The sequence below is a fragment of the Pseudomonas floridensis genome (genome assembly GCF_002087235.1).
Taxonomy (GTDB): Bacteria; Pseudomonadota; Gammaproteobacteria; order Pseudomonadales; family Pseudomonadaceae; genus Aquipseudomonas; species Aquipseudomonas floridensis.
This window is the reverse complement of sequence record NZ_MUIO01000017.1, coordinates 1-56,299: the sequence shown is the minus strand read 5'-3', so window position 1 is coordinate 56,299 and position 56,299 is coordinate 1. Positions and strand designations below refer to the sequence as shown.

Genomic DNA, 56,299 nt, shown 5'->3' with positions numbered 1-56,299 from the left:
GCCGGAGCTGCCTGTCATCACTCTGGAACCAAGGTTGGAACAGATATTGCTCAATAGTTTGCAGAAGGCTGGTCAGGGTCAGGAAGAAGGCGTTCTGCTCGAACCGAGCATGGCTGAAAAGCTCCAGCGTTCGTTGATCGAGGCGGCCCAGCGTCAGGAAATGCAAGGGTTGCCGGTCATTCTCCTGGTAGCGGGTCCGATCCGGGCCATGCTGTCACGATTTGGACGATTGGCTGTACCGAACATGCATGTTCTGGCGTATCAGGAAATTCCTGACAACAAGCAAGTTACCATCGTAGCGACTGTCGGGCCTAACGGCTGAGGTAGTGAGTCATGCAAGTTAAGCGATTTTTCGCCGCCGATATGCGTCAAGCCATGAAGCTGGTTCGCGATGAGCTGGGCGCAGAAGCGGCCATCATTGGCAACCGGCGCATTGCCGGTGGCGTCGAGCTGACTGCCGCGCTGGATTACAAGCTGTCAGCGCTGGCCCCGCGCGTGCCGAACATGGAGCTCGAAGACGAGCTGCGCAAGACTCAGTCGCGCATCGTCTCCGCTCAGGCTGAATTGAACAATCGCAGCGACAGCGACGCCTCGGTCAATCTTCAGCTGTTTTCCGGCAAACCGGTCAGCGCGGTCGACACCCATATCGAGCCAACCCTCGAAGAGCCGCCACGCCCGTTTGCCTACGCGCCGACGCCTGCGGCCGACTCCGCCAGTGCTGGTGGTCAGCGTGCCATCGACTCGATGCGCTCCGAATTGAACGGCCTGCGTGAGCTGCTGGAAGTGCAGCTCGGCTCACTGGCGTGGAATCAACTGCAAGGCAGCCGCCCGCAGCAGGCCAACCTGTGGCGTCGCCTGCAACGCGTCGGTCTCTCGGGTCCGTTGTCGCGTGACCTGCTGTCGATGATTCCGGACATTGACGAGCCTCGTCAGGCCTGGCGCATGTTGCTGGCGCACCTGGCCCGCATGATTGCCGTGCCTGACGTCGAGCCACTGGAAGAGGGCGGAGTGATCGCCATGGTCGGCCCTGCCGGCATGGGCAAGACCACCACCCTCGCCAAGCTGGCCGCTCGTTACGTGCTCAAATACGGCGCGCAGAATATCGCGCTGGTCAGCATGGACAGCTTCCGCATCGGCGCACAGGAACAACTCAAGACACTCGGCCGCATTCTCAATGTGCCAGTGACCCACGTCGATCCTGGCCAGTCGCTGGCGCAGGCTCTCGAGCCGCTGCTGCGCAAGCGCGTCGTCCTGATCGATACCGCGGGCCTGCAGGCCAGTGATCCGGCGCTGCGCATGCAGCTGGAAAGCCTGGCCGGTCGCGGCATCAAATCGCGCAACTATCTGGTACTGGCGACCACCAGCCAGAAGCAGGTGCTGACTGCGGCTTATCACAGTTACAAGCGTTGTGGCCTGGCCGGATGCATTCTGACCAAGCTGGATGAAACCGCCAGTCTGGGTGAAGTGCTGAGCCTGGCGATCAGTCATGAATTGCCGGTGGCCTACCTGACTGACGGGCCACGGATTCCTGACGATTTGCACATTCCGCGTCGTCACCAACTGGTGAGCCGTGCGGTCAGTGTGCAAATGCAGGACGAGCCGAGCGAAGAAGCGATGGCTGATATGTTTGCCGACCTCTATCACTCACCTGGCAAAAGGGTGGGTTGAGTGATGGAGATTACTGGAATGTCCCTGCATCGATGGTCTGCCAGGCATTGTTCGTCCGCGAACGTGCAGCCCGCAATGTGGCTTCGGTCTACGCAAGACAAGGTAAAGAAATAACATGGGCAGCATGCATCCCGTACAGGTTATTGCGGTGACCGGCGGCAAAGGTGGCGTCGGTAAGACTAACGTGTCAGTGAACCTCTCGCTGGCCCTTGCCGAGCTCGGCCGGCGCGTCATGCTGCTGGACGCCGATCTGGGTCTGGCCAATGTCGATGTTCTGCTGGGGCTGACACCCAAACGTACGCTCGCCGACGTGATAGAAGGCCGCTGCGAACTGCGCGACGTGCTGTTGCAGGGGCCGGGTGGTGTTCGCATCGTACCGGCCGCTTCCGGCACGCAGAGCATGGTGCATCTGTCTCCGGCGCAGCATGCCGGACTGATTCAGGCGTTCAGCGAGATTGGCGACAACCTCGACGTGCTGGTCATCGACACGGCGGCCGGTATTGGCGAGTCGGTGGTGAGTTTCGTTCGCGCCGCGCAGGAAGTGCTGCTGGTGGTCTGCGACGAACCGACCTCGATCACTGACGCCTACGCACTGATCAAACTGTTGAACCGCGATTACGGCATGAACCGTTTTCGGGTGCTGGCCAACATGGCCCAGAGCCCGCAGGAAGGCCGTAACCTGTTCGCCAAGCTGACCAAGGTCACGGACCGTTTTCTGGACGTGGCGCTGCAGTATGTTGGCGCCGTGCCTTACGACGAATGCGTGCGCAAGGCCGTGCAGAAGCAACGGGCCGTCTACGAAGCCTTTCCGCGTTCCAAGTGCGCGCTGGCGTTCAAGGCCATTGCCCAGAAGGTCGACACCTGGCCGTTGCCGGCCAACCCACGGGGTCACCTTGAATTCTTCGTCGAACGACTCGTTCACCAGACCAGTGCGGGGCCTGTCCAATGACAGCGAGCGGCTACCAGATGTACAGCAAGGCTTCCCGGAATTCGCAGTACGAGCTGATCGAGCGTTATGCGCCGTTGGTCAAGCGCATCGCCTATCACCTGCTGGCGCGTCTGCCGGCCAGCGTACAGGTTGAGGATCTGATCCAGGCCGGCATGATCGGTCTGCTGGAAGTCTCCACCAAATACGACTCCACCAAGGGCGCGAGTTTCGAGACCTATGCGGGTATTCGCATTCGTGGTGCAATGCTCGACGAAGTGCGCAAGGGCGACTGGGCGCCACGCTCGGTCCACCGCAATACGCGCATGGTGAGTGACGCAATTCGCGCAATTGAAGCGAAAACCGGACGTGACGCTAAAGATCACGAGGTTGCGGCCGAACTCCAGTTGAGTCTCGATGATTATTACGGGATTTTGAATGATACCTTGGGCAGCCGCCTCTTCAGTTTCGACGACCTGCTTCAGGATGGCGACCATGAAGGGCTGCACGAGGACGGTGCCAGCGGTTCGCTTGAACCGTCACGCGACCTGGAAGACGAGCGCTTCCAGGCCGCCCTGGCCGATGCGATTGCCAATTTGCCGGAGCGTGAGCGTCTGGTCTTGGCGCTGTACTACGACGAGGAGCTGAACCTCAAGGAAATCGGAGAAGTCCTGGGGGTCAGCGAGTCGCGGGTCAGTCAGTTACACAGCCAGTGCGCAGCTCGTTTGCGAGGGCGTTTGGGGGAGTGGCGAGCGCGTTGACAGTCGATGTGCGGCCCGGTGCCGCACGTTGGCTGCTAGCCGGCTGTGCAAAGCGTTGCGTGGTAACAGGATAGACACGGCAAGAGCCTGTCGGGCATCGCCTCGATGGGCTGTTCGTTCAGGTCTGTACCTGTCGTTTTGCCAAGCCCGTCGTCGTTTCGTACAGCCGGGGTGTGCTGTGCCAGTATTGAGTGAACAGCGTGTTCAGGTGCTGAACGCGTTAAAGACTGCTTGGAGGTCGAATTGGACAAGAACATGAAAATCCTCATCGTTGATGACTTCTCAACGATGCGGCGGATCATCAAGAACCTGTTGCGTGACCTTGGGTTCACCAACACATCGGAAGCGGACGACGGTCTGACCGCGCTGCCGATGTTGCAAAGCGGCGCCTTTGACTTTCTGGTGACGGACTGGAACATGCCTGGCATGTCCGGTATCGATCTGTTGCGTCAAGTCCGTCAGGACGAGCGCCTCAAGAGCCTTCCGGTGCTTATGGTCACTGCCGAAGCCAAGCGTGAGCAGATCATCGAAGCTGCTCAGGCCGGGGTGAATGGTTATGTCGTCAAGCCTTTCACGGCTCAAGCGCTGAAAGAAAAGATCGAAAAGATCTTTGAACGCGTCAATAGCTGATGCATGCCGTGAGGGCGCTATGGATAACACTGATTCGATGGCCGACTTTGAGTCGACCCTGAAAAGACACGCGCAGGAACTCGTCACCAGCCTTGAAAAAGGCCGTTTCGGCGAAGCTGTGCAACTGATCCATGAGCTCAACCAGACACGTGACCGCGGCCTGTATCAGGAAGTGGGCAAGCTGACTCGTGAGCTGCACAGTGCAATCGTCAACTTCCAGATCGATCCGCACATGCCTCAGGCCGAGGAGGTGTCGCAGATCACCGATGCCACCGAACGTCTGGGGTATGTCGTCCGGCTGACCGAGAATGCGGCCAACCGCACGATGGATCTGGTGGAAGAAAGCACACCGGTCATGAACGGGCTGAGTTCCGACGCCAAGGCGTTGAGCGAAGACTGGGGCCGTTTCATGCGCCGCGAAATCGGTGCTGAAGAATTCCGCGATCTCGCCAAGCGGGTCGATGGTTTTCTGACGCGTACCGAGAAGGAAACCCACCAGGTGTCCGCGCACCTGAATGACATTCTGCTCGCCCAGGATTATCAGGACCTCACCGGTCAGGTGATCAAGCGTGTCACGCAGTTGGTCACTGAAGTAGAAGGCAATTTGCTCAAACTGGTGCTCATGGCCAGCCATGTCGATCGCTTCGCAGGCATCGAACATGACGAAGAATCCATCCTTGCTGAAAAAGATCCTAAAAAACATCTCGCCAAGGGTGAAGGTCCGCAGATTCATGCCGATAAACGTGAAGACGTCGTATCCGGACAGGATGATGTAGACGATCTGCTATCGAGCCTCGGCTTCTAGGTCTGTTGACGGTTAATTTTAGGGAGCACCCCATGAGCTTCGGCGCCGATGAAGAAATCCTTCAGGATTTTCTGGTAGAGGCCGGCGAAATTCTGGAGCAGTTGTCAGAACAATTGGTCGAGCTGGAAAGCCGACCGGATGATGCTGACCTGCTCAATGCAATTTTTCGCGGTTTTCACACTGTAAAAGGGGGCGCCGGCTTCCTCCAGCTGCATGAGCTGGTGGAGTGCTGCCATATCGCCGAAAACGTGTTCGACATCCTTCGCAAGGGTGAGCGTCGCGTGGACTCCGAGCTCATGGACGTGGTTCTGGAAGCACTGGACACGGTCAACAGTATGTTTGGCCAGGTGCGCGAACGTACGGATCTGACACCCGCTACGCCAGAGTTGCTGGCAGCGCTGTCGCGTCTGGCCGAGCCGCAGTCCAATGACGAAGTTGCGGTGGCCGAACCTGAGCCGGAGCCAGTGGTTGAAGCCGCTGCTCCGGTTGCCGAGGCGGCTGGCGGTGACGACATCACTGATCAGGAATTCGAACAACTGCTCGATTCGCTGCACGGCTCCAAACCGGTGTCAGCACCTGCGGCGGCTCCGGCTGCCCAGGCCGCGTCGAGTGATGAAATCACCGATCAGGAATTCGAATCCCTGCTCGATCAGTTGCATGGCAAGGGCAAGTTTGCGGCTGACGTCGCGCCTGCGCCCGCTCCGGCAGCCAAGAGTGGTGGCAGCGCGCCGGCCAGTGACGAGATCACTGACGATGAGTTCGAGGCCCTGCTGGATCAGTTGCATGGCAAGGGGTCGTTCGACGCCGCTGCCGTTGTGCCTGTAGCCGCCGCGGCCGTTGCGGCCAAGGCACCTGCGGCCACAGCCTCTGCATCCGACGAAATCACCGACCACGAATTCGAAAGCCTTCTGGATGAGCTGCACGGCAAGGGCAAGTTCGAGCCTGAGGCTATCGTTGCGAAAGCCGCGGCACCTGCCGCCGCAGCGCCAGCCCCGGCAGCCAAACCTGCCGCGGCTCCGGCTGCCAAGGCTGCGCCTGCTCCGGCAGCCGCTCCAGCCAAGGCCGCAGTTGCTGCCCCCGCGCCGGCGCGTGCTCCGGCTGCCGGTGGCGAGAAGCCAGTGGCATCGGAAGCCGAAACCACGGTGCGCGTCGACACTGCGCGCCTGGACGAGATCATGAACATGGTCGGCGAACTGGTGCTGGTGCGTAACCGCCTGGTGCGTCTGGGCCTCAACAGTGGCGACGAAGCCATGTCCAAGGCTGTTTCCAACCTGGACGTGGTGACCGCCGACCTGCAGACCGCGGTGATGAAAACCCGCATGCAGCCGATCAAGAAAGTCTTTGGCCGCTTCCCGCGTCTGGTTCGCGACCTGGCTCGTCAGCTCAAGAAAGAGATCAATCTGGAACTGGTCGGCGAAGAGACCGATCTGGACAAGAACCTCGTCGAGGCTCTGGCCGATCCGCTGGTCCACTTGGTGCGCAACGCGGTTGACCACGGTATCGAAACACCGGAAGAACGCGAAGCCACCGGCAAGTCTCGCGGCGGCAAAGTGATTCTGGCTGCCGAGCAGGAGGGCGACCATATCCTGTTGTCGATTTCCGATGACGGCAAGGGCATGGACCCCAACGTGCTGCGTTCCATCGCGGTCAAGCGCGGCGTGATGGACAAGGATGCGGCCGATCGCCTGAGCGACACCGATTGCTACAACCTGATCTTCGCACCGGGTTTCTCGACCAAGACCGAGATCTCCGATGTGTCAGGCCGTGGCGTGGGCATGGACGTGGTGAAAACCAAGATTTCCCAGCTCAACGGGTCGATCAACATCTACTCGACCAAGGGCCAGGGCTCGAAGATCGTCATCAAGGTGCCGTTGACCCTGGCGATCATGCCGACGCTGATGGTCATGCTGGGCAATCAGGCCTTTGCGTTCCCGCTGGTCAACGTCAACGAAATCTTCCACCTGGACCTGTCGACCACCAACGTCGTCGATGGGCAAGAAGTGGTGATCGTGCGTGACAAGGCCTTGCCACTGTTCTACCTCAAGCGTTGGCTGGTCAGTTCGGCCGCCCACGAAGAGCAGCGTGAAGGGCATGTGGTGATTCTGTCTGTCGGCACCCAGCGCATCGGCTTTGTCGTCGATCAACTGGTGGGTCAGGAAGAAGTGGTGATCAAACCGCTGGGCAAGATGTTGCAAGGTACGCCAGGCATGTCGGGCGCCACCATCACCGGTGACGGTCGCATTGCCCTGATTCTCGATGTACCGAGCATGCTCAAGCGTTACGCCGCCCGGCGTATTTGATTCTGGGGTTGCGGGCAGCTTCGGCTGCCTGCGGCGCCTATTGGAGTGTTTATGGCAGTCAAGGTCCTGGTGGTGGATGATTCCGGTTTCTTCCGCCGCCGCGTCACGGAAATTCTTTCTTCGGACCCCAACATCCAGGTTGTCGGCACGGCAACCAATGGCAAGGAAGCGATCGAACAGGCGCTCGCGCTCAAGCCTGATGTGATCACCATGGACTACGAGATGCCGATGATGGATGGCATCACCGCCGTTCGCCATATCATGCAGCGCATTCCGACCCCGGTACTGATGTTCTCCTCGCTGACCCACGAAGGTGCCCGCGTCACGCTGGACGCACTGGACGCCGGCGCGGTGGATTTTCTGCCCAAGAATTTCGAAGACATTTCGCGCAACCCGCAAAAGGTCAAGCAACTGTTGTGCGAGAAGATCAACAGCATCTCGCGCAGTAATCGTCGTTTCACCGGAGCCAGTGCTGCGTCAGCGGCACCGGTTTCCCCACCCGCCCTGTCGGCGGCATCTGCCGCCCGCACGGCCGCGCCAGCATCGACAACGCCTGCGCGCAGCGTGCCGCCACGTGCCGCTGCGCCTGCGTCTCATGCTGCACACGCCCAGCCTCACGCGCATGCACCGTCGCATCCGACCACCTCGGGTACGCCGAAGCGCAAGGCGTACAAACTGGTCGCCATCGGCACGTCTACGGGTGGCCCGGTCGCGTTGCAGCGTGTGCTGACCCAATTGCCTGCCGGTTTTCCGGCACCGCTGGTGTTGATCCAACACATGCCGGCGGCGTTCACCAAGGCATTCGCCGAGCGTCTCGACAAACTGTGCAAGATCAGCGTCAAGGAAGCCGAAGACGGCGACGTGCTGCGCCCGGGTCTGGCGTTGCTGGCGCCTGGCGGCAAGCAGATGATGGTCGACAGTCGCGGCACAGTGAAAATTCTGCCCGGCGACGAGCGTCTCAATTACAAGCCGTGTGTGGACATCACCTTCGGATCGGCCGCCAAGTCCTACGGTGACAAGGTGCTTTCCGTGGTGCTGACCGGCATGGGAGCCGATGGCCGCGAGGGCGCTCGTCTGCTCAAGCAGGTCGGCGGCACGGTCTGGGCCCAGGATGAGGCCAGTTGCGTGATCTATGGTATGCCAATGGCCATCGTCAAGGCTGACCTGGCGGATGCGATCTACAGTCTGGACGACATCGGTCGTCACCTGGTCGAGGCGTGTATCTGATGGATGTACTGAGTCTGATCGGTCTTATCCTGGCGTTCGTGGCGATCATTGGCGGCAATTTTCTTGAAGGCGGACACCTCAGTGCATTGCTCAACGGCCCGGCTGCGCTGATCGTGATCGGCGGCACGCTGGGCGCTTCGCTGTTGCAGTCGCCAATGAGCGCCTTCATGCGCGCCATGAAGATCATTCGCTGGGTACTGTTCCCGCCGCGCGTCGATCTGCCCGGTGGCGTCGATCGTGTGATCGGCTGGAGCATGACTGCCCGCAAGGAAGGCCTGCTGGGGCTTGAGACGGTGGCGGATGCCGAGCCTGACAGTTACGCTCGCAAAGGCCTGCAACTGCTGGTCGATGGCGCCGAGCCCGAGGCGATTCGCAGCATTCTTGAAGTGGATTTCATCACCCAGGAAACCCGTGACATCCAGGCCGCCAAGGTATTCGAAAGCATGGGCGGCTATGCGCCGACCGTGGGCATCATCGGTGCTGTCATGGGCCTGATCCACGTCATGGGCAATCTGGCCGACCCCAGCCAGTTGGGCAGCGGCATTGCCGTGGCCTTCGTCGCGACCATCTATGGTGTCGCGACCGCTAACCTGATCCTGCTGCCGGTCGCCAACAAGCTCAAGGCCATTGCCCACCGCCAGGCGCGTTACCGCGAAATGCTGCTGGAAGGTCTGCTGTCCATTGCCGAGGGTGAAAACCCGCGCTCCATCGAACTCAAGCTGCAAGGCTTCATGGAGTAACCGGTCATGGCTCGACGTCGTCAGCCCGAAGAACACGAAAATCATGAACGCTGGCTGGTGTCCTACGCCGACTTCATCACGCTGCTGTTTGCGTTTTTCGTGGTGATGTACTCGATTTCGTCGATCAATGAAGGCAAGTACAAGATTCTCTCCCAAGCGCTGGTCGGCGTGTTCAATGACGCCGAGCGCACCATGAAACCGATCCCCATCGGCGAGCAACGCCCGGTCTCGGTCAAGCCGTCCGAGCCGCTGCTCAAGGACAGCGAGGAAACCGATGCCGGCATCGCCTCGTCGGCCAGCGACCCGCTGCAGACCATTGCGCAGGAGGTGCGCGACGCGTTTGGCGATCTGATCAAATCCGATCAGATGACCGTGCGTGGCAACGAGCTGTGGATCGAGATCGAACTCAATTCCAGCCTGCTGTTTGGAAGCGGCGATGCCATGCCCAGCGACAAGGCCTTCACGATCATTGAAAAGGTCGCCGGCATCGTCAAACGCTTCGATAATCCGATCCATGTCGAAGGCTTCACCGACGATCAGCCGATCAGCACTGCGCAATTCCCGACCAACTGGGAGCTGTCTTCCGCGCGCTCGGCGAGCATCGTACGCATGCTCGCCATGGACGGCGTCAATCCTGCACGCCTCGCGTCGGTGGGTTACGGCGAGTTTCAGCCGATCGCACCTAACACCTCGGCCACCGGGCGCGCCAAGAATCGCCGGGTGGTGCTGGTCATCTCGCGCAATCTGGATGTGCGTCGCAGCCTGACCAGCACCGGCACCGCCAATGCACAGCCGGATGCCGCACTGCGGCGTGCTGGCACACAAACTGCACCGGTGCCAGCAAAGCCGCCGGTACGTGCGAACACTGTCAATTCTCCGTCACCCGCTCCCTAACATCGTATCGGTACGGTCGTCGCTGTACGGAAGGAAAATCATCAATGAGAGTCTGGGCAGTAGCCAACCAGAAAGGTGGAGTCGGAAAGACCACCACGACCATTGCTCTGGCCGGTTTGCTGGCCGATGCGGGCAAGCGCGTCGTCGTGGTCGACCTCGATCCCCACGGCTCCATGACCAGCTATTTCGGGCACAACCCCGACGAGCTCGAGCACAGCGCGTTCGATCTGTTTCTGCATAAGGGCGCGGTGCCTGACGGGTTGCCGAAGCAGTTGCTGCTGCCCACGAGTGATGAGCGTATCTCGCTGATCCCGTCGAGCACGGCGCTGGCGACACTGGAGCGTCAATCGCCTGGCCAGAGTGGTCTGGGTCTGGTCGTTGCCAAAAGCCTTGCTCAGTTGTGGCAGGATTTTGACTATGCGTTGATCGACAGTCCGCCGCTGCTTGGCGTACTGATGGTCAATGCGCTGGCTGCCAGTCAGCAGCTGGCGATTCCGGTGCAGACTGAATTTCTTGCGGTGAAGGGCCTGGAACGCATGGTCAACACCCTGACTATGATCAACCGTTCACGCAAAGTGCCGTTGCCTTACACCATCGTGCCGACGCTGTTCGACCGTCGCACTCAGGCTTCGATGGGAACCCTGAAATTGCTGCGCGACAGTTTCCCCGAGCATGTATGGCAGGCCTACGTGCCGGTGGACACGCGCTTGCGCGATGCCAGCCGGGCAGGGCTGACGCCGTCGCAGAACGACAGCAAGAGCCGTGGCGTGATCGCGTATCGTGCGCTGCTCAAGCATATGCTCGCCGAGCAACTCAATGCTCAGGTGGCCTGACGTGTGTACTTATTCTTTCTTTGCTGGCAGCTCAAGTGATGCCTCAATGCGGCCGATAACTCTATCAGGCTGCACACGCTCCATTTTTTGTTGGGCCCCGGTATGAATCGCCCGTTAGAAGTTGCAACACGACCCAAGCTGGCCTTGCAGTCTTACCTGGATGCATTGCTTCAGGACGCGACCGAAGAGCCGGAAGTCCCCGTCAGCGGCATTGACGAGTTTCAGGCGGCGGTGCTGGAAGAGCAGGCGTTCGACGCCCGCAGGCAGGCGCAGATCAAGCCGGTCGCCGTCGCGGTGGCGGCACCTGCTCCGATAGCCGTGCCGGTGGCCGTGGCCGCGCCGCTGGTGACGCCAGTGCTTGCGCCGGTGGCCGAAGTTGCGCCGGTGATCGTTGCCGAGCCGGTGGTCGAAGTGGTGGTGCCGACCGTTGAACTGGTCGAGCCGGTGGCCGAGCTGAGCAGCATGGTGCCTCAACGTACGCCGACGCCACCGCCGACCAGCGATGGTCGTCCGGCCTGGGCCGCCGAGCCGTTCGAGTGCCTGTTGTTCGATGTGGCCGGTCTGACGCTGGCGGTGCCTCTGGTATGCCTGGGGTCGATTTATCCGCTGGCAGGGCAGGAGCTGACGCCGCTGTTCGGTCAGCCGGACTGGTTTCTCGGGATCCTGCCGTGTCAGGCGGGCAACCTGAAAGTGCTGGATACCGCGCGTTGGATCATGCCTGATCGCTATCGCGACGATTTTCGCCAGGGATTGCAGTATGTGATTTCGGTTCAGGGGTACGAGTGGGGGTTGGCGGTGCATCAGGTCAGTCGTTCATTGCGCCTGGACCCGAATGAAATCAAGTGGCGCACACAGCGTGGTCAGCGGCCATGGCTGGCGGGCACAGTGATCGAACACATGTGTGCGTTGCTGGACGTTGCAGAGTTGGCCGAGCTGATAGCCAGTGGTGCGGTCAAGCAGTTGAACAAGTCGAAATAATCATGGGTCGTCGCCAGTCGCGTCGCCCGCAGAGTACACACGTGAGGGGTTAGGGGTATGAATAAGTCGTCTGCACAGGGTTCCGAAGATCCTATCCTGCAATGGGTTACGTTCCGCCTGGACAACGAGTCCTATGGCATCAACGTGATGCAGGTCCAGGAAGTGCTGCGCTACACCGAAATCGCTCCGGTCCCGGGTGCGCCAAGCTACGTGCTGGGCATCATCAACCTGCGCGGTAACGTCGTGACCGTGATCGATACCCGTCAGCGTTTCGGCCTGGCACCGGTCGAAGTCAGCGACAACACCCGTATTGTGATCATCGAAGCCGACAAGCAAGTGGTCGGGATTCTGGTCGACAGCGTGGCGGAAGTGGTTTACTTGCGTCAGTCCGAAGTCGAAACTGCGCCTAACGTCGGTAACGACGAATCGGCCAAGTTCATTCAGGGCGTCTGCAACAAGAATGGCGAGCTGTTGATTCTGGTCGAGCTGGACAAGATGATGTCCGAAGAAGAGTGGTCCGAGCTGGAGAACATCTGATTGATTTTTGAGGTGGCTGTCGTCTTCCTGGGCATTCTCTGGGTGGTTACCCTGGGAATATTCCTTGCCTATACCAAGCGTCAGCGCAAGCTCGACGCCGAGCGTGACGAGGCGGCGGCCTTGCGTGATCAGCGCATCAAGGAGTTGGCGCGCCGCGTGGACAACTTCCAGAGCGGTACGGTACGCATGGGTGAAGACCTTCACGAACTGCGCGCCATCGTCGCACCGTTGCCTGACAAGCTCACGGCGCTGGAACAGCGCGATCCCTCCACGCTGTCCTTCGCCCAGGCTGCACGTCTGGTCGGCATGGGTGCCAGCATCGACGAACTGACTCAGTCCTGCGGGCTGACTCAGGCTGAAGCGCAGCTGATGACCAAGCTGCACGGCAACACAGCGGGTTGACCCTTGCGATGAGCCCGGTTCATTCGTGACCGGGCTTCTTCTTTTACCGATCCATTTTTACCGATCTACCGGCAGTCCTTTTTCCCTGTCACGCCTTACTGTTCGTCCAGCGCGAATTCGGTCAGGCAGAACGTCGGTATCTCCAACGCCTGCAGACGCTTCGAACCACCCAGCTCCGGGAGATCGATGATCGCTGCTGCTTCATGGATCTGCGCGCCCATGCGGCGAATCAAATTGGCGGCCGCGATCAGCGTGCCCCCGGTTGCGATCAGGTCATCGAACATCACCACCGAGTCACCATCGCACAGGCTGTCGGCGTGCACTTCCAGATAGGCTTCGCCATATTCGGTCTGATAGGCCTCGGACAGCACATCGGCTGGCAGCTTGCCCTGTTTGCGGAACAGCACCAGTGGCTTGTTCAGCTCGTAGGCCACGACCGAACCGATCAGAAACCCGCGCGCGTCCATGACGCCGATGTGGCTGAAGTCGGCCTCGATATAGCGCTGCACGAAACTGTCAATCACCTGGCGGGTAGCCTTGGGAGACTGGAAGAGCGGGGTGATGTCACGGAAGACGACGCCCGGCTTGGGAAAGTCCACGACCGGGCGTATCAGGGATTTGAAGCTCAATTCATCGAAAATCATCAGAGGTGATCCGGGGCAAGATTGGCCGACAGTTTAAGCCGACCCGCTCAGGATCGCATCCCCGCTGTCCGATCAGCTTTGCATGGCACCACCGGCCAGCGCGCAGAGCTGGATCGGATCGAGGATATGAACCTCTTTGCCCTCGGCGGTAATCAGCTGGTTTTGCTGAAAGCGGGTGAACACTCGGGACACGGTTTCCACCGCCAGACCGAGGTGATTGCCGATTTCGTTGCGCGACATGCTCAAGCGAAACTGATTGGCCGAAAAGCCTCGTGCCCGGAAGCGCGCCGACAGGTTGATCAGGAAGGTCGCAATGCGTTCATCGGCGGTCTTTTTCGACAACAGCAGCATCATTTGCTGGTCGTCACGGATCTCTCGGCTCATGACACGCATCAACTGCCGACGCAGTTGCGGCAATTGCACAGAGAGTTCATCCAGTCGTTCGAAAGGAATTTCGCAGACCGATGTGGTTTCCAGCGCCTGCGCAGAGACCGGGTACGCCTGGGCGTCCATCCCGGACATGCCGACCAGTTCACTGGGAAGATGAAAGCCGGTCAGTTGTTCTTCTCCGGCACCACTGATGCTGAACGTTTTCAGGGCGCCAGAGCGGACGGCGTAGACGGATTCGAAGGTATCGCCCTGTCGAAACAGGAATTCGCCTTTCTTCAGGGGGCGGCCTCGCTTGACGATCTGGTCAAGCGAATCCATGTCTTCCAGGTTCAATGAGAGGGGCAAGCAGAGCGGGGCGAGACTGCAATCCTTGCAATGAGCCTGGGTTGAAGCACGTAACTTGGCGGGCTCGGACATCACTAAATTCCTTGTGGGAAATCACACATAAGACGTAAGGGTAACCCACCCAAGGCAAGTAGGGCCAGTCTGGAAAATTCTCGAGGTATCAAGGTTTAGGCGGGCTCGGCGATAGCTTTTTAACATTCAACCCGATGCAGGACGTTCAATCATGTTGATTACAGGACCTCTTAGCCCGACCATCAGTCTACCGCCTTCGGCAGGGAAAATGCCCTCCAGTCAGACCCCTGAAGCCGTCTTGGAGCCCGCCGCCACCGGAACGAAAGGGGTAGAGGTCAGCCTGTCTCCCGAGGGTCAGGCCGCCGCTGCGCCAGCCTCCAAAGATGCTGATATCGAGCAGAGCGGCCTGCCGGAAGGCGTGCAAAAACTGCTCAAGGCCATTCGTGAGTTGCAGCGCAAACTTGAAGAGACGCAGCAACAAATCCAGCAGGTGATCAGTGACAGGAGCCTTGGCGACAGTGAACGGCAAACCAGGGTTGCCGCGTTGCAGAGTGTGCTTGGTGAGCTGCAACAACAGATCACCGGTTCCAGTTCAGATCTCAGTGTCATGATGAATCGACTCAAGCTGGACGAGGGAAGCAAAACCCTGGCGCGCTCGCTGACAATGGTCAAGGGCTGAGGCCGGGTGAGCGTTCAGATAACCCGTGAAAACCGTTGGCGATTTTCGCGAGTCAGGTAGGCGTCGAATACCTGGCACAGTGAACGGACCAACAAGCGTCCGGCTGGCGATACTTTGATTCCGTCAGTGTCGATGACCATCAGCCCGTCATCCGCCATCTCGACCAACTGCGGCCAGATCGTGTTGAAGTAGCGTTTGAAGTCGATTGAATACTGCTGTTCCAGCGCAGCGAAGTTCAGCTGGAAATGGCAGATCAACTGATGGATCACTGTCTGCCTGATCCGGTCATCGTCATTGCAGACCAGACCCCTTTTGGTCGCCAGTTGATCGCTGGCGAGCAAGGTCTGGTAGTCGTTCAGGTCGCGGCTGTTCTGGCAGTACAGGTCGCCTACCTGACTGATTGCCGACACCCCAAGCCCGATCAGATCGCAGTGCCCGTGAGTGGTATAGCCCTGGAAATTGCGATGCAGGGTCAGGTCTTCCTGGGCGATTGCCAGGTCGTCGTCAGGCAGGGCGAAGTGGTCCATACCGATGTAGCGATAGCCTGCCGAGGCCAGTTGCGCGACGGTGCGCTCCTGCATAAGCAGCTTGGTTTCGGCGTTGGGCAGGTCGCACACAGCGATACGCCGCTGTGGCATGAAACGCTCTGGCAGGTGGGCATAGTTGAAGACTGAAAGGCGGTCCGGCTGCAGGCGGATGATTTCATCGACGGTGTGGGCGAACGAGTCGGGCGTCTGTCTGGGCAGGCCATAGATCAGGTCGATGCTCACCGAGCGAAACTGCAGCGTGCGCGCCGCTTCCATCAGCGCCTGGGTTTCTTCCAGACTTTGCAGACGGTTGATCGCCCGCTGCACGTTCGGCTCCAGATCCTGCACGCCGAGGCTGACGCGATTGAAACCCAGCTCACGCAACAGGCCCATGGTCGCCCAGTCGGCTTCACGCGGATCGAGCTCGATGCCGTAGTCACCGGAGTCGTCGTCCAGCAGCGTGAAATGCCTGCGCAGGTGCGCCATGAGGTCGCGTAACTGATCATGGCTGAGAAAGGTCGGAGTGCCGCCGCCCAGGTGCAACTGCTCCACCACCTGACCGGGTGCGAGATGGCAGGCGAGCAGTTGGATTTCCTGCACCAGCCGTTGCAGGTAGACCTGCGCCCGACCACGATCCTTGGTGATGACCTTGTTGCAGGCGCAGTAGTAGCAAATGTTCGCGCAGAACGGGATGTGCACATACAGCGACAACGGCCGCAGCGCCTTGCGGCTGTCGCGCAACGCATGCAACAGGTCGAACGTCCCCACGTCGGTATGCAGTTGCGCCGCAGTCGGGTATGAGGTGTAACGCGGCCCCGTAAGATCGTAGCGGCGAATCAGGTCTGAATCCCAACGAATGACGTCGAGCATGTGCACGTTCCCCGGACAGGCTGGTAGGTGCGCAGCATAGATCGCGAGTCCGGGGTGAATGTTGATGTGAGTCAAGACGCGGTAGTGCGGTCATGGCCGTTTCAATGCCCCATCAGCCAGTGCTGATGAGGCCCTGGCAATGTCCACAGTCCGAACAGGATCACCAGCACGCCACCGGCAGAGCGCACGCTGCGCTTGCGCAGCAAGGCGGTGGTCCGCTCGGCGGCGAGACCGGTGGCCAGCAAGACTGGCCAGGTGCCCAGTCCGAACGCTAGCATCAGCAAGGCGCTGTCGAGCGGGCTGCCTTGGCTGGCGCTCCAGAGCAGCGTGCTGTACACCAGTCCACACGGTAGCCAGCCCCACAGTGCGCCGAGCAGAAGGGCGCGAGGCAGGCTCGAAATGGGCAGCAATCGGGTGGCGACGGGTTGCAGGTGACGCCAGAGGCCTCGGCCCAGCCGCTCGATGTAGGTCAGGCCGTTCCACCAGCCGGCAAGGTACAGGCCCATGGCGATCAGCAGCAGCGCGGCGAATACCCGCAGTGTGATGGCTCCCGGGCTGTCGGCTACCGCACGGCCGACCAGTCCGCTGAGGAAACCGGCCAGCCCGTAGCTGCACACGCGGCCCAGGTTATAGGCCATCAACAAGCGCAACCGGCGTGCGCGCAGTTCGCGCGGAATGGCCAGGGTCAACGCGCCCATCAGTCCGCCGCACATGCCCAGGCAATGGCCGCCGCCGAGCAGCCCCAGCATCAGCGCCGAAATCAGCAGCGGGGCCAGATCAATCATGGTGAACGTCAGGCATCGGTGGGAGCTTCCCGGTCCGGTTTTTTGAGATGAGGCGCACCGCCGGGCGCCGCCGCGTTGTGATCCGGATCCAGGTCGTCGAACAGAATGCTATGGGCCGGACTTTCGAGGTCGTCGTACTGACCGCTGTCCACCGCCCAGAAAAACACGTAGACCGCGACCGCGACCAGCAGCAGTGCGGCAGGAATCATGATGTAGAGCGCGGGCACGAGACCTCCTGAGCCAGGTTATACGGGCTGGCCCGTTTGCGCGTTGCGCGGGATGCGCGTCAGGCGCAGGGCGTTGAGCACCACCATCAGGGAACTGACGGACATGCCGAGTGCAGCCCAGACCGGTGTGATCCAGCCCAGTGCCGCGAACGGCAGCATCAGGCCATTGTACAAGCCTGCCCACAACAGATTTTCGATAATCACCCGACGGGTACGTCGTGCCAGACCAAAGGCATCGATCAATGTGGGCAGCCGGTTGCTCAGCAGCACGGCGTCGGCGCCGGTTCTGGTCAGGTCGGTGGCCGAACCCATCGCCACGCTGATGTTGGCCGCAGCCATCACGGGAACATCGTTCACGCCGTCGCCTATCATCAGCACGTTGTGTCCCTGCGCCTGCAACGCTTGCAGTACGGCCAGCTTGTCTTGCGCAAGCAGACCGCCGCGGGCGTCATCGATGCCCAGGTTCGTTGCGACGCTCTGTACCATCGGCGAACTGTCACCGGACAGCAGCAGGGTTTTCCAGCCACGGTCCCTGCAAGCCTGAAGCAGCGCTGCGGCGCCGTCGCGCAATCGATCATCGAGACCGAACCAGGCGAGGGGACCTTGCGCATCGCCCAGCAGCAGCCACTGGCCGCTGTCATCCGGCATCGGCGGAACCTCACTCTCACTCAGTGCACAGACGAAGGTTGGCTGGCCGATGCGTAACCGGCGGTCGTCTACCGAGCCTTCGAGCCCGCGTCCGGGGCTGTTCAGAATGGCCTGCGCAGCCTGAGGCGCACGGCCGAATGCGCGGGCGATGGGGTGCCCGGAACGACTTTCCAGTGCTGCGGCCAGTTCCAGACACGTCTGCACGTCCAGCGTCCCCAGCGCCACGATGCTGTGCAACGTCAAGCGCCCTTCAGTGAGGGTGCCGGTCTTGTCGAAGATGACTGTGTCGATCCTGTTCAATCCCTCCAGCACATGGCCACGGGTGAGCAGCAGGCCGAGTGTGTGCAACGTGCCGGTAGCAGCGGTCAGGGCTGTGGGGGTGGCCAGTGACAGGGCGCAGGGGCAGGTCGCGACCAGCATCGCCAGCACGATCCACAAGGCACGAGACGAGTCGAGCTGCCACCAGATGACGCCGATCACGGCGGCGGCGATCAGTGATAGCAGCAGAAAAACCTGTGCAGCGCGGTCTGCCAGTTGAGCCAGACGCGGCTTGGCGGCCTGGGCACGCTCCAGCAGGCGGACGATGGCCGACAATTGTGTTGCCTGGCCCAGCGCGAGCACCTGAATCGTCAGCGTGCCGTCGACGTTCAACGTACCCGCCGTGACGCGGTCTCCGACGTTGCGTGGTCGGGGCAGGTACTCGCCGGTCAGCAAGGATTCATCGACGCTGGAGTATCCCTCGATGACCTGACCATCGACCGGGATCACTGCACCAGGGTGTACCAGTACCTGATCGTCCAGCGCCAGCTCGTTGAGCAGAATCCGTTCACTCTGGCCGTCCGGGCGCAGTCGCAGGCAGGACGCAGGCAGCACCTGGGTCAACTGGGCCGTCGCTGCGGCGGTGCGCTGACGGGCGCGGCGTTCCAGATAGCGCCCTGCCAGCAGGAACAGCGCGAACATGCCGACCGCGTCGAAATACAATTCCCCGGTGCCGGTGATGACGGTCCATATCCCGGCGATGTAAGCCGCGCCGATGGCCAGCGACACCGACACATCCATGCTCAGATGACGACTGCGCAGGTCACGCAGCGCGCCGCGAAAGAACGGCGCGCAGCTGTAGAACACGATGGGCGTGGTCAGAAAAAACGCCACCCAGCGCAGGATGGTGTGCATGTCCGGACTCAGGTCGATGTTGAATTCCGGCCAGGTCGCCATGGTCGCCATCATGGCCTGAAACCACAAAAGACCGGCTACACCGAGCTGCCGCAGCGCCAGCCGATTTTCGTCGGCCCTCTGTTCGGCGGCGTGGTCGGCCTGCCAGGGATGCGCCAGATAACCAATGTCGCGCAGTTCGCTGAGCAGGTGGCTCAAGACCACTTGATCGTTGCTCCAGCGCACCAGTAGCCGATGACTGGACAGGTTCAGCCGGGCTTCAACCACGCCCGGCAGGCGGGTCAACCGCTGTTCGATCAGCCAGCCGCAGGCGGCACAACTGATGCCCTCGATCAGCAGTGTGGTCTCGGACAGATCCGTCGTCTGGCGCACGAACGCTGCCTGCACGTCGGCACGATCATAGAGCGCCAGTTCGTCGAGCAACGGTGTCGGCAGGTTTTCCGGGTGGCTGGAGGTTTCGCTGCGATGGCGGTAATAGGCTTCGAGGCCGCCTGCGACGATGGACTCGGCCACCGCCTGACAGCCCGGACAACAGAAATCGCGGGTCTCGCCGAGGACGGCTGCGGTGAAGCGGCTGCCAGTGGGAATGGGCAGGGCGCAGTGATAGCAAAGTCTGGGTGTGGTCACGTCAGTGCTTCCGGTCCTGAACAGCCTGCAGCGGTTCATCGCCCAGCGTCAGCGTGCGCTCCGGTGCGGCCCATTCTTCCTCGAACAAACGCCAGGCCTGGCCACCCTCGGCGCCCAGCAATTCGATGAAGCGCCGACCGTCGACGCGGTCCTGAAGTTGCCCGACGTAGCGACCCGCTTGCGACGGGCTGCGGTTCAGAAATACCCGACGGTCCTTGTCCGGTTGAGTCGGTGAAATCAGGTTCAGTTCCAGTCTGTCGGGGTTGCTGTTGCCGCTCAGGCGCAGCGTCACTTCGCCGGTCAGGTCATCCATGCGCAGGCTGGCGCGCAGTTTGAGGGTCTCAGCCAGTGCTTCGCGATCGATCGAGCGATTGATGCCTTTGCCGGCTTCGTAATAGTTGTCGGCGACCAGCGTGTCCGGATGGCTGATGGCGATCCCTGCCATGGTCAGACTGAGCAGGACCGAGCCGCTCAGAATGCCAATGATGATCCACGGCCAGAGGTGCTTGTACCAGGGACTTGAAGCGCTCGCGACGGGCATGACTGTGCTCTTAACGGAGGGAGGGACCGATGAACCGGCTTCTGGCTTCGATGAGGGTATCGTCGTTGTCGGTGTCCGTGAGAATAAAGGTGATGTCCTGGGCGCTCGACTGCATGGCTTGCGGCGCGCTGGACAGCTCCACCGGCAGGCTGACGATCTCGCCAGCGGCCAGGGTGATTTCACGTCGCCCCTGCCATGTCAGATCAGGCCCGCCTTTGACTGTCAGCGCATAAGTATGCGCGATCTGATCCTTGTTGATCACCTTGAGGCTGTAGACGTTCTCGATTCGTCCTTCGGCGTTTTCCCGATACAGCATGCGATCCTTGCTGACGTCCAGACCCACCAGCGAGCGGGTCATGAAGGCCCCGACCAGCAACCCGATCATCAAGATCAACACGGCCGCATAGCCGATCAAACGAGGGCGCAGTGTCCGCGTGGGCTGGCCGGACAGGGTGTGCTCGGTCGTGTAACTGATCAGCCCGCGTGGATAGGCCATCTTGTCCATCACCGTGTCACAGACATCGATGCAGGCCGCGCAGCCGATGCATTCCACCTGCAAGCCGTCGCGAATGTCGATGCCGGTCGGGCAGACCTGGACGCACAGCGTGCAGTCGATGCAGTCACCCAGACCTTGCGCTTGATGATCCGCCTCTTTTTTCCGAGCGCCGCGTGGCTCGCCGCGCTGCAGATCGTAGGAGATGATCAGCGTGTCCTTGTCGAACATCACGCTCTGGAAACGTGCGTAGGGGCACATGTAAATGCACACCTGTTCACGCAGCCAGCCTGCGTTGGCGTAAGTCGCGAGCGTGAAGAAGCCGACCCAGAAATACGCCCAGCCATCGGCCTGCCCGGTGAACAGCTCGCTGCTCAATTGACGAATGGGCGAGAAATAGCCGACGAAGGTCAGCGCGGTGACAAAACCGATCAGCAACCACAGGCTGTGCTTGGCCAGCTTGCGCAGCAGCTTGTTGGCGCTGGTCGGCGCGTTATCGAGTTTGATTCGCTGGTTGCGATCACCTTCGGTGATTTTCTCGCACCACATAAAGATCCAGGTCCAGACACTTTGCGGGCAGGTGTAGCCACACCAGACGCGCCCGGCATACACCGTAATGAAGAACAGGCCGAACGCGGCGACGATCAACAAGCCGGACAGCAGAATAAAGTCCTGCGGCCAGAACGTGGCGCCGAATATATAGAATCGGCGCTCCGGCAAGTCCCACCACACCGCCTGGTGTCCGTCCTGCGTCAGCCAGACCGTGCCGAAATAGATCAACAGCAGCAATGCGCCGGTCACCCTGCGCAGGGTGCGATAGAGGCCTTTGAACGCACGGGTGTAGATTTTTTCGCGCCAGGCATACAGCTCGACGCAAGCGTCTGCGTTTCCCTCGGGAGGCGTGACGTCGTGTACCGGAATCCGGTTACTCATTGCAACGTCCCGTGGCGATCACGATCACTTGGCCGCCGTCGAGTCGTGTGCAGGCTGCGCCTGACGCGACAGGCTGTAGACATAAGCGGCCAGGATGTGGACACGGTCATCGCCCTGAGTGGCTTGCTGCGTCGGCATCTGACCCTGTCGGCCGTAGCGGATGGTCTGCTGCAGCTGGGCAAAACCTGATCCGTAGATGAATCCGCCTGGGTGAGTCAGGTCCGGCGCGCCCAGAACGGCCAGGCCCTTGCCTTCTGCGCCGTGGCACGCGACACAATTGGTCGCATAGATTTTCTGCCCGGCCAGCGGATCGGCCCTGGCACCTTCGGGCAGAGGTCGATCCTTCATCATTGTCATCACATAGGCCGATACATCGCGTACGCCTTGTTCGCCCAGCACTTCACCCCAGGCCGGCATCACGGCATGCCGACCATTGAGGATCGAGGTCTTGATCGATTGTGCATCGCCGCCCCAGCGCCAGTTATCGTCGGTCAGGTTCGGAAAGCCGTAGGCACCCTTGGCGTCCGATCCGTGGCAGACCGAGCAATTGGAGGCGAACAGGCGTGCCCCCATGCCCAAGGCCTGCGGGTCCTTGGCGACCTCCTCGACAGGCATTGCGGCGTACCGGGCAAACAGCGGGCCGAAGCGGGCTTCGGCGCGGGCCACTTCCTTTTCCCATTCGTGGACACCGGTCCAGCCCTGTTTACCGTCGGCGAATTTCAGGTGTTTTTCAGTGTCCAGGTAGGCGTAGCCAGGCAGCAGACCTTGCCAGTTTCCCAGCCCCGGATACAGCAGCAGATACCCCAGGGCGAAAACAATGGTGCCCATGAACAGCATGAACCACCACTTGGGCAGCGGATTGTCGTACTCCTCGATGCCGTCGAACGAGTGGCCCATGGTTTCTTCGGTCGGCTCTTTGCGCTCGCCCTTGCGGGTGGCCAGCAACAGCCAGACCAGCGCGACGATCGTGCCCAGTGTCAGCACCGTGACATACAGGCTCCAGAAGGTACTCATGGTGCGTCGCTCCGGGCCTGTTCGATCTTGCCGATGGCCTCGGGATCGTCCGCGAAGGGCAGCAGCGTCGCGTCATCGAATTGCGCTTTGCGGTTCGGGCTGAACACCCACAGCGTCAAGCCGACGAAGGCCACCATCACCACCAGCGTGCCGAGGCCACGAATCATTCCGATGTCCATCGTGTTCACCGTTTGCTCTTGATCAGGGTGCCCAGGCCTTGCAGGTAGGCGACCAGCGCGTCCATTTCGGTCTTGCCCTGTACTGCGGCGGCGGCCCCGGCGATGTCTGCATCGGTGTAGGGCGTGCCCAAAGTACGTAGCACTTCGAGTTTCTTTGCCGTGTCATTGCCGTCGAGAACCTTTTCCACCAGGAACGGATAGGCCGGCATCTTCGACTCCGGCACGACATCACGCGGGTTGTACAGATGTGCGCGATGCCAGTCATCCGAGTAACGGCCGCCGACCCGTGCCAGGTCGGGGCCGGTGCGTTTCGAGCCCCACAGGAAAGGGTGATCCCAGGCGCTTTCGCCCGCGACCGAGTAGTGGCCGTAGCGCTCGGTCTCCGCACGAAACGGCCGAATCATCTGTGAATGGCAACCCACGCAGCCATTGGCGATGTACACGTCGCGGCCTTCCACTTCCAGCGCGGTGCGCGGCTTCATGCCTTCGATGGGCTGCTGGGTGACGTCCTGGAAGAACAGCGGCACGATCTGGGTCAGACCACCGATGCTGACCGCTACGACCATGAAGAACGCCAGCAGGCCGATGTTCTTTTCGAGCACCTCGTGCTTCATGAGTGCGCCCCCACGACGGTGATCCGGGCCGCGGCTTCGGCGTCCTCCCGGTTGGAGGCCCGCACGGTACGCAAGACGTTGTAGGCCATCAGCAGCATGCCACTGGTGAAAATCGCCCCGCCCAAGGCGCGCACCACATAGCCGGGATGACTGGCCTGCATGGCTTCAACGAACGAATAGGTGAGCGTGCCGTCGTTGTTGATCGCACGCCACATCAGGCCTTGGGTGATGCCGTTAACCCACATCGAAGTGATGTACAGCACGGTGCCGACGGTCGCCAGCCAGAAGTGCGCGTTGATCAGGCCGATGCTGTGCATCTGGGGCCGACCGAAGACCTTGGGGATCAAGTGGTAGGTCGCGCCGATGGTAATCATCGCCACCCAGCCTAGCGCGCCGGAGTGCACGTGGCCGATGGTCCAGTCGGTGTAGTGCGACAGCGAGTTGACCGTCTTGATGGCCATCATCGGCCCCTCGAACGTCGACATCCCGTAGAACGCCAGCGACACCACCAGAAAACGCAGGATCGGGTCGGTGCGCAACTTATGCCAGGCCCCGGACAGGGTCATCATGCCGTTGATCATTCCGCCCCAGCTCGGCGCCAGCAGGATGATCGACATGACCATGCCCAGCGACTGCGCCCAGTCAGGCAGTGCGGTGTAATGCAGGTGGTGCGGGCCGGCCCAGATGTACAACGTGATCAGTGCCCAGAAGTGCACGATGGACAGCCGATAGGAATAGATCGGGCGTTCGGCCTGCTTGGGTACGAAGTAATACATCATGCCCAGGAAGCCGGTCGTCAGGAAAAAGCCCACGGCGTTGTGCCCGTACCACCACTGGATCATCGCATCGGTCGCACCTGCGTATGCCGAATAGGACTTGAACAGGCTGACCGGCAGGGCGATGTGGTTGACGACGTGCAGCATGCCGGTCACGACGATGAATGCGCCATAAAACCAGTTGGCCACATAGATGTGGCGGGTCTTGCGCCGCACGATGGTGCCGAAAAACACCACGCCATAGGCGATCCAGACGATGGCCAGCAGAATCGCGATCGGCCATTCGAGCTCTGCGTATTCCTTGGTGGTGGTGTAGCCCATCGGCAGCGAGACGATGGCGCCGACGATCACCGCCTGCCAGCCCCAAAAGGTAAACGCCGCCAGCCGGTCGGAGAACAGCCGGGTCTGGCAGGTGCGTTGAACCACATAATAGGAAGTGCCAAACAAGGCGCAGCCGCCGAAGGCGAAAATCACCAGATTGGTGTGCAGCGGACGCAGGCGACCGAACGTCGTCCACTCCAGATCGAAATTCAGCTCGGGCCAGACCAGTTGCGAGGCAATGAACACGCCCAGCGTCATGCCGACGATGCCCCAGACCACCGTCATGATGGCGAACTGGCGGACCACGGTGTAGTTGTAGGCCGTCGGGGTAATTGCTGCGCTCATTACAGATTCCAGAATTCAGTTTTTTTGCAGGGCATAAGCGCGCCCCGGCGAGGCAAGACATCACCTGGGACAGACCGAAAAGGCGGGGCAAATGGAGACCGGCAAAGCGCTCTGGCACAAGGTGTTTGCCACAGGCCACTGGTCGGCAAGCTTAACTTTGAAAGACAGATGTGGGAAGTCGGTGTGCGCATGTCGATGCCGCCAGGTTTGGCCGAGACCGAGCGCTCACGGGTATAGTCCGTTTCCTCACGACTTATAGAGAAGACATGCACCCATGAGTGACGCCACACACGCCGAAGATCAAGGTTCACGCCTGGCACAGCAGAACGGCTGGCTATGGACGGCGGCGCAAAGCGAGGCAGGGCAGGCACCGGTTACGCTGGTGCTGGCGCACGGTGCCGGCGCGCCGATGGACAGCGAATTCATGAACACCATGGCGACCTGCCTCGGCACGCAGGGCGTGAATGTCTTGCGGTTCGAGTTTCCGTACATGGCCCAGCGACGTGACGGCGGCAGCAAGCGCCCGCCCAATCAGCAGGCTCAATTGCTCGACTGCTGGCGCGAGGTCTATACCCGGGTGCGACCCTGTGTCGCCGGGCGACTGGCGATTGGCGGCAAATCCATGGGAGGACGAATGGCGAGTCTGGTCGCCGATGAACTGAAAGTCGATGCGCTGGTGTGTCTGGGCTATCCGTTCTATGCCGTGGGCAAACCGGAAAAACCGCGGGTGGCGCATCTGGCTGCTCTGCACACCCGTACGCTGATTGTGCAGGGCGAGCGCGATGCGTTGGGTGATCGTGAAGCAGTGCAGTGTTACGAGTTGTCCGGCAGCATTCGCTTGCACTGGTTGCCGACCGCCAACCATGATCTCAAGCCCCTGAAAAGTGTCGGCCTGACTCACGAGCAGTGCCTGACGCAGTCCGCGCAGCAGATCGCGGCCTTTCTGCGCGAATGATCTATTTGCAGTGCACGTCGAATGTGCCGTCAGTGACTTCGAAGGCAACGGCCGAGAGGGTGAAGCTGAAATGCCCTCGCAGGCGCAGGGTGCGGGGGTTGGACTCGATCAGCGTCAGCACCCCGGTCTGAAAATGCCCCGAATGATAAATCACGCTTTGCCAGTGTGGCGTCTCGTTGTAGATCACCTTGATCCGGTCATGGCCGATCAGGTTGTGGGTGCCGGGCCGCAGGTCGTGATCGAAAAACAGGCCGATGCTGGTGCGCTTGTTGCCGACCTTGCCATCGGCGATCACTTTCCATATCCAGTGATTGGGGGTGTGGGTCAACTCCGGACGCTGGGTCAGTCGTCCCAGCAACGAAGACAGGATGAAGGGCTTCTGATTGACACGTGCTTCGAAGCTGCCTTCGCAGGAGGGTGGGCGAACGAAGCGTCTGGCAGGCGTTACAGTGTGGCGCATGGTCGGGCTCTTGAAGCAGGAGTGGCTGTATGCCGGGGCGTGCATACATGAAAAGAGGGCGTTGCGTTTTTCACGCAACGCCCTCGGTTATCTCGGCTTGTGCTTCAGCGCTGGATCAGCGAATGGCGACGCCAAGACTGGCATTGTGGTGCAGCAATTTGAAGTCTGCGCCTGTGACCAGATTTTTCACGAAGTACCATTTCCAGCCCAGCATGTTTTGCGACGCAACCGTCGAGGACCAGTAGTTGCCGTTGCCCATGGGCCAGCGGCTGCCATAGGTTGCATGGATTTCCTTCAATTCGTGGATCGATGGAATCCGCGCAGCGTTGGCCGAGGCCGCACTGCTCATCTGCGACAGGCTGCCGCTGCCCAGGCCGATGCAGTGAATGACGCTACTCACCACCACCTGATAGCTTTTGCTGGACCCCGACGCGTCGGTGACCGAGATGGTCGCCGTGCCGTTGCCGCGAACCGTGGTCATGCCGTTGCCGTCCACCTTCGCCACCAGCGGGTTGCTCGATGCATAGCGGTAGGGCGCCTGACCACCCGTGGCCTGGCGTTTGACGCTGGTGCCGGCCGGGAGCGTGGGCAACAGGTCCGGCACACCCGGAATCAGGTAGATTTTGCCAGCCAGGGTCACGGACGAGGTGTCGAACACCAGCGCCTGCTGCACGGTGAGCCACAGAGGTGCGGACGATTTGGCGACGCCGCCGCGTGTCACGGTGTACGTCACGGAGGCAGAGCCGCCCTGGTTTTCAATGATCAAGGCCTTGGGCACAGTGAACAGCAGTTCGCTGCCGGTTGCCGACTGTGCGGCAGTGTCATGGCCGGTAGCACCGCGCCAATTGAGCACCACGCTGTCCTCGCCATTCATCCCCGGGTAGCTGGCGCGCACCGTGGCACCCGAGTCGGGAATCTGCGACACAATCACCACGCCATCTTCACCCACGTTGTCCATCCGCGGAGCGGGAAGTTCGTCCAGACCGGCGATGATCTTCAAGGCCAATGTTCCGGATGTCTGCACCAGGCCGCTGGCACGATTGACCGTGTAGAAAACATCGACCACCTCCCCGGCGTTGGCGGTCACCAGGGCGGACGCAAACACGGTTTCCAGTTCCTTGCCCGCCTCACTGTCGATGAGGGTCTTTTCCTTGGTGTCACTGCCTTTGGGGCCTTTCCACTGCACCGTGACCCGATCACCTGCCTTGAAGTTAGCGCTGGCATCGATGACAACCGTTGCGCCGGCAGGGGCGTCGATCGGGTCAAGGGTGTCGCCGTTTGCCTGTTTTACCGAGGGGGTGGGTAAAGGCGCAGTCACGGCGAGCTGCAGCCTGACTGTCAAGGGCTCCGAGTCCATGGACACGTTACCCGCGAGGTCAGTGACGGTGTAATGAACTGGCGCATCGACATCGCCAATGACTTCCAGAAAAGGTCTGACAAAATCGACCATGACCCTTTTCAAGCCCATGTCATCCTTGCTGACTACGGCCATTGGGCCGGCAACCTTATTCCAGTAAGTACGAATGACATCGCCTTCCTCCATGCCTTTATAACTGGCGATCGTCCCTGAAAGCACGTTCCCCAGGCCCTCCAGCTCATCCGACGTCAATCCGTCCTGAACAAGTCCCGGGAAGAGGATCGGGGCAAGAATCGGACTGCCGGGAGGCGTGCGGTCTATAACGATGTGAATCTCGTCTGACAGCTCAGTCACCATGTTGAAAGAGTTTTCAATTTCGTAAGCGACACGATGAGTTCCCGGAACCAGAAGCGCCAAAGGGATTTCGAGATTGAGGAGGTCATCGATTTGATCGCTATCGAGAATTGCTTTTTTAGGTCCAACCAGCGTGTTGTTGAAATAGAGTTGATAGGTATAGCCTGGAAGCGCGCCTGGCCAGACACGTAGTTCCACAGTGAGTGGCGCATTCAAATGGATAATGGGAACCACACCATTATCCAGCGCGGCGGGAACGGTCGGTGCTGGCAAAGATGAGGTGTCCGCCTGTGCAACCATGGACTGGGACATATAGAATTCCTTTTACATATGAGGTTACGGGCCATCAGCCCGCGTTAATTAGCGGGTCAGGCACGTGATCTCGGAGGGGCTGAGCATATTGACAACCACTCGGGTAATGACGGAGTTGGCCGGGCTCTGATTACTGTCCTCCACAGGATTTACGGTGTAGCTGGCCTCGGCAAAGCCGGTACAAATCAGCCGGGTATTGATATACGGAACTTTAAAGGCATAGCCTTCAACACCCTCTACTTCATCCAGCTTCCGAGTCGCGGTGTAGGTGGCCGCTTCAATAGGGTTGTTGGATACATCAAAGCCCTTGAAGGTGAAATTGATTCGTTGACCTTCAGCGATGTTGATATAAGGCGCAATAGTGACCCACGCACCGTCGGGGTTCTCGTTTGGGCCCAGAACACCATTGGACGTCAGATTGAACGTCGGGCCGTTCAGACCGTCCGGACCTCCTGGCTGTTCTTCTTTAGACCTGACAACAACATGTTGCATCGGGGCAACGACCGGGTTCGGATTGCCTGAACGGGTTACGGTAAAGTACACAGGAATGGCCGCGCCTGTGCCTTGTGTCCTGATAATATCGCCGTCGATGGGCAAAATGAGGTCTTTGGATTGAGTGAGGTCACTCGACCTGATCTGATACCACTGCGGCTTGGTCTGATCACCCCAATGGAGATTCAAGTCATCACCGATTGCCAGCCCATCGTTCCAGGTCACGATGCCTCGCCCACTCAGTTCATAGTCATCCTCATCGATAAAATTATCGATTTTGTTGGGGTTTTCTACGCTGGTGCCCTGAACGATCAGGCTCTCCAGAGGTTGTAGGAAGGGTAGGTTGGCAAATACATCAATCTCAGTACTCAGTGATGTACCAACGAGTTCCTCCCGGCGAGACACTTCATAATGAACACGCACCTTGCCTTCCGGCTGCAGTGCGATTACCTCGAAAGGTACTCGCAAGGTCATTACAATGTCTTCGTTCTCGTCACCGTCGGGCAAGATCACCGGAAGCAGTGGGTTGTTATCCCCCCAGAAGAGCTGGATGTGGTCAAGCGCTGCGGCGCCCGAGTAATGAGGTATATCAACCAACACTCCTGTTTGCGCTTCTACGTAATCGATCAGATCCCCAACGGTTGAGTCGATTACAGGCGCTGGGTAGTCCAGAGGGATTTCCTGCAACCTCAATGTTAGCGGCACGGCATTGGAAAACATCGAAGGATTTCCGGCCCTGTCGAAGACTTGATAACAGACGAGGTGTTCACCTTCTCCCACGCTGGCCAGAAAGTCCCGTGTGAATGTAACGACCACTTTATTCAAGCCCATATCATCTTCATTCACGATGGCTGTCGGGCCTTTGACACCCCCCCACCATGTCTGGATAAGATCGTGCTTTCTCATAATGGTATAGCCAGCAATCTGCACGTCGAGCTTTCCGCCCAGGTTCTCCAGCTCTGCAGCCGTGAGTCCATTCTGGACTTCGGCCGGGAACTGAATGGCCGCTAGCTCAGGTGCGCCTGGAGGCGTCTTGTCGATTTGGATTCTGAAGACAGTCGAATATTCTTCGACCTGATTGGTCGGGTTGACAACCATGTATTGAACATTGTGAAAACCCTCAGTCAGCAGCTCCGTCGGTATGTCGAGCGTCAGGATGTCACCTGGTGTATGCGAGTCCAGAATGATCCCAATCGGACCACTGTTTTTACCGTTGAAACAGAGTTGGTAACCATAGCCCTTGATTGCGCCCGGCCATACCTTGAACGTCATCGTCAATGGCGCGTTCAGTGCGCTAATAGGAATAAGCCCCGGCGTGTCTGCGTCGTGGAAGGCAACTTCAATGTCAGGAGCCAGTAGTTCCAGAGGCTCGCGGCTGCAAGGTTTTTTCGGGACGTGGGCAGGTGCAAGTAGACTGTTGTTAAAAATGCTTTTCATAAGATGATTCTCTTTATAGACAATGAGAGTTTTCTTGGATATTTCCAGGAAATAGTTACTGGGTTGGCCCGTTTTTAACTTTTAGATTGCAGGCTGTTTCAGCTATGAGTCGAAGTAATAGGGTTTTTGATTTTCTGTCAATAGGTGTTTTTGGTTTTTTTAGCGGGTGCCAAAGGTGTGCATAAGTGGAGGGGGTTCTCGTATGTAGGAATTTATTTGAGTCAGTTTCGGAAGTTTCCTACATATGTTTAGGATGCTCGCGCCTGTAATGAATATCTCGCTGCATTAAATTCTCAGCTTCAATAACTGAGGAGATGGCGGTGAATTATTCGGCAGTGAGTGATAAGAAAAAAAGAGGTTCGGTTCTGCATTGCGCAATCGTTCTGGTCGGTGCTTCGTTGGCGAACGAAGCTTCAGCGGATACGCAAGGGCAGGAGTCCCTTAAATATTCGAAAACACCCTTGCATTTGCCCGACGGGCAGACCGTGATGTCAATTGGCGTGTCTGGAGAAACGGTAACGGTCGATTCGACTACGCCTCCTGACTACTATTCTGTAAGCAAGGGAGGACAACTCAATATCATTGATTATGGGCGTGTCAAAGGCATCGCGGTTGACGCCTCAATGCTGGTTATACAGAGCGGGTTTGTAGAGGATGGGATCACGCTGACTGACAGTGTTGCACATATTAATAACGCTCAGATAGCAAAGCGTTCCGGTATGGGTATTTCCGTCGGCAGTCATGGGACGCCACAATCCAGTTCGGCATTGGACATTCGCGCCAGTAGCGTAACCGGGCAAGGGACCGGAATTGGAGCCGGGGTCTTCAGTACTGTGGAAGTCAGAAATACTCAAGTGCACGGGTACGCAGTGGGGGACCTTGCATGGACAGAGGGAGTCGGGGTGCTCGCGGCTGGTACGGAAATTCTCATTGCTGAAAACAGTCACGTTGCAGGCGATAAAATTGGTATTAGCATTGTCGACCCGGCTTCGGACAGATTATTTGATAAAACGTCTGTTTTAATTGTGGATAACTCGATCATTGAAGGTGTGGCGGGTGCAGCCATCAGAGTGGATCGTAGTAGAATGCTCGATACTCAAGCAGACATTACCATACAGAACAATGCTGAGTTGCTTGCGGGCAACGGTAATATACTGGAGGTCGCCGAAAGCGGTAATGCTGATTTCAAAGTCGATCACAGTTCCCTTGAAGGAAATTTGGTTTCTGATGACACCGGCACTTTCAACGTCACCCTGCGAAACAACGCCACTCTGACCGGCGATATCGTGAACAGCACTGCCCTGGCCGTCACATCCGGTGGGCACTGGCAGATGGTCGGGGATAACGCGGTCCGCTCGCTGTCGATGGACGGAGGGCGTGTCAGCTTTGCCGAAAACGGTTTTCATCGACTGGCATTGAATGAGTTGTCGGGGCAGGGCAGTTTCGGTATGCGCGTAGATCTGGACAACGGCGTCGGCGATCTGATTGATGTCAATGGCCAGGCCAGCGGCGAGTTCGGGCTGCATGTGCGCAACACCGGAGTCGAGGTGGTCTCTGCTGATATGGCCCCGCTCAAGGTCGTGCACACCGAAGGTGGCGATGCACAGTTCAATCTGCTCGGCGGTCGTGTGGACCTGGGGGCGTTTTCCTATCAACTCAAACAGGACGGCAACGACTGGTTCATCACCGGTGAGGACAAGATCATCAGCCCATCCACGCAGAGTGCGCTGGCATTGTTCAACGCTGCACCCTCCGTGTGGATGAGTGAGCTGTCGACGTTGCGCACACGCATGGGTGAAATCCGGGGTACCGGCCAGGGCGGCGGCTGGATGCGCGCCTACGGCAATCGTCTGAACGCAACAACGGGCGATGGCGTGGACTACCGTCAGAACCTGAGTGGCCTGTCGCTTGGCGCGGACGCGCCGGTAGAAGTCAGCAGCGGTCAGTTGCTGTTCGGTGTGCTCGGTGGCTACAGTAAATCCGACCTGGACTTGAGTGGTGGCACCTCGGGCAGGATCGACAGCTACTACGCGGGTGCGTATGGCACCTGGCTGTCGGACGATGGTTATTATCTGGACGCTGTGCTCAAACTCAACCGCTTCCGCAACAAGGCGAAAGTGGCGATGAGCGATGCTAGCAAGGCCAAGGGTCGCTACGACAATACCGGTATAGGCGGTTGGGTGGAGTTCGGTCGTCACGTCAAACTGGCGGATGACTACTTCCTCGAACCTTTCGCGCAACTGTCCAGCGTCGTGGTTCAAGGCCAGGACTACCGCATGGACAACGGGCTGGAAGCGAAGAACGAACGTACCCACTCGTTGCTGGGCAAGGTCGGTACTTCGGTCGGACGCAGCATTGCGCTCAAGGACGGCGGTGTTGTGCAGCCTTACGTACGTGTCGCGTTGGCACAGGAGTTCTCGCGCAGCAATGAGGTGAGCGTCAATGACGCGAAGTTCGACAACAGCCTGTTCGGCTCGCGCGCGGAGCTGGGGGCGGGTGTTTCGGTGTCGCTGTCCGAGCGTGTGCAGATGCATGCGGACTTCGATTACATGAAAGGCAAGCATATCGAGCAACCTTGGGGGGCCAATGTCGGGTTGCGTCTGACGTTCTGACGCGTCAGGCACACTCGGTTATATCCACCTCGAAGCCCCCGGTGACCCTTCACCGGGGGCTTTTTCAATCAGTTGTCAGGGTATCGGCGACTGATCCAGCGTTTGCGTTGCCGCTGCTTTAGCGTCACCGGGACGGCGTGATTGACCGTCACTTTCAGCGCAGGCGATGTACCAATCAACTTCTTGTCCCGATAGATCTCGTAGTAAAGATCGACCAGGCCGTAATGCAGGTAAGTTAGAAAGTTGTAGGAAAGACACATTACACGCACGATGCTGTTTGCCCCCACGCGATGATAGATGGTCGTGACGGATACATTTCTACCCCAATAAAAGAAGATGACATCTTCCTCGCACAGTTTGACCGAGCCCGGTATGTGAATGGATATACCTGCAAAGGCCTGCTCCTGAGTGATGGCATCAGGATTGACATTGGGCAGTATGGGCGGCTTGAGTGTGTCGGATATATCCGACGGTGCATGGACTACAGAAACAGGCGTGTCCTTCGGATAAGGGGGTGGTACTTCCTCAACCTGGCTGGCATGTTCATCGTCCGGATGTTCGTCAGTCGGTGTCGAATCGTCTTCACTCATCGTGATCCCTTGTTAGTGTAAGTCATGGTTGTTGTGTTGTTTGTACACCGACTGTTTGCCGGTGCGACTAACATTACAAGGTAATCCATTATTCAGATCAAGTTGCCTGTGAGTGTCGCGGTTGATGTAGGTTATGTCCCCTTATTGTTGCGATTTGTTTCCGTCTTGCGCAATCATATAAGTGTGATATTCCCCTGTTTAAAGGCTGAAACAGTGCTTGGCGCCGTCAGGCTGGATCAGGGCTTAAAGTTTTATGTAGGATATCGACTACAGGCGTTTCTGAAAATGAGTTAAAAACTCTTCAACCATATTTCTCCTACTGTTGTGTAGGACTGTTCATTCAAGATTATCATTCGGATCGCTCACGCGTTTGCGTGACCGATCCCGATGGTTGTGCTCAGTTGAGTGACACTTTTCTGGATTTGATACTGCATCGGCGATTCGACGCGCTGCGCCGTAATCGAAATGTCGCCCGCACGGTCGCTGATCTGATAACTGAACGTGATGTGACAGTAAGTTTTCGGATTCAAGGCTATAAAAAAGCCCCGACAAACCAACGTCTGCCGGGGCCTCTGGAAACCAACGTCCTTTACCGATTAAACCGCTCCACCAGCGAATACTGCGAATTGGCCGTATCGGTCAATTCCGCGCTCAACACCGCCGAGCGATGCGCTTCGTCCGAGGTCTTGTCGGCCAGTCCGGCAATGGTTGCGATGTTGCGGTTGATCTCTTCGGCAACCGCACTTTGTTCTTCGGTGGCAGTGGCAATCTGGGTGGTCATGTCGGTGATGTTGGCAACGGCTTCGCTGATGCCGACCAGCGCCTGATCGGCTTCCAGCACGCGCGCTACCCCTTCTTCGGCCTGGCGGTGACCGGTGTTCATGGTCTGCACAGCGTCGTTGGCGGTCTGTTGCAGTTTGGCGATCAGACCGTGGATCTGCCCGGTGGACTCGGCCGTGCGCTGTGCCAACTGGCGGACTTCGTCGGCCACCACAGCAAAACCGCGGCCCATCTCGCCAGCGCGGGCCGCCTCAATGGCGGCATTGAGCGCCAGCAGATTGGTCTGGTCGGCAATGCCCTTGATCACATCCACCACGCCACCAATTTCATCGCTGTCCTTGGCCAATTGCGTCACCGTCAGGCCGGTTTCGCCAACGGATACCGACAGACGCTGGATGGCTTCGCGGGTTTCTCCGGCGATATCCCGACCGCGACGGGTCAATTCGTTGGCTTGTTGGGTGGCGTCAGCCGCACGATTGACGTGACTGGCGACTTCCTGCGTGGTGGCCGCCATCTGATTGATCGCGGCGGCGACCTGCTCGGTTTCCACGCGCTGCCGCTCCAGCCCTGTAGAGCTGGCGTTCGCCAGCGAATTGGACTGTCGCGCCTGATTATTCAGGTGTTCGGCCGTGTCCTGGAGGCGAGTCAGGCAAGTCTTCATGCGCGCTTCCTGGCTGAGAATCGACATCTCCAGACGCGCCTGCGGGCCGCGGCTGTCGGTATACATTTGCGCGATCAGCGGGTCGGAGGTGGTCTGTTCAGCGAGACGCAACAGGCGTTTGGTGCCACGTTGTTGCCACGACAGCCCCAGCAGACCCAGCGGCACCGAGAGCGCCGCCGCCAACGCAAAGCCCCACGAGGAGTTCAGCCACACGCCAATCAGAAAGCCCAACTGGCTGACCAGAATGAACGGCAGCCAGTCCTGGAGTACCGGGAGCCATCTATCGCGGCCGGGAATTGCGCTTTTGCCGCTGTTGAGGCGAGCATAAAGGCCCTCGGCGCGACGGATCTGCTCGGCAGTCGGTTTGACACGCACGGACTCGAAACCCACCACTTGCCGGTTTTCCAGCATTGGCGTGACGTAGGCGTTGACCCAGTAGTGATCGCCATTCTTGCAGCGGTTCTTGACGATGCCCATCCACGGCTGGCCGGACTTCAGCGTCGTCCACATGTGTTCGAAGACCGCGGGCGGAACATCAGGGTGACGCACGGTGTTGTGCGCAGCGCCGATGAGTTCTTCCTGGCTGTAGCCGCTGATATCCACGAAGGCGTCGTTGCAGTAGGTGATGGTGCCACGGGTATCGGTGGTGGATATCAGGCGTTGTTCGGCAGGAAAAGTCCGTTCACGTTGAGTGATGGGCTGATTATTGCGCATGGGATTTCGGTCCTTCGATCGATAAGACTTTCGCGTGTTATCGACCGAGGTCCCCAAAAATTGAATAGTCTCGACGGCGTCTGATTGATCGATGCAGCTACCGGTCCAGCATGGGATAGGTAAACAGCCCGAAATGCACCAGATTCAGCCCAAAGTGGCTGATGACCGCAGCCGAAAGACCACCGAAGCGCCAGGCCATGCCGTAACCGATACCTGCCATGCCCGCGAGCAGTACCCACTCCCATCCGGCACCCAAATGGGAAAGCCCGAACAGGCAGGCCGTGATGACAATCGCCAGAGGGCTCGCGAACCTTGCGGAACCGAACCATCGTTGCAGACCGCCTTGAAGATAGGCGCGGAAGAACAGTTCTTCGGTCAGGGTCACTAGGAGCAGGTTATTCACCCACCAGATCGTGCTCTGCGCAGGCCACTTTGGCGTCCAGCCCGTGATGCCCATCAGAACGGCTGCCGTCATGCAGAAGGCCGATGTGACCACCATAGCGAGAGCGCCGACTTTAAGTGAATGGGCAATGCCTGTGCTGACCAGAATCCAGGGGCAGGCCAGCAGCAGCCAGAAGCCAATCAGAGGCTTGTCCAGGTTCAGGTCCATCGTGAAAGGCGCTGCGTCGGGCGTAAACCGTATGGCATCGATGACGACCGCGTTATTGAAACCAGGCATCAGACTTACAGCCAGCGCCAGGCCCGTCAGGATGAACACCCCATGACCAATCACGCGAACGTAGCGAGGACGAGCGCGCTGGACGCACACACCAGCGATGATCAGCAAGCTCAAGCCCAGTGCCGCCGGGAGGGTGAGACTGCCATATGAAAGCGCCAGGCCGTAGCCGATGCTCAGAAGACTTAAAACCAGCCAGTGCCGTGGGGCCATAGGAAGAACCCTGAGGAATGAAATCGGGGGGATTCTACTGCGTTCTCAGGGTAAGGGATTGCCTATGACAAACTGCGCAGGCACCTGGCACGTTCCAGGTGCCTGCGCAGTGATCAGGACGCGATCAGCTGCCGCAGCACGTAGTGCAGAATGCCGCCGGACTTGAAGTATTCGACTTCATTGAGCGTGTCGATTCGGCACAGCACATCGACCGTTTCCTGGCTGCCGTCTTCGCGGGTGATGTGCAATTGAAGCCCCATGCCCGGACGAATATCCGCATCGGTCAAGCCGGTGATCGTCAGTGTCTCCTTGCCGGTCAGGTTCAGGCTCTTGCGGGTCTGCCCGTTCTTGAACTGCAAGGGCAGCACACCCATGCCAACCAGGTTGGAGCGGTGAATGCGCTCGAAGCTCTCGGCAATCACCGCCTTGACACCCAGCAGGTTGGTGCCCTTGGCCGCCCAGTCACGGCTGGAGCCGGTGCCATACTCTTGCCCGGCAATGATCACCAGCGGCGTGCCTTCCTGCTGGTAACGCATGGCCGCATCATAGATCGCCAGCTTCTGGCCGGAAGGGACATGCAGCGTGTTGCCGCCTTCTTCACCGCCGAGCATCTCGTTGCGGATCCGGATGTTGGCGAACGTGCCGCGCATCATGACTTCATGGTTGCCGCGACGTGAGCCGTAGGAGTTGAAGTCCTGATAGTCGACGCCTTTTTCCTTCAGGTAACGACCTGCAGGGCTGTCCGCCTTGATGTTGCCGGCGGGGGAGATGTGGTCGGTGGTCACCGAGTCGCCCAGCAGTGCCAGAATGCGAGCGTTCTCGACATCCTTGATTTGCGGCAGCGGACCGCCGATGTCTTCGAAAAACGGTGGATGCTGGATGTAGGTCGAATCGTCCTGCCAGACGTAGGTCGCAGCTTGTGGCACTTCGATCGATTGCCACTGTTCGTCACCGGCGAACACCTCGGCATATTCCTTGTGGAACATGCTGGTGTTGACGCTTTCCACGGCTTCGGCAATCTCTTTCTGGCTCGGCCAGATGTCGCGCAGGTAGACCGGCTTGCCGTCGCTACCTTCGCCGAGCGGCTCACTGCTGATGTCGATGCGTACCGAGCCTGCCAGCGCATAGGCCACTACCAGCGGCGGCGAGGCCAGCCAGTTGGTCTTGACCAGCGGATGCACACGGCCTTCGAAGTTGCGGTTGCCCGACAACACGGATGCGACCGTCAGGTCCGATTGCTGGATGGCTTTTTCGATCGGTTCGAGCAGCGGCCCGGAGTTACCGATGCAGGTGGTGCAGCCATAACCCACCAAGTCGAAGCCCAGTGCGTCCAGATACTGAGTCAGGCCTGCCGCCTTGTAATAGTCGGTCACGACCTTGGAGCCGGGTGCCAGTGAGCTTTTGACCCACGGCTTGCGTTGCAGGCCCTTTTCAACGGCTTTTTTCGCCACCAGCCCGGCCGCCATCATGACGCTGGGGTTGGAGGTGTTGGTGCAGGAGGTGATCGCCGCGATCACCACGGCGCCATCTTTCAGGTGATGGGTCTGGCCATTGTGCTCATAAGCCACTGCGCCACTGACTTGCGCGTCGTTGCCCACAGCAACACCGCCGCCGCCTTCGCTTTCCAGACGGCCTTCTTCGGTTCTGGCGGGCTTGACCTGCAAACCGAGAAAGTCGCTGAACGCTTGGGAGACATTGGGCAGCGCGACCCGGTCCTGTGGGCGCTTCGGCCCGGCGAGGCTGGCTTCCACGGTGCCCATGTCCAGCTCCAGGCTGTCGGTGAACACCGGTTCCTGGCCCGCAACGCGCCACAGACCCTGCGCCTTGCAATAGGCTTCGACTAGTTTCACGGTTTCATCCGGACGACCGGAAAGGCGCAGGTAATCCAGCGTCACCTCATCGACCGGGAAGAAACCGCAGGTGGCGCCGTATTCCGGTGCCATGTTGGCGATGGTGGCACGGTCGGCCAAGGGCAAGTCGGCCAGGCCGTCGCCATAGAATTCGACGAACTTGCCCACGACACCTTTCTTGCGCAGCATCTGGGTTACGGTCAGTACCAGGTCAGTGGCCGTGATGCCTTCCTTCAGCTTGCCGGTCAATTTGAAACCGATGACTTCGGGAATCAGCATCGACACCGGCTGGCCGAGCATGGCCGCTTCCGCTTCGATACCGCCCACACCCCAGCCCAGTACACCCAAGCCGTTGATCATGGTGGTGTGCGAGTCGGTGCCGACCAGGGTGTCTGGAAACGCGTAAGTGCGACCGTCTTCTTCCTTGGTCCAGACCGTGCGACCAAGGTATTCCAGGTTCACCTGGTGGCAGATGCCGGTGCCGGGCGGCACGACGCTGAAATTATCGAAGGCACTCTGGCCCCAGCGCAGGAACGCGTAGCGCTCGCCGTTGCGCTGCATTTCAATGTCGACGTTCTGCTCGAAGGCTTGCGAGTCGCCGAACTTGTCGACCATCACCGAATGGTCTATCACCAGATCGACCGGTGACAACGGGTTGATGCGCTGCGGATCGCCACCGGCCTTGGCCACGGCGGCACGCATGGCAGCCAGATCGACCACGGCAGGCACGCCAGTGAAATCCTGCATCAGGACGCGGGCAGGGCGGTACTGAATCTCGCGATCGGAGCGGCGATCCTTCAACCAGTCGGCAATTGCCTTCAGGTCGTTGCCGGTCACGGTTTTGTCGTCTTCCCAGCGCAGCAGGTTTTCCAGCAGCACTTTGAGCGACATGGGCAGCCTGTTCAGATCGCCCAATGAACGGGCCGCGTCAGGCAGGCTGAAATAATGATAGGTCTTGTTATCGATCTCGAGTGTTTTCAGGCTTTTCAGGCTATCGAGGGAGGGCATGAACGACTCCTTGTAGAATGTGCTGTGAGCGACAAATGGCGGGGTCCGGGTGCATCAGGTCGTGGACGCCGCGTGTGGCTTCAAGCTTAGTGGACTGCCAGGCCGCGCCAGTGGTTCCTGATTCCGTTATCATGCGCGGCTTTGAAGTCCGCCGGGTTACGCCCGAGTGTTCGTTGCCCCAGGAGTCACCATGAATACGCTGTTTATGCATTGCCGGCCCGGTTTCGAAAGCGAGGTTTGCTCGGAAGTCGCTGACCATGCTGCGCGTCTGAACGTTGCCGGATACGCCAGGGCCCGCCCCGATACGGCGTGCGCGGAGTTCATCTGCAGCGAGCCCGACGGTGCCGAGCGTTTGATGAATGGCCAGCGTTTCGATCAGCTCATCTTTCCCCGGCAATGGGCGCGTGGCGTGTTTCTCGATCTGCCGGAAACCGACCGCATCAGTGTAATTCTCGCCCGGATGACGGACTTTCCGGTGTGCGGGAGCCTGTGGCTGGAAGTCGTCGATACCAATGATGGCAAGGAGTTGTCGAATTTCTGCAAGAAGTTCGAGGTGCCGCTGCGCAAGGCCCTGACTCAAGCGGGCAAGCTGGTCGAAGACCCGAGCAGGCCGCGCCTGTTGCTGACCTTCAAGAGCGGCCGTGAAGTGTTTCTCGGACTGGCTGACGCAGGCAATTCGGCAATGTGGCCGATGGGGATTCCACGCTTGAAGTTCCCGCGCGAGGCACCCAGCCGTTCAACCTTGAAGCTGGAAGAAGCCTGGCACCACTTCATTCCCAGGGATCAGTGGGAAGAGCGTCTGTCCGGCGACATGACCGGCGTAGACCTGGGCGCCGCACCGGGCGGCTGGACCTATCAACTGGTGCGACGCGGCATGCTGGTTACCGCCATCGACAATGGTCCGATGGCCGAAAGCCTGATGGACACCGGACTGGTGCAACACCTGATGGCAGATGGCTTTACCTACAAGCCTCGCCAGCCGGTCGACTGGATGGTGTGTGACATCGTCGAGAAGCCCGCGCGCAACGCTGCGCTGCTGGAAACCTGGCTGGGCGAGGGGCTGTGCCGCGAAGCGGTGGTCAATCTCAAGTTGCCGATGAAACAGCGTTACGCTGAAGTACGACGTCTGCTCGAACGCATCGAAGAAGGCTTCAAGGCCCGCGGCATCAAGGTTTCCATTGGCTGCAAGCAGCTTTATCACGACCGAGAAGAAGTGACCTGTCATCTGCGTCGTCTCGATCTCGCCAGGCCATCAAGACCGCGCAAGGGCTGAGGGGTTCGTGCCTCGCGTTGGCCTGAGCCGGTGAATTAGGTGACAATGTCCACCCGTTTCTGGAGCGCCCCATGTCTGAATCCATCGAAAGCCTCACCGTTGACGCCGTGCTGGATGCCAGCGGACTATTCTGCCCTGAGCCGGTGATGATGCTGCATCAGAAAGTGCGCGACCTGCCTGCGGGCGGTCTGCTCAAGGTGATTGCGACCGACCCGTCGACCAGTCGCGACATTCCCAAGTTCTGCGTGTTTCTCGGTCACGAGCTGATTGAGCAGCAGGCCGGCGACGGCACGTTCCTGTACTGGATCCGCAAGAAGCAGGACTGACCGTCTGCCGCTCAAACCCTCCCTGTTCGTGCTGCGGACGGGTCACTGTCCGTTCACAGAGAGACCTTCATGCGCATTGTCGCCGACGAAAACATTCCCCTGCTCGATGCCTTTTTCGCCCATCTTGGCGATATCCGTCGCCTGCCGGGGCGCTCCATTGACCGCGCCGCCGTAGCGGACGCCGATATCCTGCTGGTGCGCTCCGTCACGCCGGTCACCCGGGAACTGCTGGAAGGCAGTCCGGTACGGTTCGTCGGAACCTGCACCATCGGCACCGATCACCTGGACCTGGCGTATCTTCTGCAAGCCGGCATCCAGTGGTCCAGCGCACCAGGTTGCAATGCGCGAGGCGTCGTCGACTATGTGTTGGGCAGCCTGCTCACGCTGGCAGAAATCGAAGGGGCGGACCTCGCTCAGCGTACATATGGTGTTGTAGGAGCCGGTCAGGTAGGCGGGCGGCTGGTCAGTGTCTTGAAGGGGCTTGGCTGGAACGTACTGGTTTGCGATCCGCCACGTCAGGCAGCCGAAGGCGGTGACTTCGTCTCGCCCGATGAGATCATTCAGCGCTGCGACGTAATCAGCCTGCACACACCGCTGACCAGGACGGGGGAGCAGCCGACCTGGCATCTGTTCGACGCGTCACATTTGCGTCAGCTCAGACAAGGCACCTGGCTGATCAATGCCAGCCGGGGCGCCGTGGTCGACAATGCAGCGCTGCACGACGTATTGCTCGACCGCGAAGACCTGCAAGCGGTGCTCGATGTCTGGGAAGGGGAGCCGCAAGTCAACGTGCCGCTCGCCGATCTGTGCGTGATTGCCACGCCGCACATCGCCGGTTACAGCCTGGACGGCAGGCAACGCGGCACCGCGCAGATCTATCAGGCGCTGTGCGCATTTCTGGGCCAGCAGGCGTCCATTCAGCTCGCAGACCTGCTGCCTGCACCCTGGCTTGCTCAGGTCACGCTGGATGGTCAGACCGATCCTGTCTGGGCATTGAACATGCTGTGCCGGGGTGTGTACGACCCGCGTCGGGACGATGCCGATTTCCGGCGCAGTCTGGTAGGAGACACTGCGAGTCAGCGGCTGGCCTTCGACGCTTTGCGCAAGCATTATCCGCCGCGTCGCGAGATTGAAGGGTTGCAGGTGAGGCTGCACGGCGGGTCGGAACGGCTGGTGCGAATGGTTCACGCACTGGGGGCGGTGTTGGCCCAGGCTGGATCGGTAGACTAAGCGGACAAGCAAGAACAAACAGGCAGAAAAAACCCGACATCAGGGTCGGGTTTTAAAGCATTCTGTACGGCTCAGTTTTGTTTTTCGGGCTTGACCCAAAGCTTGTCACACGCCTGGCAGGCCGCCTGAACCATTTCTTCAGTGATCACTACTTCGCGCCCATCCTGGTCGAGAATCGCACCGCCAACAGGCAGATTCGGGGTCGCTCGAACGATAGTGACTTCGTTACCGCTGCGTTCTTGCAGGCTCATGGTGTTTCTCCTTTCATCAGGTTTGCACGTTAAAATTAGCGACGCTTGATGACCGTCCGATGACACCGGACCGCCGTTCAAACGCCATTTCCAGTCCAACAGAAATAATGCGATTCTGCCAGCACTTGCTTAGATCGATCTTTTATAGCGTCGTTGTAAAGCAGGCATACCACATGACCCTCCAAGCGCCGCTCAAGTTCAGCGTAATTGATAGCGTCCTGGCGCAGTTTCAATCGAGTGAGAGGTGTAGGCTGGCGGTTCAGTCAATCCAGACGTACAGCAGGTTCGGTTTTCATGATTTCAGTGGTTCCCCGTCGTCAGCGTCAGGCCGTTCGTCTGGCCGTGGGTCTCATCGCTCCCTATCGCTGGCAGGCGCTTGGCGCCTTGCTGGCATTGATCGTCACGGCAGGCGTGACCTTGTCCATGGGGCAGGGTATCAAACTGATGGTCGATCAAGGGTTCATGACCCGATCACCGGAGTTGCTGGAGCGGTCCATCGGTCTGTTCATGCTGCTGACGGTGTGCCTGGCGGTTGGCACCTTCACGCGCTTCTATCTGGTGTCCTGGATCGGCGAACGGGTGGTGGCCGATCTGCGCAAGAAAGTTTTCGATCACCTGATCGAGCTGCATCCGGGTTTCTACGAAAATAATCGCAGTTCGGAAATCCAGTCCCGACTGACCGCCGATACCACCTTGCTGCAATCGGTGATCGGCTCTTCGCTATCGATGTTCCTGCGCAATGCGCTAATGGTGGTGGGTGGCGTCGTCCTGCTGTTCGTGACCAACCCCAAGCTGACCAGTATCGTGGTCGTCGCACTGCCGTTGATCATCGCGCCTATTCTGATGTTTGGCCGAAGGGTGCGCAGCCTGTCCCGCGAAAGTCAGGACCGGGTGGCCGATGTCGGCAGCTACGTGGCTGAAGCGCTGGGGCAGATCAAAACCGTTCAGGCCTATAACCATCAGCAACAGGACAAACAGCGCTTTTCGCACACTGCCGAGCAGGCCTTCGACACGGCCCGCAAGCGGATTCTGCAGCGCTCCTGGCTGGTGACGGTGGTGATCGTACTGGTGCTGGGCGCGGTTGCCGTCATGCTCTGGGTGGGTGGGATGGACGTGATCAGCGGGCGCATTTCCAGCGGCGAGCTGGCAGCCTTCGTGTTCTATGCGCTGGTGGTCGGCATGGCCATCGGCACCCTGAGCGAGGTGATCGGCGAGCTGCAGCGTGCAGCCGGGGCTGCCGAGCGAATCAGCGAGTTGCTTAAGGCCCGCAGTGAAATCACCGCGCCGATCACAGCTGTACAACGCCTGCCGCAGCGCGTGACCGGTCGGCTGGCGCTGGAGAACGTCAGCTTTGCCTACCCGGCACGCCCGCAGCGTAACGCGGTCGATAACCTGACCCTGACCGTCGAAGCGGGTGAAACTCTGGCTATCGTCGGCCCCTCCGGAGCGGGTAAATCAACACTTTTCGATCTGTTGCTGCGTTTCTATGACCCTGGCCAAGGCCGGATTCTGCTGGAAGGCGTGCCGATCACCGAGCTGGACCCAACTGATCTGCGACGCTGCTTCGCCTTTGTCTCGCAGTCGCCTGCCCTGTTCTTTGGCAGCGTCGAGGACAACATCCGCTATGGCAACGCCAGCGCGACTTCCGCACAGGTCGAGGCCGCGGCGCGTATCGCCCACGCGCATGAGTTCATTCTGGAGATGAGCGATGGTTACCGGACGCATCTGGGCGACGGCGGAACGGGGCTGTCGGGCGGGCAACGTCAGCGACTGGCCATCGCCAGAGCGTTGCTGGTCGATGCGCCCATTCTTCTACTGGACGAGGCCACCAGCGCGCTGGATGCACAGAGTGAACATCTCGTTCAGCAAGCGCTGCCCAGCCTCATGCAAGGCCGCACCACACTGGTGATCGCTCACCGATTGGCCACGGTGCAGAACGCCGATCATATCGCTGTGATGGAAAAAGGCCGGCTGGTGGCCATAGGGACGCACAAGCAACTGATCGCCAACAATCCACTGTATGCAAGGCTGGCAGCGTTGCAGTTCAATGTCGGCATGGATGAGGCGGGGTAGGGCTGTCACCTCATTGATACGAGGCAGTGGGAGGAAAGCCCCTCCCACGTGAGGCGATCAGCGGTATTCGCACAGGTAAGCGGTATCGACGCTGACCTTGAGCTGGAATTTGCTGTTGGCGGGGACGTTGAACTGGCTGCCGGTGGTGAAGGTTTCCCAGTCGCTGCTGTCCGGAAGCTTCACGCTCAGTTCCCCCGAAATCACGTGCATGATTTCCCGCTGCGCGGTTCCGAACTCGTATTCGCCCGCAGCCATCACGCCGATGGTTGCCTGACCTTCAGCCTGGCTGAACGCGATGGACTTAACGGTGCCGTCGAAATACTCATTAACCTTGAACATGGGCGATTCCTTACGAAGGGGTTAAAAAGGGACTCGCCAGTATGCCCAACGCGGGAAATCCCGTCACCCGTAATCACCGCGTTCAGTTGGGCAGTATCAGCGGCAGGAGCCTTGCCGTGTTACGGGCGTCGACCAGCGCGCGATGTTGCTGACCGGTGAACTGCATGCCGGCCAGTTGCAGCGCGCTATTGAGGCCGACCGGGCGTTGCAGTTGCCGAGCCTGTGCAAAGCGTTGCTTGAGGTTGACGTAGGGCATGTCGGACAGGGCGCTGGTCATCTGGTGCTGGCGCCATTGCTCTTCCAGTTGCTTGCGATCGTAATCGCCCCAGCTCGCCCAGCCCACCACTCTGGCCCGATGATGGCTCAACCAGCGCTCGAACAATGGCCATACCGTGGGGAACGGTGCGGCGCTGTCGATATTGCTTTGACTGATATGGGTCAGCTCACGGCAGAAATGGGTCAGCAGCGGCCTGCGCACGGGACGGACGAACCGCTCGAAGTGATCCAGCTCCCGCCCATCCTGATTGACCAGCGTCGCGCCTATCTCAATGACTTCCATTTCTGCGACTGGCCATCCGCCTTCTTCAGTAGTGGCCTCCAGATCAATCACCAGCCAATGCGGCATTATCAAGCTCCCGTCAGTATGCATTGCGTTGAGCGTAGCCATTTCCGGGCAGCTATGCCCGGCGGTCTTGTCAGCCAGTAATCGCGTGGGCGCGTGCTCAGGTTTCCAGCCCTTGTATCGACCGTCGAATCGGCCATTGGTGCCTCGTTCGTGCGGGGCCGGAACGTCGCGTGAAACCGATCGCTGAATCGATGGTTGTTCACTTATTGCGGGAGTTGTTTAAAACGCCGAAACCGCATAGCGTGTAGGGTTTTAATCGATGTCGTTTTTATGAAAAAACATGCAGTGATAATCGATGTGCTGGCGCGCAGGGCGGCGCTCGGAACGCTTCTGGTCGCCTCGCTGTTTTCGGGGTCGCAGGCATTCGCCATTCAGATCGTACGGGTGGCGGCCGTGCATTTTCCGCCTTACATGGTGCGGCCGGAAAAAGGTGAGGATACCGGTCTGCTGCCCAAGCTGGTTTCCGCGTTGAATGCCGAGCAGGACGACTATCGATTCGTCATGGTGCCCACCTCGGTGCCGCGCAGGTTTCGCGATTTTTCCGAAGGGCGTTTCGATGTGGCGATCTTTGAAAACCCCGAATGGGGCTGGAAAGACATTGCGCACCAGACCGTGGACATGGGGCTCGAAGATGCCGAGGTCTACGTGGCGCGCCGCGCCGAAGGCCGTCAGCAGGACTATTTCAATGACCTGCATGGCAAGCGTCTGGCGATTTTCAGCGGGTATCACTACGGTTTCGCCAATTTCAATGCCGATCAGAAGTACCTGGCCGAACATTTCAACGTCACATCCACCTATTCCCACGACAGCAATCTGTTGATGGTGCTGCGTGATCGAGCCGATATCGCGCCTGTCACCCGCTCCTACCTGATCGATTTCATGTCACGCAATAAAGACGAAGCGTCGCAACTGCTTGTGTCGGAGCGCGTGGATCAGATCTACCGGCAATACGCGCTGATGCGGCCAAATGGGGCCATAGACGGTGCGCAGTTCAGTCTGCTGCTGCGGAAACTGCGCGAAGAGGGAACGCTGGACACGATTTTCCAGCCATTGAACATCAAGGTGCTGCCGGTGCAGGCGGGGGCGGCAGTCCAATGACAGGCGCGGCGACAGGCTTGCAGGCCCGCCGCCATTCTTGAGGTTCAGCGGTCTTTCGCTTCCTTGGCATCCATTTCGGCATTGCGTTCATGGACACGCTTGAGTTGTTCTTCGGTCAGCGGCACTTTCTTGGCGGTGTCGCGCAGCATCATCAGGCCGCCTGCGATCGAGCCGATTGCAACGAGTAGGATTAACCAGGCATACCAGGGCATAACGCACTCCTTCTTGTGATACCGGTTTGAGCAGCGGCGCTGTTCAATGGTTCAAGTGTATGCGTCATGCAGAGGCCGCGCACGATTCAATCGTGCGCGGCCTCGAGGTAGTGCGAGCCGGTGGGGTCAGACGCCGGTCAGCATGGCATCCGCAGGGGCGTCGGCACGCGATTTGGCGGTCAGGCTGAAGTAGATGAAACCGATTGCCATCAGGCCGAGGAAGATCAGGCCGATCAGCATGTTGAACCAGGCCATGGCGACCAGGCACACCACCGCCAGCGCCAGGGCAATGCCGGGAACGACCGGATAACCGGGCGCGCGGAACGACCGCTCCAGCAAGGGCTCGGCCTTGCGCAGCTTGAACAGGCTGAGCATGCTCATGATGTACATGACGATGGCACCGAACACGGCCATGGTGATCATCGCAGCAGTCAGGGTCATGCCGCCCAGGTTGATCAGCCCGTCGCTGTAGATGGCGGCAATACCGATCAGGCCACCGGCGATGATTGCCCGGTGCGGCGTCTGGAAGCGCGACAGTTTCGCCAGCGAAGCAGGCAGATAACCGGCTCGCGCCAGGGCAAAGAACTGCCGCGAGTAACCGAGGATGATCCCGTGGAAGCTGGCGACCAGACCGAACAGGCCGATCCAGACCAGCATGTGCAGCCAGCCGGAACTGTCGCCGACCACTGCTTTCATCGCTTGCGGCAGCGGGTCATTGATATTGGCCAGGGTGCGCCAGTCGCCCACGCCGCCCGCGAACAGCATCACGCCGAGTGCCAGAGTCACCAGGGTCAGGATGCCGCTGATGTAGGCTTTGGGAATGGTGCGTTTCGGATCTTTCGCCTCTTCGGCGGCCATGGCTGCACCTTCGATCGCCAGAAAGAACCAGATGGCGAACGGAATGGCGGCGAACATGCCGGCGATGGCCTCGGGGCCGAAAGTCTGTGAGCCCGCCCAGCCGTTGAGGGCGAAATTGCTGAAGCTGAACGCCGGCGCGACAACGCCCATGAACACCAGCAACTCGGCGACTGCAAGGATGCACACCACCAGTTCGAACGTGGCCGCCAGTTTCACGCCCATGATATTGAGCGCCATGAACACGATATAAGCACCCACAGCGGCATGCTTGGGGTCAAGTCCGGGGTACTGGACGTTCAGGTAGGCGCCGATTGCCAGCGCAATGGCCGGTGGCGCGAACACGAACTCGATCAGTGTCGCCAGGCCTGCAACCAGTCCGCCTTTTTCGCCAAACGCACGGCGACTATAGGCAAAAGGACCGCCCGCGTGAGGGATGGCGGTGGTCAGTTCGGTGAAACTGAAGATGAAGCAGGTGTACATGGTCGCGACCATCAGCGCTGTTACCAGAAAACCCAGCGTGCCTGCCACGCCCCAACCGTAGCTCCAGCCGAAATATTCGCCGGAGATTACCAGTCCGACCGCGATCCCCCATAAATGCAGTGTGCCCAGCGTCGGCTTGAGTTGAGTGCTCATCGTCGTCTCCCTGAAGTTCGAAGGTCTTGAAATATCTTGTTTCAGAGACTTGCAGAGGCCGTGCCAGTGCACGCCGGACCGTCGTATTGCTTCAAAAGAGGTCGTTTGCAGAACGGATGAGTGAAACGATTCACTTCACTGTGCGGAATTGGTGCGCGCAGGCGTCCCGGTGTTCGCTGCAAGTGCAGGCTGTCGAGGTGACTTTGCGCGCCTGAAAACCCGGCACAAAGCGCCTGAAAACGCGGCAAATACCGATCTACGGGTCCCGTCCGTTGACAGCTTCGGCTACAATGCGCGCCGATTTCGACTTACCTGAGAACCCGCTCATGTCCGCCTGCCAGACCCCAGTCATCGTCGCCCTGGATTTTCCGACTCGAGAAGCCGCCCTGCGCCTGGCCGATCAGCTCGACCCCAAGCTGTGTCGGGTCAAGGTTGGCAAAGAGCTGTTCACCAGTTGCGCATCGGACATCGTCGAGACCCTGCGCGACAAGGGTTTCGAGGTATTCCTGGATCTCAAATTCCACGATATCCCTAATACCACCGCCATGGCGGTCAAGGCCGCGGCGGAGATGGGCGTATGGATGGTCAACGTTCATTGCTCGGGCGGTTTGCGGATGATGGCGGCGTGTCGCGACGTTCTGGAACAGCGCAGTGGTCCAAAGCCGCTGTTGATCGGCGTCACCGTGCTGACCAGCATGGAACGTGAGGATCTGGCAGGAATCGGCCTGGACATCGATCCGCAGGTACAAGTGCTGCGTCTGGCAGCACTGGCGGATAAGGCCGGTATGGACGGTCTGGTGTGCTCGGCACTCGAGGCGCAGGCGCTGAAGGCCGCACACCCGACCCTGCAACTGGTCACACCCGGCATTCGCCCGGCGGGCAGTGCGCAGGATGATCAACGCCGCATCCTCACGCCGCGTCAGGCGCTGGATGCAGGCTCCGATTACCTCGTGATCGGCCGTCCGATCAGTCAGGCCGCCGATCCTGCCAAGGCGCTGGCGGCAGTGGTTGCCGAACTGGCGTAAACCGGTTCCGGCGCAGGATTGAGCTGAGCTTTGCGTGCCCATGCCGAGCATGGGCACGACCAGATCGGATCAGCCTGATCAGTCGACTTTCAGCATCAGCTTGCCGAAGTTCTCTCCGCTGAACAGCTTGAGCAGGGTTTCAGGGAAGGTTTCAAGGCCTTCCTCGATATGTTCTTTGCTCTTGATCTTGCCTTCCTTGACCCAGCCCGCCAGTTCCTGACCGGCTTCGCCGAAGCGAGCGGCGTGGTCCAGAACCACGAAGCCTTCCATGCGTGCACGGTTGACCAGCAGTGACAGATAGTTGGCCGGACCCTTGACCGCCGTGGTCGCGTTGTACTGGCTGATCGCACCGCAGATCACCACTCGTGCGCCGACAGCCAACTGGCTGAGCACGGCGTCGAGGATATCGCCGCCCACGTTGTCGAAATACACGTTCACGCCATCGGGACATTCACGCTTCAATGCCTTGTGAATGTCGTCCTCGGCCTTGTAGTCGATGGCGGCGTCAAACCCAAGCTCTTCGGTCAGCAGGCTGCATTTTTCCTTGCCGCCGGCGATGCCGACGACGCGGCAGCCCTTGATCTTGGCAATCTGGCCGGCGATGCTGCCTACTGCACCGGCTGCACCGGAAATCACTACCGTGTCGCCGCTTTTCGGCTGGCCGACATCCAGTAGCGCAAAGTAGGCGGTCATGCCTGTCATGCCCAATGCCGACAGATAAAGCGGCAGCGGGGCCAGGTTCGTATCGACTTTATAGAAGCCTTTGGGCTCGCCGACAAAATAGTCCTGAACGCCAATGGCGCCTTGCACATGATCGCCCTTGCTGAATTTCGGGTTCTTCGATTCCAGCACTTCCCCGACGCCCAATGCGCGCATGACCTCGCCAAGCTGCACCGGCGGGATGTAGGACTTGCCTTCATTCATCCAGCCGCGCATGGCGGGGTCCAGCGACAGGTATTTGTTTCTGAGCAGAATCTGGCCGTCAGCCAATGCAGGAACCGGCACTTCCTGATAAGTGAAGTCATCACGGCGCACCGCGCCGGACGGGCGTTTGGCGAGCAGGAATTGGCGATTGGATAAATCGGTCATGGCAGGGCCTCCTGATAGAAGTCAAAAAGTGATTCAAGCCTTGGAAGGATGTTCAGGCAAGCAGCGCGTGTAGAGCGAATGCCGTCCGATCCATATGGTTGATGGGAGTCCGGACCGGCCGCTGCGTTCAAACTGATTCGTCCAGGTCGGCTCGCCCAAGGGTGTCGCGACTTGAGTCACCTGCGCCGGTGCTCTACATTGACCGTTCATTGAAGTACGGATCACTGGCATGTCATCGACGAGTTTGCACACCCTTCATCCTCAGGTTCTGCGCGCAGGCGACGCGGTGGCACTGGTGTCTCCGGCCGGGCCGGTGGACCCGCGCAAGCTTGAAAAGGCCGTCGAGGTCCTCAAGGGCTGGGGGTTGCGTCCGCGTGTGTTTCCTCATGCGCCGGGTGCGTATGAATTCTATTCGGGCACTGACGAAGAGCGGTTGGCCGACCTGAATGCCGCGCTGGCCGATCCCGAAATCAGAGCAGTGATCTGCAACCGGGGTGGCTATGGCATGCAACGCATCGTCCAGCAGGTAGACATGGATGCGGTTCGCCGCGATCCGAAACTGATCACCGGCTTTTCAGATATCACCGCCTTGCATTGCGCTGTCTGGCGTCACGCACGGCTGGCAAGCATTCATGGGCCGGTCGCCACTCAGCTTGAGCGTGGAGGACTGTTTACCAGCGGCATGCGTCATGCCTTGATGAGCACCGAGCCTGTTCTGCTCGAATCGGATCCGGCTGCGCCCACGGCCAGGGTACGAACCGGTGGAAAGGCGCAAGGCGTGCTGCTCGGCGGCAACCTGTGCATCCTGACCACTTCGATAGGTACCCCTTTCATGCCCGATCTGACCGGTGCGATTCTGCTGCTCGAAGAAGTAGCCGAGGCGGCTTACCGGGTCGACCGCATGCTGACCCAACTGGGCAACTGCGGGATGCTTGAACGGCTGGCTGGTATTGCGCTGGGCGAAGTCAGTCCCGCCGCCAACACCGGTGGCACGATCAGCCCCGCGCATGTGCTGGCAGAACGGCTCGGCCAGTTGGGAATTCCGGTCCTCGGCGGTTTGCCCGTGGGCCATGGCGACCTCAATCAGGCTGTGCCGCTGGGGACCCAGGCGGTTCTCGACGCCGATGCCGGTACGCTGCTGGTCGCCGCAGCCGCTCGCAGTTAGGCTCTTTACGATAAGTGGCTGCGCTCGGTGACGCTGCGTTAAAAACTTACACTACGTAGACTCCTCAGTCCGCCTTGCGCGGGCTCAGAATCAGCAGCGTCAGCACGCCCGCTACGATGCCCCAAAAGGCGGAGCCAATGGAAAACAGCGTAAGCCCTGACGCGGTCACCATGAACGTGATCAATGCAGGTTCGCGTTCGCCGGGTTTGGCCATGGCAACGGTCAGGCCGTTGATGATCGAGCCGAACAGCGCCAGCGCCGCAATCGACAGCACCAGTTCCTTCGGGAACGCGCTGAAAAGCGCCGCCAGTGTCGCGCCGAAAATACCTGCAATCGCGTAGAAGATTGCGCACCAGATAGCGGCGGTGTAACGCTTGGCCTGGTCTTCATGCGCATGCGGGCCGGTGCAGATGGCAGCGCTGATCGCAGCCAGATTGATGCCGTGTGAGCCGAACGGTGCAGTCAGCAGCGAGGCGATGCCGGTCACCGATATCAGCGGTGAAGCCGGCGTGTGGTAGCCATCGGCGCGCAATACCGCGATCCCCGGCATGTTCTGTGACGTCATGGCCACGACGAATAATGGAAGGCCGATGCTGATGGTCGCCGCTAAGGAAAACTCCGGCGTTGTCCAGACCGGCATCGCCACTTGAAGCGCCAGGCCGTCGAAATTCAGCAGCCCAGCAGGCCTGACAGAACCACGCCAACCAGCAGGGCACCCAGCACCGAGTAGCGCGGTGAAAAGCGCTTGATGATCAGGTACGTCAGAAACATGCCAATCACCAGACTGGTACGGTGCTGGAGGGCAATGAAGATCTCGCTGCCGATCCGGAACAGAATCCCGGCCAGCAACGCCGCCGCGAGTGAGGCGGGGAGGCGTTTGACCAGGCGCTCGAAGCTGCCGGTCAAGCCGCATGCTGTCACCAGCGCCGCGCAGGTAATGAACGCGCCGATGGCCTGCGGATAGGTCACGCCGCCCAGGCTGGTGATCAACAGCGCCGCGCCGGGCGTGGACCAGGCGACTGTGATCGGCGCACGATAGCGCAGCGAAAGGCCGATGCTGCACACCGCCATGCCCATGAACAATGCCCATAGCCAGGACGAAATCTGTACGTTGGTCAGGCCGGCGGCCTGTCCGGCCTGAAACATCAACACCAGTGAACTGGTGCAGCCGGTCATCATGGCGATGAAGCCCGCCACCACGGCAGACGGCGACGAGTCTGCCAGCGCACGCAGCGGCAGCTTGAGGGGCGGGGTCATGCAGGTCTTTCCTTGAACGGCAGGTAGCAAAGGGCGCACAGCCTATACGTATCGCCGCAAGGGCGTGCGATACAGCGACATGCGCAAACGCCGGAACAGTTGCCTGTGGCGCAATCGGCCTGATCAGTCGGTGTCGGACTCGATTGGCCGGGCGCTGGCATGCAGGGTCTGGCCGAGCGCTTCGTTGACGTTCATCCAGCCATCGACCGCCGCCTGGCCGGCGTCGGCAAACACTCGCTGCAACAGTTTGACCTGCTCACGGCGCAGCGCCTGTTCGAACTTGACGCCTTCATCGGTCAGGCCCAGCAGCCGCTTGCGCTTATCGGTCAGCGGCGCTGCGCTGTGCACCAGATCCATGGCAATCAATTGCCGCAGCGGCGCATTGAGCGCCTGCTTGCTGACGCCGAGTACGGTCAGCAATTCCTTTACGCTCAGGCCAGGGTAGCGGGCGATGAAAAACACAATGCGTTGATGCACGCGGCTGAAGCCCCGTTTGTCGAGCATCTCGTCGGCCTTGGCGGTGAATGCCTGATAACCGAAGAAGAACGCTTCCATGGCGCGTTGTTGATTGGCAGGGTTTTTAAGGTCAAGCATATTGACGTATCCGGGTTGGGCGTCGTGATTTGAGTCAACAAGTTTGACTCATTTCCATTTGGCTCGGCTACAGGTAATCGTCATGGCATTCTCCGAACGCGTTTCCCGTCTGAAAAGCTCCCTGATCCGCGAGATCCTTGCCGCTGCGCAGCGTCCGGAAGTGATGTCGTTTGCCGGTGGCCTGCCTGCCGAATCAATGCTGCCCACCGTAGAGTGGACGCAGATGCCCGTGGCGTTGGGTCAATACGGCATGAGCGAAGGTGAACCGGCGCTGCGCGAAGCGCTGGCGGCCGAGGCCAGAGCCTTGGGCGTGCCGTGCCAGGCCAGCCAGGTTCTGGTGGTCAGCGGATCACAGCAGACGCTGGATCTGGCGGCAAAGCTGTACATCGACAAGGGCACTGAAATCCTTCTGGAAGCACCGACCTACCTGGCGGCGTTGCAGATATTTCAACTGTTCGGTGCCGATTGCATCACGGTTCCTCTGGCCGCTGATGGTCCGGATATGGTCGCGATGCGTCAGCGTCTGGAGCAGCACACGCCTGCGTTCGCCTACCTGATTCCGACCTTCCAGAATCCGTCGGCGGTGCGTTACAGCGAAGCCAGCCGGGACGCAGTCGCCGCATTGCTGGATGAGTTCGGCGTGACCCTGATCGAGGACGAGCCATACCGAGAACTGAGTTTCGACGGCGCCAGCGCCAAACCCATTGTCAGCCGTCTTACCCGCGCAAGCTGGATCTACACCGGGACGATTTCCAAGACCTTGCTGCCCGGCCTGAGGGTGGGCTATCTGATCGCTAGCCCCGATCTGTTTCCGCATCTGCTGCGTCTGAAACAGTCGGCGGACCTGCACACCAATCGCCTGGGGCAGTGGCAGGCCTCGCAATGGATCGGCACCGACCGTTACCGCGAGCACTTGCTGAACTTGCGCGGGTTCTATCGCAGTCGACGCGACGCCTTCGAAATCGCCTTGCAGGAGCATTTCAGCGAACTGGCCGAATGGAACAGCCCTCAGGGCGGCCTGTTCTTCTGGCTGACCCTGCATCAGCCGCTGGACACCCGCACGTTGCTGGATGCCGCGCTGGCGCAGGATGTGGCATTCATGCCGGGCGAGCCGTTCTTTGCCGATCCGGACGCGAACCATGGGCATCTGCGACTCAATTTCAGTCATATCGACCCCGCACGTTTGAACGAAGGTGTGAAACGACTGGCATCTGTCGTGCGCGCGGCACAGAATCTCAAGGCTGCCTGAATCGATCCGATCAGCAGGGACTCCAGCAAAAGGGGCAGGGCAATGTACAAGGTTTACGGTGATTACAACTCGGGCAATTGCTACAAGGTCAAGCTGATGCTCAATCTGCTGGGCGCCCGCTATGAGTGGGTGCCGGTGGATATTCTCAATGGCGAAACCCAGACAACCGCATTTCTGGCGAAAAATCCCAACGGCAAGATTCCGGTTCTGGAGCTGGAGGACGGTACTTTTCTGTGGGAGTCCAATGCGATTCTCAACTTCCTGGCCGATGGCACAGCCTACCTGCCGACCGAGCCGCGCCTGCGCACCCAGGTTCTGCAGTGGCAATTCTTTGAGCAGTACAGCCATGAGCCATCGGTGGCGGTTGCCCGGTTCATTCAGTTCTACCTGGGCCTGCCCGCCGAGCGCATGACTGAATACCGCGCCATGCAAAAGTCCGGCTACCGAGCCCTGGCAGTGATGGAGCAGCAACTGGACCGTACGCCCTTCATGGTCGGCGACAGTTTCTCCATCGCTGACATCGCGCTATACGCTTACACACACGTGGCGCATCAGGGCGGGTTTGATCTGGCACCGTATTCGGGCATCCGCAAATGGCTGGACCGGGTCAAGGAGCAGCCAGGGTACGTGGGCATGCTGGATTGATCGCGTCTTCGGGCTGCCTGAAACAACGCAAACAGGCCAGTAAACGCTGCAACTGAAACCGAGAAAAAGGACTATCCCATGCGTTTCGCAATGACCCTTCTGGCCGCCTTCATGGCGCTGGGCATCGGCTGTTCGGCACAGGCCGAGGACTGCGATGCCAATCAGGCAAGCATGAATCAGTGCGCCGCCAAAGAACTCGCTGCACTCGATGCCGACCTGAACAGGCAGTACAACGCGCAGATGAACTGGCTGAAAACCCCCGCAAAGCAGCAGGCGCTCAAGGACGCCCAGCGCAAGTGGATCGCCCTGCGTGATGCCGATTGTTTGTACCAGGTGGGTAAGCGCGAGGATTCAGGGTCGATCTGGCCGTTGCTTCAGACGCAGTGCCTGGCCGAGCAGACCAAAGTCCGGGTCAAGCAATTGAATGCGTACGTTGCCTGCCGCCACGAGGGTTGCCCGCGCTAGGGGCGGGCATCCGGCTCAGACAGCGCCGAAGCGCTTGTCCAGATAGTCGATGATGACACTGGATTCGTACATCCAGACTGTTTTGCCGTCTTCCTCGATACGCAGGCAGGGCACTTTGATCCTGCCTCCCCCGCTGAGCAAGGCCTGGCGATCGGCCTCATTATTCTTGGCATCGCGCAACGCGACCGGGACGTTCAGCCGATGCAGGGTGCGGCGGGTTTTCACGCAGAACGGGCAGGCGTGAAACTGATACAGCGTCAGGGATCGGGCAGCCTGATCGACCGCCGCCTGAGCCTCTGGACCACGCTTTTTCTTGCCCGGACGGGTGAGCAAGTCGATGCCGATGACGAGTTGGCCGAGACCGACTCTGAGGGCTTTCATGAACACGATCACAACCTCTTGCAAAGGGGAATTGGAGCGGCAGCCCTGAGCCAAAGCCGTCCGGCTGCCTGCTCAACGTCACTTGATCAGGCTGAGAAACTCACTGCGCGTCGCTGCATTTTCGCGGAACTCGCCGAGCATGACCGAGGTGATCATGGCCGAATTCTGCTTCTCGACGCCGCGCATCATCATGCACA

General features: G+C 59.7%; 55 protein-coding genes and 1 pseudogene (1 of these 56 cut by a window edge). 27 read left to right on the top strand and 29 right to left on the bottom strand.

All coding sequences use genetic code 11. The features are described from left to right. From flhA to BZK31_RS05915, 14 genes are all read left to right on the top strand, one after another. Positions 1 to 322 carry the 3' portion of a flagellar biosynthesis protein FlhA gene (gene flhA / locus BZK31_RS05980; RefSeq protein ID WP_083181867.1) on the top strand. Its footprint begins 1,808 nt before the window's first position, so the window shows 322 of its 2,130 coding nt (coding positions 1,809-2,130); its start codon lies off the left edge, out of view; it ends in the stop codon at positions 320 to 322. 11 nt (positions 323 to 333) lie between these two features. Beyond that, a complete protein-coding gene (flhF, locus tag BZK31_RS05975) occupies positions 334 to 1,668 on the top strand; it encodes a flagellar biosynthesis GTPase FlhF (protein WP_083181866.1) in 1,335 nt (444 codons plus the stop codon). A 115-nt stretch (positions 1,669 to 1,783) separates the two neighbouring features. Further along, positions 1,784 to 2,617, top strand: a complete 834-nt coding sequence (gene fleN, locus BZK31_RS05970; protein WP_003412391.1) for a flagellar synthesis regulator FleN — start codon at positions 1,784 to 1,786, stop codon at positions 2,615 to 2,617. After that, positions 2,614 to 3,354, top strand: coding sequence for an RNA polymerase sigma factor FliA (gene fliA, locus BZK31_RS05965; RefSeq protein ID WP_002554271.1), 741 nt, complete (start codon positions 2,614 to 2,616; stop codon positions 3,352 to 3,354). Before fleN ends, fliA begins: the two co-directional genes overlap by 4 nt. Before the next feature lie 255 nt (positions 3,355 to 3,609). Then, positions 3,610 to 3,984, top strand: a complete 375-nt coding sequence (locus BZK31_RS05960; RefSeq protein WP_161627625.1) for a chemotaxis response regulator CheY — start codon at positions 3,610 to 3,612, stop codon at positions 3,982 to 3,984. 19 nt (positions 3,985 to 4,003) lie between these two features. Further along, positions 4,004 to 4,789: a protein phosphatase CheZ gene (locus tag BZK31_RS05955; RefSeq protein ID WP_083181865.1), complete on the top strand. Its 786-nt coding sequence runs from the start codon at positions 4,004 to 4,006 to the stop codon at positions 4,787 to 4,789. 32 nt (positions 4,790 to 4,821) lie between these two features. Then, positions 4,822 to 7,089, top strand: coding sequence for a chemotaxis protein CheA (locus BZK31_RS05950; protein WP_083181864.1), 2,268 nt, complete (start codon positions 4,822 to 4,824; stop codon positions 7,087 to 7,089). A 51-nt stretch (positions 7,090 to 7,140) separates the two neighbouring features. Continuing rightward, a complete protein-coding gene (locus BZK31_RS05945) occupies positions 7,141 to 8,316 on the top strand; it encodes a protein-glutamate methylesterase/protein-glutamine glutaminase (RefSeq protein ID WP_083181863.1) in 1,176 nt (391 codons plus the stop codon). Then, on the top strand, positions 8,316 to 9,056 hold the full coding sequence (locus tag BZK31_RS05940; protein ID WP_083181862.1) for a flagellar motor protein: 741 nt from the start codon (positions 8,316 to 8,318) through the stop codon (positions 9,054 to 9,056). Before BZK31_RS05945 ends, BZK31_RS05940 begins: the two co-directional genes overlap by 1 nt. Before the next feature lie 6 nt (positions 9,057 to 9,062). Beyond that, positions 9,063 to 9,950 (top strand): flagellar motor protein MotD, encoded by an 888-nt coding sequence (motD, locus tag BZK31_RS05935; RefSeq protein WP_083181861.1) that lies wholly within the window; start codon positions 9,063 to 9,065, stop codon positions 9,948 to 9,950. A gap of 44 nt (positions 9,951 to 9,994) precedes the next feature. Beyond that, positions 9,995 to 10,783 carry a ParA family protein gene (locus BZK31_RS05930; RefSeq protein WP_083181860.1) on the top strand — a complete coding sequence of 263 codons (789 nt, stop codon included), beginning with the start codon at positions 9,995 to 9,997 and terminating at the stop codon, positions 10,781 to 10,783. 102 nt (positions 10,784 to 10,885) lie between these two features. Then, complete coding sequence (locus BZK31_RS05925) at positions 10,886 to 11,761, top strand: CheW domain-containing protein (protein WP_083181859.1); 876 nt, start codon at positions 10,886 to 10,888, stop codon at positions 11,759 to 11,761. A 57-nt stretch (positions 11,762 to 11,818) separates the two neighbouring features. Next, a complete protein-coding gene (locus BZK31_RS05920; RefSeq protein ID WP_003370201.1) occupies positions 11,819 to 12,298 on the top strand; it encodes a chemotaxis protein CheW in 480 nt (159 codons plus the stop codon). After that, positions 12,299 to 12,700 carry a DUF2802 domain-containing protein gene (locus BZK31_RS05915; RefSeq protein ID WP_083181858.1) on the top strand — a complete coding sequence of 134 codons (402 nt, stop codon included), beginning with the start codon at positions 12,299 to 12,301 and terminating at the stop codon, positions 12,698 to 12,700. A 95-nt stretch (positions 12,701 to 12,795) separates the two neighbouring features. On the opposite strand, the gene BZK31_RS05910 is transcribed toward BZK31_RS05915, so the two are convergent. Both BZK31_RS05910 and fnr read right to left on the bottom strand, forming a co-directional pair. Next, the gene (locus BZK31_RS05910) at positions 12,796 to 13,344 is read right to left on the bottom strand and encodes an adenine phosphoribosyltransferase (protein ID WP_083181857.1); all 549 of its coding nucleotides are present in this window, start codon (positions 13,342 to 13,344) and stop codon (positions 12,796 to 12,798) included. Between the two features lie 72 nt (positions 13,345 to 13,416). Beyond that, positions 13,417 to 14,151: a fumarate/nitrate reduction transcriptional regulator Fnr gene (gene fnr / locus BZK31_RS05905; RefSeq protein ID WP_083181856.1), complete on the bottom strand. Its 735-nt coding sequence runs from the start codon at positions 14,149 to 14,151 to the stop codon at positions 13,417 to 13,419. Between the two features lie 151 nt (positions 14,152 to 14,302). Here fnr and BZK31_RS05900 point away from each other — a divergent pair, with 151 nt between their 5' ends. Then, positions 14,303 to 14,770, top strand: a complete 468-nt coding sequence (locus BZK31_RS05900; RefSeq protein ID WP_083181855.1) for a chemotaxis protein — start codon at positions 14,303 to 14,305, stop codon at positions 14,768 to 14,770. Between the two features lie 14 nt (positions 14,771 to 14,784). Here the strand turns inward: BZK31_RS05900 and hemN are convergent, their stop codons facing one another. The 10 genes from hemN to ccoN form a co-directional block, all read right to left on the bottom strand. Then, complete coding sequence (hemN, locus tag BZK31_RS05895; RefSeq protein ID WP_083181854.1) at positions 14,785 to 16,167, bottom strand: oxygen-independent coproporphyrinogen III oxidase; 1,383 nt, start codon at positions 16,165 to 16,167, stop codon at positions 14,785 to 14,787. A gap of 101 nt (positions 16,168 to 16,268) precedes the next feature. Then, the gene (locus BZK31_RS05890; RefSeq protein ID WP_083181853.1) at positions 16,269 to 16,952 is read right to left on the bottom strand and encodes a sulfite exporter TauE/SafE family protein; all 684 of its coding nucleotides are present in this window, start codon (positions 16,950 to 16,952) and stop codon (positions 16,269 to 16,271) included. Positions 16,953 to 16,960: 8 nt separating this feature from the next. Beyond that, complete coding sequence (ccoS, locus tag BZK31_RS05885) at positions 16,961 to 17,179, bottom strand: cbb3-type cytochrome oxidase assembly protein CcoS (protein ID WP_083181852.1); 219 nt, start codon at positions 17,177 to 17,179, stop codon at positions 16,961 to 16,963. 18 nt (positions 17,180 to 17,197) lie between these two features. Further along, on the bottom strand, positions 17,198 to 19,627 hold the full coding sequence (locus BZK31_RS05880; RefSeq protein WP_167377861.1) for a heavy metal translocating P-type ATPase: 2,430 nt from the start codon (positions 19,625 to 19,627) through the stop codon (positions 17,198 to 17,200). Between the two features lies 1 nt (position 19,628). Beyond that, on the bottom strand, positions 19,629 to 20,168 hold the full coding sequence (locus BZK31_RS05875) for a FixH family protein (protein ID WP_083181850.1): 540 nt from the start codon (positions 20,166 to 20,168) through the stop codon (positions 19,629 to 19,631). A gap of 10 nt (positions 20,169 to 20,178) precedes the next feature. Further along, a complete protein-coding gene (gene ccoG / locus BZK31_RS05870) occupies positions 20,179 to 21,594 on the bottom strand; it encodes a cytochrome c oxidase accessory protein CcoG (RefSeq protein WP_083181849.1) in 1,416 nt (471 codons plus the stop codon). Between the two features lie 24 nt (positions 21,595 to 21,618). After that, a complete protein-coding gene (gene ccoP / locus BZK31_RS05865) occupies positions 21,619 to 22,608 on the bottom strand; it encodes a cytochrome-c oxidase, cbb3-type subunit III (protein WP_083181848.1) in 990 nt (329 codons plus the stop codon). After that, positions 22,605 to 22,787, bottom strand: a complete 183-nt coding sequence (locus tag BZK31_RS05860) for a cbb3-type cytochrome oxidase subunit 3 (protein WP_083181884.1) — start codon at positions 22,785 to 22,787, stop codon at positions 22,605 to 22,607. The genes ccoP and BZK31_RS05860 overlap by 4 nt, the downstream gene beginning before the upstream one ends. 5 nt (positions 22,788 to 22,792) lie before the next feature. Beyond that, positions 22,793 to 23,401: a cytochrome-c oxidase, cbb3-type subunit II gene (gene ccoO / locus BZK31_RS05855; protein ID WP_083181847.1), complete on the bottom strand. Its 609-nt coding sequence runs from the start codon at positions 23,399 to 23,401 to the stop codon at positions 22,793 to 22,795. Then, entirely contained in the window at positions 23,398 to 24,843 is a 1,446-nt protein-coding gene (gene ccoN, locus BZK31_RS05850) for a cytochrome-c oxidase, cbb3-type subunit I (RefSeq protein WP_083181846.1), read from the bottom strand. Before ccoN ends, ccoO begins: the two co-directional genes overlap by 4 nt. Positions 24,844 to 25,117: 274 nt before the next feature. Between ccoN and BZK31_RS05845 the strand changes: the two genes are divergently transcribed. Further along, a complete protein-coding gene (locus BZK31_RS05845; protein WP_083181845.1) occupies positions 25,118 to 25,798 on the top strand; it encodes an alpha/beta family hydrolase in 681 nt (226 codons plus the stop codon). A gap of 1 nt (position 25,799) precedes the next feature. Here BZK31_RS05845 and BZK31_RS05840 read toward each other — a convergent pair whose 3' ends face one another. The 3 genes from BZK31_RS05840 to BZK31_RS05830 form a co-directional block, all read right to left on the bottom strand. Continuing rightward, on the bottom strand, positions 25,800 to 26,258 hold the full coding sequence (locus BZK31_RS05840) for a hypothetical protein (protein ID WP_083181844.1): 459 nt from the start codon (positions 26,256 to 26,258) through the stop codon (positions 25,800 to 25,802). 115 nt (positions 26,259 to 26,373) lie between these two features. Beyond that, positions 26,374 to 28,281 (bottom strand): Ig-like domain-containing protein, encoded by a 1,908-nt coding sequence (locus tag BZK31_RS05835; protein ID WP_157900706.1) that lies wholly within the window; start codon positions 28,279 to 28,281, stop codon positions 26,374 to 26,376. 48 nt (positions 28,282 to 28,329) lie between these two features. Beyond that, entirely contained in the window at positions 28,330 to 30,210 is a 1,881-nt protein-coding gene (locus tag BZK31_RS05830) for a hypothetical protein (protein WP_083181843.1), read from the bottom strand. Between the two features lie 623 nt (positions 30,211 to 30,833). Here BZK31_RS05830 and BZK31_RS05825 point away from each other — a divergent pair. Beyond that, positions 30,834 to 32,822, top strand: a complete 1,989-nt coding sequence (locus BZK31_RS05825; protein WP_208617178.1) for an autotransporter outer membrane beta-barrel domain-containing protein — start codon at positions 30,834 to 30,836, stop codon at positions 32,820 to 32,822. A 68-nt stretch (positions 32,823 to 32,890) separates the two neighbouring features. Here the strand turns inward: BZK31_RS05825 and BZK31_RS05820 are convergent, their stop codons facing one another. The 4 genes from BZK31_RS05820 to acnA form a co-directional block, all read right to left on the bottom strand. Continuing rightward, positions 32,891 to 33,412: a hypothetical protein gene (locus tag BZK31_RS05820; RefSeq protein ID WP_083181841.1), complete on the bottom strand. Its 522-nt coding sequence runs from the start codon at positions 33,410 to 33,412 to the stop codon at positions 32,891 to 32,893. A 589-nt stretch (positions 33,413 to 34,001) separates the two neighbouring features. Next, the gene (locus BZK31_RS05815; RefSeq protein ID WP_083181840.1) at positions 34,002 to 35,567 is read right to left on the bottom strand and encodes a methyl-accepting chemotaxis protein; all 1,566 of its coding nucleotides are present in this window, start codon (positions 35,565 to 35,567) and stop codon (positions 34,002 to 34,004) included. Between the two features lie 97 nt (positions 35,568 to 35,664). Then, the gene (locus BZK31_RS05810; protein WP_083181839.1) at positions 35,665 to 36,456 is read right to left on the bottom strand and encodes a CPBP family intramembrane glutamic endopeptidase; all 792 of its coding nucleotides are present in this window, start codon (positions 36,454 to 36,456) and stop codon (positions 35,665 to 35,667) included. Positions 36,457 to 36,569: 113 nt separating this feature from the next. Beyond that, a complete protein-coding gene (gene acnA / locus BZK31_RS05805) occupies positions 36,570 to 39,314 on the bottom strand; it encodes an aconitate hydratase AcnA (protein WP_083181838.1) in 2,745 nt (914 codons plus the stop codon). A 190-nt stretch (positions 39,315 to 39,504) separates the two neighbouring features. On the opposite strand from acnA, the gene rlmM reads away from it, so the two are divergent. From rlmM to pdxB, 3 genes are all read left to right on the top strand, one after another. Continuing rightward, positions 39,505 to 40,587: a 23S rRNA (cytidine(2498)-2'-O)-methyltransferase RlmM gene (gene rlmM / locus BZK31_RS05800; protein ID WP_083181837.1), complete on the top strand. Its 1,083-nt coding sequence runs from the start codon at positions 39,505 to 39,507 to the stop codon at positions 40,585 to 40,587. A gap of 71 nt (positions 40,588 to 40,658) precedes the next feature. Further along, positions 40,659 to 40,913, top strand: coding sequence for a sulfurtransferase TusA (tusA, locus tag BZK31_RS05795; RefSeq protein WP_083181836.1), 255 nt, complete (start codon positions 40,659 to 40,661; stop codon positions 40,911 to 40,913). A gap of 69 nt (positions 40,914 to 40,982) precedes the next feature. Then, positions 40,983 to 42,143 carry a 4-phosphoerythronate dehydrogenase PdxB gene (gene pdxB / locus BZK31_RS05790; RefSeq protein WP_083181835.1) on the top strand — a complete coding sequence of 387 codons (1,161 nt, stop codon included), beginning with the start codon at positions 40,983 to 40,985 and terminating at the stop codon, positions 42,141 to 42,143. Between the two features lie 71 nt (positions 42,144 to 42,214). Here the strand turns inward: pdxB and BZK31_RS05785 are convergent, their stop codons facing one another. After that, entirely contained in the window at positions 42,215 to 42,394 is a 180-nt protein-coding gene (locus BZK31_RS05785; protein WP_083181834.1) for a PA1571 family protein, read from the bottom strand. A gap of 294 nt (positions 42,395 to 42,688) precedes the next feature. On the opposite strand from BZK31_RS05785, the gene BZK31_RS05780 reads away from it, so the two are divergent. Next, positions 42,689 to 44,467 (top strand): ABC transporter transmembrane domain-containing protein, encoded by a 1,779-nt coding sequence (locus BZK31_RS05780; protein ID WP_083181833.1) that lies wholly within the window; start codon positions 42,689 to 42,691, stop codon positions 44,465 to 44,467. 57 nt (positions 44,468 to 44,524) lie between these two features. Here BZK31_RS05780 and ppnP read toward each other — a convergent pair whose 3' ends face one another. Both ppnP and BZK31_RS05770 read right to left on the bottom strand, forming a co-directional pair. Beyond that, complete coding sequence (ppnP, locus tag BZK31_RS05775; RefSeq protein WP_083181832.1) at positions 44,525 to 44,806, bottom strand: pyrimidine/purine nucleoside phosphorylase; 282 nt, start codon at positions 44,804 to 44,806, stop codon at positions 44,525 to 44,527. An 82-nt stretch (positions 44,807 to 44,888) separates the two neighbouring features. Beyond that, positions 44,889 to 45,431, bottom strand: a complete 543-nt coding sequence (locus BZK31_RS05770; protein WP_083181831.1) for a 3'-5' exonuclease — start codon at positions 45,429 to 45,431, stop codon at positions 44,889 to 44,891. Between the two features lie 270 nt (positions 45,432 to 45,701). Between BZK31_RS05770 and BZK31_RS05765 the strand changes: the two genes are divergently transcribed. Beyond that, a complete protein-coding gene (locus BZK31_RS05765) occupies positions 45,702 to 46,529 on the top strand; it encodes a substrate-binding periplasmic protein (protein WP_083181830.1) in 828 nt (275 codons plus the stop codon). A 44-nt stretch (positions 46,530 to 46,573) separates the two neighbouring features. Here BZK31_RS05765 and BZK31_RS05760 read toward each other — a convergent pair whose 3' ends face one another. After that, positions 46,574 to 46,741: a DUF2897 family protein gene (locus BZK31_RS05760; protein ID WP_004880879.1), complete on the bottom strand. Its 168-nt coding sequence runs from the start codon at positions 46,739 to 46,741 to the stop codon at positions 46,574 to 46,576. A gap of 126 nt (positions 46,742 to 46,867) precedes the next feature. After that, positions 46,868 to 48,232, bottom strand: coding sequence for an ethanolamine permease (gene eat, locus BZK31_RS05755; RefSeq protein WP_083181829.1), 1,365 nt, complete (start codon positions 48,230 to 48,232; stop codon positions 46,868 to 46,870). Between the two features lie 326 nt (positions 48,233 to 48,558). On the opposite strand from eat, the gene pyrF reads away from it, so the two are divergent. Next, a complete protein-coding gene (pyrF, locus tag BZK31_RS05750; protein WP_167377859.1) occupies positions 48,559 to 49,257 on the top strand; it encodes an orotidine-5'-phosphate decarboxylase in 699 nt (232 codons plus the stop codon). A gap of 78 nt (positions 49,258 to 49,335) precedes the next feature. On the opposite strand, the gene BZK31_RS05745 is transcribed toward pyrF, so the two are convergent. Further along, positions 49,336 to 50,346: an NADP-dependent oxidoreductase gene (locus BZK31_RS05745; RefSeq protein ID WP_083181827.1), complete on the bottom strand. Its 1,011-nt coding sequence runs from the start codon at positions 50,344 to 50,346 to the stop codon at positions 49,336 to 49,338. A 229-nt stretch (positions 50,347 to 50,575) separates the two neighbouring features. On the opposite strand from BZK31_RS05745, the gene BZK31_RS05740 reads away from it, so the two are divergent. Further along, a complete protein-coding gene (locus BZK31_RS05740; RefSeq protein ID WP_083181826.1) occupies positions 50,576 to 51,511 on the top strand; it encodes a S66 peptidase family protein in 936 nt (311 codons plus the stop codon). 64 nt (positions 51,512 to 51,575) lie between these two features. Here BZK31_RS05740 and BZK31_RS05735 read toward each other — a convergent pair. Together BZK31_RS05735 and BZK31_RS05730 are read right to left on the bottom strand one after the other, a co-directional pair. Next, a pseudogene (locus BZK31_RS05735) lies at positions 51,576 to 52,768 on the bottom strand (benzoate/H(+) symporter BenE family transporter). Between the two features lie 123 nt (positions 52,769 to 52,891). Further along, positions 52,892 to 53,362: a MarR family transcriptional regulator gene (locus BZK31_RS05730; RefSeq protein ID WP_083181825.1), complete on the bottom strand. Its 471-nt coding sequence runs from the start codon at positions 53,360 to 53,362 to the stop codon at positions 52,892 to 52,894. Positions 53,363 to 53,444: 82 nt separating this feature from the next. Between BZK31_RS05730 and BZK31_RS05725 the strand changes: the two genes are divergently transcribed. From BZK31_RS05725 to BZK31_RS05715, 3 genes are all read left to right on the top strand, one after another. Next, entirely contained in the window at positions 53,445 to 54,611 is a 1,167-nt protein-coding gene (locus BZK31_RS05725) for an aminotransferase-like domain-containing protein (RefSeq protein ID WP_083181824.1), read from the top strand. Between the two features lie 42 nt (positions 54,612 to 54,653). After that, positions 54,654 to 55,256: a glutathione S-transferase family protein gene (locus BZK31_RS05720; protein ID WP_083181823.1), complete on the top strand. Its 603-nt coding sequence runs from the start codon at positions 54,654 to 54,656 to the stop codon at positions 55,254 to 55,256. Between the two features lie 78 nt (positions 55,257 to 55,334). Next, positions 55,335 to 55,721, top strand: coding sequence for a lysozyme inhibitor LprI family protein (locus BZK31_RS05715; protein WP_083181822.1), 387 nt, complete (start codon positions 55,335 to 55,337; stop codon positions 55,719 to 55,721). A 15-nt stretch (positions 55,722 to 55,736) separates the two neighbouring features. Here BZK31_RS05715 and BZK31_RS05710 read toward each other — a convergent pair whose 3' ends face one another. Continuing rightward, positions 55,737 to 56,108, bottom strand: a complete 372-nt coding sequence (locus tag BZK31_RS05710) for a glutaredoxin family protein (protein ID WP_167377857.1) — start codon at positions 56,106 to 56,108, stop codon at positions 55,737 to 55,739. A gap of 72 nt (positions 56,109 to 56,180) precedes the next feature. Next, positions 56,181 to 56,299: GTP cyclohydrolase I (locus tag BZK31_RS05705; RefSeq protein WP_038820217.1), on the bottom strand; the 119-nt coding region annotated here is incomplete at its 5' end.

Excerpts from the sequence above, each read along its gene's own strand:
- flhF (WP_083181866.1), top strand. The coding sequence starts at position 334 with ATGCAAGTTAAGCGATTTTTCGCCGCCGATATGCGTCAAGCCATGAAG.
- fleN (WP_003412391.1), top strand. The coding sequence starts at position 1,784 with ATGGGCAGCATGCATCCCGTACAGGTTATTGCGGTGACCGGCGGCAAA.
- fliA (WP_002554271.1), top strand. The coding sequence starts at position 2,614 with ATGACAGCGAGCGGCTACCAGATGTACAGCAAGGCTTCCCGGAATTCG.
- BZK31_RS05960 (WP_161627625.1), top strand. The coding sequence starts at position 3,610 with ATGAAAATCCTCATCGTTGATGACTTCTCAACGATGCGGCGGATCATC.
- BZK31_RS05955 (WP_083181865.1), top strand. The coding sequence starts at position 4,004 with ATGGATAACACTGATTCGATGGCCGACTTTGAGTCGACCCTGAAAAGA.
- BZK31_RS05950 (WP_083181864.1), top strand. The coding sequence starts at position 4,822 with ATGAGCTTCGGCGCCGATGAAGAAATCCTTCAGGATTTTCTGGTAGAG.
- BZK31_RS05945 (WP_083181863.1), top strand. The coding sequence starts at position 7,141 with ATGGCAGTCAAGGTCCTGGTGGTGGATGATTCCGGTTTCTTCCGCCGC.
- BZK31_RS05940 (WP_083181862.1), top strand. The coding sequence starts at position 8,316 with ATGGATGTACTGAGTCTGATCGGTCTTATCCTGGCGTTCGTGGCGATC.
- motD (WP_083181861.1), top strand. The coding sequence starts at position 9,063 with ATGGCTCGACGTCGTCAGCCCGAAGAACACGAAAATCATGAACGCTGG.
- BZK31_RS05930 (WP_083181860.1), top strand. The coding sequence starts at position 9,995 with ATGAGAGTCTGGGCAGTAGCCAACCAGAAAGGTGGAGTCGGAAAGACC.
- BZK31_RS05925 (WP_083181859.1), top strand. The coding sequence starts at position 10,886 with ATGAATCGCCCGTTAGAAGTTGCAACACGACCCAAGCTGGCCTTGCAG.
- BZK31_RS05920 (WP_003370201.1), top strand. The coding sequence starts at position 11,819 with ATGAATAAGTCGTCTGCACAGGGTTCCGAAGATCCTATCCTGCAATGG.
- BZK31_RS05910 (WP_083181857.1), bottom strand. The coding sequence starts at position 13,344 with ATGATTTTCGATGAATTGAGCTTCAAATCCCTGATACGCCCGGTCGTG.
- fnr (WP_083181856.1), bottom strand. The coding sequence starts at position 14,151 with ATGTCCGAGCCCGCCAAGTTACGTGCTTCAACCCAGGCTCATTGCAAG.
- BZK31_RS05900 (WP_083181855.1), top strand. The coding sequence starts at position 14,303 with ATGTTGATTACAGGACCTCTTAGCCCGACCATCAGTCTACCGCCTTCG.
- hemN (WP_083181854.1), bottom strand. The coding sequence starts at position 16,167 with ATGCTCGACGTCATTCGTTGGGATTCAGACCTGATTCGCCGCTACGAT.
- BZK31_RS05890 (WP_083181853.1), bottom strand. The coding sequence starts at position 16,952 with ATGATTGATCTGGCCCCGCTGCTGATTTCGGCGCTGATGCTGGGGCTG.
- BZK31_RS05875 (WP_083181850.1), bottom strand. The coding sequence starts at position 20,168 with ATGCCCGTCGCGAGCGCTTCAAGTCCCTGGTACAAGCACCTCTGGCCG.
- ccoG (WP_083181849.1), bottom strand. The coding sequence starts at position 21,594 with ATGAGTAACCGGATTCCGGTACACGACGTCACGCCTCCCGAGGGAAAC.
- ccoP (WP_083181848.1), bottom strand. The coding sequence starts at position 22,608 with ATGAGTACCTTCTGGAGCCTGTATGTCACGGTGCTGACACTGGGCACG.
- BZK31_RS05860 (WP_083181884.1), bottom strand. The coding sequence starts at position 22,787 with ATGGACATCGGAATGATTCGTGGCCTCGGCACGCTGGTGGTGATGGTG.
- ccoO (WP_083181847.1), bottom strand. The coding sequence starts at position 23,401 with ATGAAGCACGAGGTGCTCGAAAAGAACATCGGCCTGCTGGCGTTCTTC.
- ccoN (WP_083181846.1), bottom strand. The coding sequence starts at position 24,843 with ATGAGCGCAGCAATTACCCCGACGGCCTACAACTACACCGTGGTCCGC.
- BZK31_RS05845 (WP_083181845.1), top strand. The coding sequence starts at position 25,118 with ATGAGTGACGCCACACACGCCGAAGATCAAGGTTCACGCCTGGCACAG.
- BZK31_RS05840 (WP_083181844.1), bottom strand. The coding sequence starts at position 26,258 with ATGCGCCACACTGTAACGCCTGCCAGACGCTTCGTTCGCCCACCCTCC.
- BZK31_RS05835 (WP_157900706.1), bottom strand. The coding sequence starts at position 28,281 with ATGTCCCAGTCCATGGTTGCACAGGCGGACACCTCATCTTTGCCAGCA.
- BZK31_RS05830 (WP_083181843.1), bottom strand. The coding sequence starts at position 30,210 with ATGAAAAGCATTTTTAACAACAGTCTACTTGCACCTGCCCACGTCCCG.
- BZK31_RS05825 (WP_208617178.1), top strand. The coding sequence starts at position 30,834 with ATGCTGGTTATACAGAGCGGGTTTGTAGAGGATGGGATCACGCTGACT.
- BZK31_RS05820 (WP_083181841.1), bottom strand. The coding sequence starts at position 33,412 with ATGAGTGAAGACGATTCGACACCGACTGACGAACATCCGGACGATGAA.
- BZK31_RS05815 (WP_083181840.1), bottom strand. The coding sequence starts at position 35,567 with ATGCGCAATAATCAGCCCATCACTCAACGTGAACGGACTTTTCCTGCC.
- BZK31_RS05810 (WP_083181839.1), bottom strand. The coding sequence starts at position 36,456 with ATGGCCCCACGGCACTGGCTGGTTTTAAGTCTTCTGAGCATCGGCTAC.
- acnA (WP_083181838.1), bottom strand. The coding sequence starts at position 39,314 with ATGCCCTCCCTCGATAGCCTGAAAAGCCTGAAAACACTCGAGATCGAT.
- rlmM (WP_083181837.1), top strand. The coding sequence starts at position 39,505 with ATGAATACGCTGTTTATGCATTGCCGGCCCGGTTTCGAAAGCGAGGTT.
- tusA (WP_083181836.1), top strand. The coding sequence starts at position 40,659 with ATGTCTGAATCCATCGAAAGCCTCACCGTTGACGCCGTGCTGGATGCC.
- pdxB (WP_083181835.1), top strand. The coding sequence starts at position 40,983 with ATGCGCATTGTCGCCGACGAAAACATTCCCCTGCTCGATGCCTTTTTC.
- BZK31_RS05785 (WP_083181834.1), bottom strand. The coding sequence starts at position 42,394 with ATGAGCCTGCAAGAACGCAGCGGTAACGAAGTCACTATCGTTCGAGCG.
- BZK31_RS05780 (WP_083181833.1), top strand. The coding sequence starts at position 42,689 with ATGATTTCAGTGGTTCCCCGTCGTCAGCGTCAGGCCGTTCGTCTGGCC.
- ppnP (WP_083181832.1), bottom strand. The coding sequence starts at position 44,806 with ATGTTCAAGGTTAATGAGTATTTCGACGGCACCGTTAAGTCCATCGCG.
- BZK31_RS05770 (WP_083181831.1), bottom strand. The coding sequence starts at position 45,431 with ATGCCGCATTGGCTGGTGATTGATCTGGAGGCCACTACTGAAGAAGGC.
- BZK31_RS05765 (WP_083181830.1), top strand. The coding sequence starts at position 45,702 with ATGAAAAAACATGCAGTGATAATCGATGTGCTGGCGCGCAGGGCGGCG.
- BZK31_RS05760 (WP_004880879.1), bottom strand. The coding sequence starts at position 46,741 with ATGCCCTGGTATGCCTGGTTAATCCTACTCGTTGCAATCGGCTCGATC.
- eat (WP_083181829.1), bottom strand. The coding sequence starts at position 48,232 with ATGAGCACTCAACTCAAGCCGACGCTGGGCACACTGCATTTATGGGGG.
- pyrF (WP_167377859.1), top strand. The coding sequence starts at position 48,559 with ATGTCCGCCTGCCAGACCCCAGTCATCGTCGCCCTGGATTTTCCGACT.
- BZK31_RS05745 (WP_083181827.1), bottom strand. The coding sequence starts at position 50,346 with ATGACCGATTTATCCAATCGCCAATTCCTGCTCGCCAAACGCCCGTCC.
- BZK31_RS05740 (WP_083181826.1), top strand. The coding sequence starts at position 50,576 with ATGTCATCGACGAGTTTGCACACCCTTCATCCTCAGGTTCTGCGCGCA.
- BZK31_RS05730 (WP_083181825.1), bottom strand. The coding sequence starts at position 53,362 with ATGCTTGACCTTAAAAACCCTGCCAATCAACAACGCGCCATGGAAGCG.
- BZK31_RS05725 (WP_083181824.1), top strand. The coding sequence starts at position 53,445 with ATGGCATTCTCCGAACGCGTTTCCCGTCTGAAAAGCTCCCTGATCCGC.
- BZK31_RS05720 (WP_083181823.1), top strand. The coding sequence starts at position 54,654 with ATGTACAAGGTTTACGGTGATTACAACTCGGGCAATTGCTACAAGGTC.
- BZK31_RS05715 (WP_083181822.1), top strand. The coding sequence starts at position 55,335 with ATGCGTTTCGCAATGACCCTTCTGGCCGCCTTCATGGCGCTGGGCATC.